This window comes from Paenibacillus sp. FSL E2-8871 (genome assembly GCF_038000345.1).
Classification (GTDB): domain Bacteria; phylum Bacillota; class Bacilli; order Paenibacillales; family Paenibacillaceae; genus Paenibacillus_AQ.
The window spans coordinates 6,285,767-6,343,437 of record NZ_JBBOBV010000001.1 but is presented as its reverse complement, the minus strand read 5'-3'; the positions used below and the strand labels follow the sequence as shown (position 1 = coordinate 6,343,437).

52 protein-coding genes and 1 riboswitch (1 of these 53 cut by a window edge) are annotated in these 57,671 nt (G+C 45.4%); of the genes, 20 read left to right on the top strand and 32 right to left on the bottom strand.

Annotated elements, in window-relative coordinates:
• Positions 1-83: 83 nt before the first annotated feature.
• The 14 genes from NYE25_RS28485 to spoVAC form a co-directional block, all read right to left on the bottom strand.
• The gene (locus tag NYE25_RS28485) at positions 84-1,004 is read right to left on the bottom strand and encodes a CvfB family protein (protein ID WP_341049474.1); all 921 of its coding nucleotides are present in this window, start codon (positions 1,002-1,004) and stop codon (positions 84-86) included.
• On the bottom strand, positions 1,001-1,348 hold the full coding sequence (rsfS, locus tag NYE25_RS28480) for a ribosome silencing factor (protein WP_042185972.1): 348 nt from the start codon (positions 1,346-1,348) through the stop codon (positions 1,001-1,003). Before rsfS ends, NYE25_RS28485 begins: the two co-directional genes overlap by 4 nt.
• The gene (gene yqeK / locus NYE25_RS28475; protein ID WP_341147443.1) at positions 1,345-1,923 is read right to left on the bottom strand and encodes a bis(5'-nucleosyl)-tetraphosphatase (symmetrical) YqeK; all 579 of its coding nucleotides are present in this window, start codon (positions 1,921-1,923) and stop codon (positions 1,345-1,347) included. Before yqeK ends, rsfS begins: the two co-directional genes overlap by 4 nt.
• The gene (locus tag NYE25_RS28470) at positions 1,895-2,497 is read right to left on the bottom strand and encodes a nicotinate-nucleotide adenylyltransferase (RefSeq protein WP_076298145.1); all 603 of its coding nucleotides are present in this window, start codon (positions 2,495-2,497) and stop codon (positions 1,895-1,897) included. Before NYE25_RS28470 ends, yqeK begins: the two co-directional genes overlap by 29 nt.
• 34 nt (positions 2,498-2,531) lie before the next feature.
• On the bottom strand, positions 2,532-2,825 hold the full coding sequence (gene yhbY, locus NYE25_RS28465; protein ID WP_076284314.1) for a ribosome assembly RNA-binding protein YhbY: 294 nt from the start codon (positions 2,823-2,825) through the stop codon (positions 2,532-2,534).
• Between the two features lie 57 nt (positions 2,826-2,882).
• Positions 2,883-3,758 (bottom strand): shikimate dehydrogenase, encoded by an 876-nt coding sequence (gene aroE, locus NYE25_RS28460; RefSeq protein ID WP_256716196.1) that lies wholly within the window; start codon positions 3,756-3,758, stop codon positions 2,883-2,885.
• A 16-nt stretch (positions 3,759-3,774) separates the two neighbouring features.
• The gene (gene yqeH, locus NYE25_RS28455) at positions 3,775-4,902 is read right to left on the bottom strand and encodes a ribosome biogenesis GTPase YqeH (RefSeq protein ID WP_042185965.1); all 1,128 of its coding nucleotides are present in this window, start codon (positions 4,900-4,902) and stop codon (positions 3,775-3,777) included.
• 2 nt (positions 4,903-4,904) lie between these two features.
• On the bottom strand, positions 4,905-5,426 hold the full coding sequence (locus NYE25_RS28450) for a YqeG family HAD IIIA-type phosphatase (RefSeq protein WP_042193454.1): 522 nt from the start codon (positions 5,424-5,426) through the stop codon (positions 4,905-4,907).
• A gap of 88 nt (positions 5,427-5,514) precedes the next feature.
• Positions 5,515-7,752, bottom strand: a complete 2,238-nt coding sequence (locus NYE25_RS28445) for a DUF4129 domain-containing transglutaminase family protein (RefSeq protein WP_341147442.1) — start codon at positions 7,750-7,752, stop codon at positions 5,515-5,517.
• 1 nt (position 7,753) lies between these two features.
• A complete protein-coding gene (locus NYE25_RS28440) occupies positions 7,754-8,998 on the bottom strand; it encodes a DUF58 domain-containing protein (protein ID WP_341147441.1) in 1,245 nt (414 codons plus the stop codon).
• Between the two features lies 1 nt (position 8,999).
• Positions 9,000-9,956, bottom strand: a complete 957-nt coding sequence (locus NYE25_RS28435; protein ID WP_076284318.1) for an AAA family ATPase — start codon at positions 9,954-9,956, stop codon at positions 9,000-9,002.
• A gap of 191 nt (positions 9,957-10,147) precedes the next feature.
• On the bottom strand, positions 10,148-10,498 hold the full coding sequence (gene spoVAE / locus NYE25_RS28430) for a stage V sporulation protein AE (RefSeq protein WP_036675923.1): 351 nt from the start codon (positions 10,496-10,498) through the stop codon (positions 10,148-10,150).
• A gap of 2 nt (positions 10,499-10,500) precedes the next feature.
• A complete protein-coding gene (gene spoVAD / locus NYE25_RS28425; RefSeq protein WP_076284319.1) occupies positions 10,501-11,532 on the bottom strand; it encodes a stage V sporulation protein AD in 1,032 nt (343 codons plus the stop codon).
• Complete coding sequence (spoVAC, locus tag NYE25_RS28420) at positions 11,529-12,032, bottom strand: stage V sporulation protein AC (RefSeq protein WP_076284320.1); 504 nt, start codon at positions 12,030-12,032, stop codon at positions 11,529-11,531. The genes spoVAD and spoVAC overlap by 4 nt, the downstream gene beginning before the upstream one ends.
• 548 nt (positions 12,033-12,580) lie before the next feature.
• Here spoVAC and NYE25_RS28415 point away from each other — a divergent pair.
• A complete protein-coding gene (locus NYE25_RS28415; protein ID WP_076284321.1) occupies positions 12,581-13,654 on the top strand; it encodes a M42 family metallopeptidase in 1,074 nt (357 codons plus the stop codon).
• Between the two features lie 79 nt (positions 13,655-13,733).
• Here the strand turns inward: NYE25_RS28415 and NYE25_RS28410 are convergent, their stop codons facing one another.
• The 3 genes from NYE25_RS28410 to NYE25_RS28400 form a co-directional block, all read right to left on the bottom strand.
• Positions 13,734-14,633, bottom strand: a complete 900-nt coding sequence (locus NYE25_RS28410) for an aldo/keto reductase (RefSeq protein ID WP_341147440.1) — start codon at positions 14,631-14,633, stop codon at positions 13,734-13,736.
• A gap of 134 nt (positions 14,634-14,767) precedes the next feature.
• Positions 14,768-15,082 carry a DMT family transporter gene (locus NYE25_RS28405; RefSeq protein WP_042125359.1) on the bottom strand — a complete coding sequence of 105 codons (315 nt, stop codon included), beginning with the start codon at positions 15,080-15,082 and terminating at the stop codon, positions 14,768-14,770.
• Positions 15,083-15,427 carry a DMT family transporter gene (locus NYE25_RS28400; RefSeq protein ID WP_042125357.1) on the bottom strand — a complete coding sequence of 115 codons (345 nt, stop codon included), beginning with the start codon at positions 15,425-15,427 and terminating at the stop codon, positions 15,083-15,085.
• Between the two features lie 86 nt (positions 15,428-15,513).
• Positions 15,514-15,622: riboswitch (guanidine-I (ykkC/yxkD leader) on the bottom strand.
• Positions 15,623-15,772: 150 nt separating this feature from the next.
• On the opposite strand from NYE25_RS28400, the gene NYE25_RS28395 reads away from it, so the two are divergent.
• Positions 15,773-16,711, top strand: coding sequence for an MBL fold metallo-hydrolase (locus NYE25_RS28395; protein ID WP_341147439.1), 939 nt, complete (start codon positions 15,773-15,775; stop codon positions 16,709-16,711).
• An 88-nt stretch (positions 16,712-16,799) separates the two neighbouring features.
• On the top strand, positions 16,800-17,135 hold the full coding sequence (locus NYE25_RS28390; RefSeq protein ID WP_341147438.1) for a hypothetical protein: 336 nt from the start codon (positions 16,800-16,802) through the stop codon (positions 17,133-17,135).
• Between the two features lie 117 nt (positions 17,136-17,252).
• Here NYE25_RS28390 and ltrA read toward each other — a convergent pair whose 3' ends face one another.
• From ltrA to NYE25_RS28355, 7 genes are all read right to left on the bottom strand, one after another.
• The gene (gene ltrA, locus NYE25_RS28385; RefSeq protein WP_341144791.1) at positions 17,253-18,545 is read right to left on the bottom strand and encodes a group II intron reverse transcriptase/maturase; all 1,293 of its coding nucleotides are present in this window, start codon (positions 18,543-18,545) and stop codon (positions 17,253-17,255) included.
• A 585-nt stretch (positions 18,546-19,130) separates the two neighbouring features.
• Positions 19,131-19,544, bottom strand: coding sequence for an HIT family protein (locus tag NYE25_RS28380; protein ID WP_341147437.1), 414 nt, complete (start codon positions 19,542-19,544; stop codon positions 19,131-19,133).
• Positions 19,545-19,584: 40 nt separating this feature from the next.
• Positions 19,585-22,413 (bottom strand): glycoside hydrolase family 3 protein, encoded by a 2,829-nt coding sequence (locus NYE25_RS28375; protein ID WP_341147800.1) that lies wholly within the window; start codon positions 22,411-22,413, stop codon positions 19,585-19,587.
• A 539-nt stretch (positions 22,414-22,952) separates the two neighbouring features.
• Positions 22,953-23,630 carry a hypothetical protein gene (locus tag NYE25_RS28370; protein WP_341147436.1) on the bottom strand — a complete coding sequence of 226 codons (678 nt, stop codon included), beginning with the start codon at positions 23,628-23,630 and terminating at the stop codon, positions 22,953-22,955.
• A 261-nt stretch (positions 23,631-23,891) separates the two neighbouring features.
• The gene (locus tag NYE25_RS28365; protein ID WP_341147435.1) at positions 23,892-24,254 is read right to left on the bottom strand and encodes a rhodanese-like domain-containing protein; all 363 of its coding nucleotides are present in this window, start codon (positions 24,252-24,254) and stop codon (positions 23,892-23,894) included.
• Positions 24,254-24,673 (bottom strand): rhodanese-like domain-containing protein, encoded by a 420-nt coding sequence (locus tag NYE25_RS28360; RefSeq protein WP_341147434.1) that lies wholly within the window; start codon positions 24,671-24,673, stop codon positions 24,254-24,256. Before NYE25_RS28360 ends, NYE25_RS28365 begins: the two co-directional genes overlap by 1 nt.
• A 4-nt stretch (positions 24,674-24,677) precedes the next feature.
• Positions 24,678-24,998, bottom strand: coding sequence for a rhodanese-like domain-containing protein (locus NYE25_RS28355; protein ID WP_341127486.1), 321 nt, complete (start codon positions 24,996-24,998; stop codon positions 24,678-24,680).
• Between the two features lie 100 nt (positions 24,999-25,098).
• Here NYE25_RS28355 and NYE25_RS28350 point away from each other — a divergent pair, with 100 nt between their 5' ends.
• The 6 genes from NYE25_RS28350 to NYE25_RS28325 all read left to right on the top strand — a co-directional run bounded on the left by NYE25_RS28350 (position 25,099) and on the right by NYE25_RS28325 (position 31,569).
• Positions 25,099-25,383 carry an ArsR/SmtB family transcription factor gene (locus NYE25_RS28350; protein ID WP_042185935.1) on the top strand — a complete coding sequence of 95 codons (285 nt, stop codon included), beginning with the start codon at positions 25,099-25,101 and terminating at the stop codon, positions 25,381-25,383.
• A gap of 6 nt (positions 25,384-25,389) precedes the next feature.
• Entirely contained in the window at positions 25,390-27,960 is a 2,571-nt protein-coding gene (locus NYE25_RS28345; protein WP_341147433.1) for an FAD-dependent oxidoreductase, read from the top strand.
• A 209-nt stretch (positions 27,961-28,169) separates the two neighbouring features.
• Positions 28,170-28,862: a response regulator transcription factor gene (locus NYE25_RS28340; RefSeq protein ID WP_341147432.1), complete on the top strand. Its 693-nt coding sequence runs from the start codon at positions 28,170-28,172 to the stop codon at positions 28,860-28,862.
• 82 nt (positions 28,863-28,944) lie between these two features.
• The gene (locus NYE25_RS28335) at positions 28,945-29,868 is read left to right on the top strand and encodes an ABC transporter ATP-binding protein (RefSeq protein WP_341147431.1); all 924 of its coding nucleotides are present in this window, start codon (positions 28,945-28,947) and stop codon (positions 29,866-29,868) included.
• Positions 29,861-30,622 (top strand): ABC transporter permease, encoded by a 762-nt coding sequence (locus NYE25_RS28330; protein ID WP_038569425.1) that lies wholly within the window; start codon positions 29,861-29,863, stop codon positions 30,620-30,622. The genes NYE25_RS28335 and NYE25_RS28330 overlap by 8 nt, the downstream gene beginning before the upstream one ends.
• A 20-nt stretch (positions 30,623-30,642) precedes the next feature.
• Positions 30,643-31,569, top strand: coding sequence for a sensor histidine kinase (locus NYE25_RS28325; RefSeq protein ID WP_341147430.1), 927 nt, complete (start codon positions 30,643-30,645; stop codon positions 31,567-31,569).
• Between the two features lie 158 nt (positions 31,570-31,727).
• Here NYE25_RS28325 and NYE25_RS28320 read toward each other — a convergent pair whose 3' ends face one another.
• Complete coding sequence (locus tag NYE25_RS28320; RefSeq protein ID WP_341125902.1) at positions 31,728-32,186, bottom strand: Lrp/AsnC family transcriptional regulator; 459 nt, start codon at positions 32,184-32,186, stop codon at positions 31,728-31,730.
• A gap of 181 nt (positions 32,187-32,367) precedes the next feature.
• Between NYE25_RS28320 and NYE25_RS28315 the strand changes: the two genes are divergently transcribed.
• Positions 32,368-33,534, top strand: coding sequence for a serine hydrolase domain-containing protein (locus tag NYE25_RS28315; protein ID WP_445667160.1), 1,167 nt, complete (start codon positions 32,368-32,370; stop codon positions 33,532-33,534).
• Positions 33,535-33,652: 118 nt separating this feature from the next.
• On the top strand, positions 33,653-34,861 hold the full coding sequence (locus tag NYE25_RS28310) for an MFS transporter (RefSeq protein WP_341147428.1): 1,209 nt from the start codon (positions 33,653-33,655) through the stop codon (positions 34,859-34,861).
• A gap of 181 nt (positions 34,862-35,042) precedes the next feature.
• Here NYE25_RS28310 and NYE25_RS28305 read toward each other — a convergent pair whose 3' ends face one another.
• Positions 35,043-37,307, bottom strand: coding sequence for a beta-glucosidase family protein (locus tag NYE25_RS28305; protein ID WP_341147427.1), 2,265 nt, complete (start codon positions 37,305-37,307; stop codon positions 35,043-35,045).
• A 111-nt stretch (positions 37,308-37,418) separates the two neighbouring features.
• On the opposite strand from NYE25_RS28305, the gene NYE25_RS28300 reads away from it, so the two are divergent.
• Positions 37,419-38,696 carry a helix-turn-helix domain-containing protein gene (locus NYE25_RS28300; protein WP_341147426.1) on the top strand — a complete coding sequence of 426 codons (1,278 nt, stop codon included), beginning with the start codon at positions 37,419-37,421 and terminating at the stop codon, positions 38,694-38,696.
• A 35-nt stretch (positions 38,697-38,731) separates the two neighbouring features.
• Here NYE25_RS28300 and NYE25_RS28295 read toward each other — a convergent pair whose 3' ends face one another.
• Both NYE25_RS28295 and NYE25_RS28290 read right to left on the bottom strand, forming a co-directional pair.
• Positions 38,732-39,892, bottom strand: coding sequence for a serine hydrolase domain-containing protein (locus NYE25_RS28295; RefSeq protein WP_341147425.1), 1,161 nt, complete (start codon positions 39,890-39,892; stop codon positions 38,732-38,734).
• Positions 39,893-40,081: 189 nt separating this feature from the next.
• Positions 40,082-40,915 (bottom strand): metallophosphoesterase family protein, encoded by an 834-nt coding sequence (locus NYE25_RS28290; protein ID WP_341147424.1) that lies wholly within the window; start codon positions 40,913-40,915, stop codon positions 40,082-40,084.
• A gap of 228 nt (positions 40,916-41,143) precedes the next feature.
• Between NYE25_RS28290 and NYE25_RS28285 the strand changes: the two genes are divergently transcribed.
• The 4 genes from NYE25_RS28285 to NYE25_RS28270 all read left to right on the top strand — a co-directional run bounded on the left by NYE25_RS28285 (position 41,144) and on the right by NYE25_RS28270 (position 45,936).
• Positions 41,144-42,796: a helix-turn-helix domain-containing protein gene (locus tag NYE25_RS28285; protein WP_341147423.1), complete on the top strand. Its 1,653-nt coding sequence runs from the start codon at positions 41,144-41,146 to the stop codon at positions 42,794-42,796.
• Between the two features lie 175 nt (positions 42,797-42,971).
• A complete protein-coding gene (locus NYE25_RS28280) occupies positions 42,972-43,919 on the top strand; it encodes an iron-hydroxamate ABC transporter substrate-binding protein (protein WP_341147422.1) in 948 nt (315 codons plus the stop codon).
• Positions 43,920-43,924: 5 nt separating this feature from the next.
• Positions 43,925-44,932 (top strand): FecCD family ABC transporter permease, encoded by a 1,008-nt coding sequence (locus NYE25_RS28275; RefSeq protein ID WP_341147421.1) that lies wholly within the window; start codon positions 43,925-43,927, stop codon positions 44,930-44,932.
• On the top strand, positions 44,929-45,936 hold the full coding sequence (locus NYE25_RS28270) for a FecCD family ABC transporter permease (protein WP_341147420.1): 1,008 nt from the start codon (positions 44,929-44,931) through the stop codon (positions 45,934-45,936). Before NYE25_RS28275 ends, NYE25_RS28270 begins: the two co-directional genes overlap by 4 nt.
• Before the next feature lie 282 nt (positions 45,937-46,218).
• Here the strand turns inward: NYE25_RS28270 and NYE25_RS28265 are convergent, their stop codons facing one another.
• Both NYE25_RS28265 and NYE25_RS28260 read right to left on the bottom strand, forming a co-directional pair.
• Positions 46,219-46,917, bottom strand: a complete 699-nt coding sequence (locus tag NYE25_RS28265; protein ID WP_341147419.1) for an SDR family oxidoreductase — start codon at positions 46,915-46,917, stop codon at positions 46,219-46,221.
• 2 nt (positions 46,918-46,919) lie between these two features.
• Positions 46,920-47,387: a VOC family protein gene (locus NYE25_RS28260; protein ID WP_341147418.1), complete on the bottom strand. Its 468-nt coding sequence runs from the start codon at positions 47,385-47,387 to the stop codon at positions 46,920-46,922.
• 175 nt (positions 47,388-47,562) lie between these two features.
• Here NYE25_RS28260 and NYE25_RS28255 point away from each other — a divergent pair, with 175 nt between their 5' ends.
• The 3 genes from NYE25_RS28255 to NYE25_RS28245 are packed head-to-tail and all read left to right on the top strand — an operon-like array spanning position 47,563 to position 50,587.
• Positions 47,563-48,444 (top strand): carbohydrate ABC transporter permease, encoded by an 882-nt coding sequence (locus NYE25_RS28255; RefSeq protein ID WP_341147417.1) that lies wholly within the window; start codon positions 47,563-47,565, stop codon positions 48,442-48,444.
• Positions 48,444-49,283, top strand: coding sequence for a carbohydrate ABC transporter permease (locus NYE25_RS28250; protein ID WP_094872238.1), 840 nt, complete (start codon positions 48,444-48,446; stop codon positions 49,281-49,283). Before NYE25_RS28255 ends, NYE25_RS28250 begins: the two co-directional genes overlap by 1 nt.
• 38 nt (positions 49,284-49,321) lie before the next feature.
• Entirely contained in the window at positions 49,322-50,587 is a 1,266-nt protein-coding gene (locus NYE25_RS28245) for an ABC transporter substrate-binding protein (RefSeq protein WP_341147416.1), read from the top strand.
• A gap of 69 nt (positions 50,588-50,656) precedes the next feature.
• Here the strand turns inward: NYE25_RS28245 and NYE25_RS28240 are convergent, their stop codons facing one another.
• Both NYE25_RS28240 and NYE25_RS28235 read right to left on the bottom strand, forming a co-directional pair.
• Positions 50,657-51,058, bottom strand: a complete 402-nt coding sequence (locus NYE25_RS28240; protein WP_341147415.1) for a TetR-like C-terminal domain-containing protein — start codon at positions 51,056-51,058, stop codon at positions 50,657-50,659.
• A 437-nt stretch (positions 51,059-51,495) separates the two neighbouring features.
• On the bottom strand, positions 51,496-56,166 hold the full coding sequence (locus NYE25_RS28235) for an endo-1,4-beta-xylanase (protein WP_341147414.1): 4,671 nt from the start codon (positions 56,164-56,166) through the stop codon (positions 51,496-51,498).
• A 581-nt stretch (positions 56,167-56,747) separates the two neighbouring features.
• On the opposite strand from NYE25_RS28235, the gene NYE25_RS28230 reads away from it, so the two are divergent.
• Positions 56,748-57,671: the beginning of a cation-translocating P-type ATPase gene (locus NYE25_RS28230; protein WP_341147413.1), read on the top strand. 1,731 nt of this gene lie beyond the right edge of the window; 924 of the gene's 2,655 nt are visible here — the first part of the coding sequence; the start codon lies at positions 56,748-56,750; its stop codon lies beyond the right edge, outside the window.

The window sequence follows — 57,671 nt, the reverse complement described above, 5'->3', positions numbered from 1 at the left end:
CATCCCCACAAGGACGGTGAGCGTTTATACGAAAAATATAAGGAAAAGTATAGTGTGAAACTTATACTTTCTTATATTTTTAATTATTCGGTTGTTTCTTCATTTCCCTCGGTTGAACCTTCCTCTTCCTTAGGAGCAAGATACGTCCAATTCTCTTTTTGGGTAACATGGCCTTCCTTCATCAGCTTTCCAAGCGCACGCTTAAAGGCTGATTTGCTAATTCCGAAACGCTGCTTGATAATATCCGGTGGTGTAGCATCCGAATAAGGCATCGCTCCACCCGGACGGGCATGCAAGAATTCCAAAATCGTGGCAGAGTCTACATCCATGCCTACTTCTTTACGGAGACCCATAGAAAGGTTAACACGACCATCCTCGCGGATATGGGAGACACGTGCTTCAAACTGCTCTCCAAGACGTAGTAGACGACTCCGTTCAGAGGAATGGACCATACCGATAATACCAAAGCCTAAAACCCCAGCATCTACAAGAACAAAAGTCCCCATCTGCAGCGGTTTGTACACCCGGGCTGTCACAGTCTGTCCCATCCAGGATTCAGGCGCAGGAAGAGCTAGCGGAGCTAGTTCCTGTTCTCCAGCTAATTTAGCACGAAGGCGCCCCTGTTTATCATGCTCCATAATCGCATACACATAGTCGCCGATCTGAGGGCGCAACTCTGGAAGCTCTGGAAGCTCACGAATGGGCAGCAGCAGCTGCCGTCCGAGACCCATTTCCAAGAAGCAACCTAGACGCGGATGGATATCAGCCACTTCCAATAAGGCCATTTCGCCCAATGTCAGAAACGGTTTCTTCATCGTTGCCGCTAGGCGGTCCTCGGTATCGAAGAAGATAAAGACTTCAACTTTATCGCCTGTCTTAACCTTCTCGGTAAGCTCAGTATAATGCAGCATAACATCCTGATCTCCTGCATTCAGGAAAAATCCGTATGGGGATACCTCTCTTACTACATTAAGTGTAACTGTAGTTCCTGCAATCAGGCTCATACAGTCTCCACTACCTTCGCATCCGACCATAGACGCTCAATATTGTAGTATTCACGTTCATCGCGGTGGAAAATATGAACAATAACATCTCCAAGATCCATCAGCACCCAGCGTGCTGAATCCATTCCTTCGATCCCCTTAATTACGCCGCCTGCTTCATGGACCACTTTGCGGACTTCGGTAGCGATGGACTGAACTTGGGTATCCGAATTACCGTGACATACAACAAAGTAATCACTAATCGGTGAAACAGTACGCAGATCTAATGCCACTACGTTCATTGCTTTTTTATCTTCCACAGCCTTAAGGGCCAGTTCTAACAGCTTGCTTGGTTGTACACTCATATTTTATCCTCCAATATTCTAACTAAATCATTACGCGCCAGTACCGTTAACGGAAAGATCACTCGGCGTTTTTCCAGTAGCAAACTAATCGTAGAATCAAATCCAGCGACTAGTCCTTCTTCCAAACTTACTTTAGCCAGCTTACGTATCTTATCAACGCCTGGAAAATCGCGGCCTGGCTCGATATAGTCGGCGAGACAGACAATTTTCTCAAGTAAACTCATGTCTTCACGACCTGAGGTGTGAAAACGGATCGCATTAAGAATATCTGGATCTGTGATCCCATAATCTTGCTCTGCTACAAAGGCACCTACTTCTGAATGCCACAGCTGCTTGTCATGCTTCAGAAGATTCAAGTTCAGATGATTCTGCTCGATAATCTCCTTCATTCTCTCCACAGGCCAATACTTGGCCACATCATGCAGAATTGCTGCTGTCTCCGCACGCTCAGGATCAGCGCCATATTGCCCAGCTAGTTGAATGGATGACTCCATGACGCCCAGTGTATGCTTCCAGCGCTTTGCAGGCATTTGTGTCGAGACCGCCTCAATCAGAGCTTCGCGGCTGTATGCCATACAATCCACTCCTTTGAACATATTCGAACACTGCCTCAGGTACCATATAACGAATGGATTTTCCAGTTGCAGCCCGTTCTCTTAACATCGTTGACGAAATATCAACCAGAGGCATATCTGCTAGCAGTACCTTTTCTGCTATATAAGTTGGCAATGCATCTAGATCAAGAGGTGTTCCCGGACGACCTACGCCGATAAATGTAAGCCGCTGCACAAGCTCTTCAATCTCGTTCCATTTCGGTAAATACTGGACCATATCCGCTCCGATGATGAAATAAAGATCGAAATGCGGATACGCCTCTTGCAGCCGTCTTATGGTCTCAAACGTATAGGAAACGCCACCTCTGACAACTTCCCAATCTAATGTGCGAAAAGCTTCATGATTGTGTATCGCTTCCTGCACCATTGCCAGCCGATCTGCTCCAGATACCCCTGCCTCATGTTTATGAGGCGGAATATGTGAAGGCATAAACCATACTTCTTGAAGTCCATAAGTTTCTCTAGCTGCTTCCGCTGCCATCATATGACCAATATGAAGAGGATCAAAGGTACCTCCCATAATTCCAACTTTCAAGAGGACGACCTCCTTGGTAGTATGCTTTCAGGTATTAGCGGGGCAGCTCAATGGTTTTGTTATCACGCGATTCTTTGTACAAGACAATTGTCTTTCCGATCACTTGTACAAGCTCAGAACCCGATTGTTCGGCAAGTTGCGCACCGATTTCCTTGGGATTCTCAATATTGTTGCTCAGTATACTAATCTTCATAAGTTCACGCTTCTCAATAGCTTCTTCAATGTGGCGTACGAGGTGATCGTTTACTCCACCTTTGCCCACTTGAAAAATAGGATCTAGGTGATGCGCCAATGAACGAAGATACCGTGTTTGTTTACCAGTTAACATAAATGAATAACTCCTTAATTAACATATATTATTACCCTAAATTGATGAATCCATTTCTTACTCTTTTCCACCCAGACAATGGAGTATGGTCTGTCGCATGGTTTCCGTAGGAGCAGGCTGCCCTGTCCAATACTCCAATGCATAAGCCCCCTGATAGACAAACATCCCGAGGCCTCCATGAATCTTACAGCCTCGTTCAAGTCCTTCTAACAATAGACGCGTGCGCAGTGGATTATAAATCAGATCACTTACGACCATCCCTGCACGAAGCAGTTCAGGATCTATAGGTGTCTCATCCATATGAGGATACATTCCCACGGAGGTTGTATTGATCAGTACATCAACGCCATCTAGCATTTCCGCTACTTCGTTCATGCTAATCCCGACCACATTCCCTTTGCTCTGGCACTCTGCAGCCAAGTCCTGTGCCTTATCAACACTGCGATTAGCGATAAGGATAGAAGAAGGCTTCTCCTGAAGCAGTGCGGCAACAATTCCTCTAGCTGCTCCACCGGCTCCAATCACCATAATCTTCGTACCTGACAAATCAGAAATGGCTTCCGCTTTAAGCGAACGTACATAACCGATTCCATCCGTATTATATCCAGTGAGTACCCCGTTATTATTAACAATCGTATTGACTGCACCAACGGCTACCGCACTTTCATCTAATAGATCCACATAAGCCATCACCGCAACCTTATGCGGAATCGTCACATTTACGCCACGGAATCCAAGCGTGCGAATCGCTTGCACCGCATCCTCCAGATTCTCTGGAAGGATATGAAGCGGCACGTAAGCACCCGGAATTCCCAGTGCTTGCAGTGCTGCTTCATGCATAATAGGAGATTTGGATTGAATAATAGGATCTCCCATTACGCCCAGTAAAATATTCCCGGTATTGTAGCCCTCGGTTGCAGTTATCAAAGACACTGTAATAGCCTCCCCGTTAGATCATCGAAGGGCGGGTAAGCACCTTCACACCACGCGGAACGTGGATAGCCACGACTGCGCCTTCTGTCCCGTTGACCTTAATCCAGCCCAAACCTGAAATATATAGATCGCTCCGACTGCCTTTATTAATTCGGAACTCATGACGTTGCCATGGTGGCAGCTTGTCCATCCGGTCACTTCCTGGAGGAGACAACATTTCACCACGATGGTCCGCATAAAGGGAATCTGCACGTTCCAGTTTGGTGCGATGGATTTTTAAAGTACCACTAATAAAGCATGTGAACGATTGATGCGGACCTTGCACGAAATCAAAACGTCCCAGTCCACCGAAGAATAGCGTCTGTCCTTCATTCAACTGATAGACAGCAGGCTTCAACGGATTGGCCGGCATAACTGCATCCAGATCCTGACGCTCAACTAGTTCACTATAACGCCATGGATACACGATCCCTGGCGTATCTATAATATAGTGGCCATCATCTAGTGGAATTTTGACCGTATCGAGTGTTGTACCAGGGTAACGCGAGGTGGTTAACTCCTGCTCCAAATCACTATAGTCCGAAATCAAACGGTTGATAAGCGTGGATTTCCCTACATTCGTAGCACCGACTACATAAACATCACGCCCACCACGCAGTTCTGTTACGGCTTCCAGTAAACGGTCAAAGCCTTGATTACGTTTCGCACTACAAAGTACGATTTCAGCTGTCCGCAATCCTTCTTCTTTACAGCGTTGTTGCATCCAGTTACGCAGTTTATTCCAGTTCGTAACCTTAGGCAGCAGATCACATTTATTCACTGCAAGAATAACTGGGTTATTACCGACAAACCGCTGAAGGCCGGAAATCAAACTGCCTTCAAAATCGAAAATGTCAACAATATGAATAACAAGTGCATTCTTCTCCCCTACTCCACTCAGCAAGCGAAGAAATTCATCCTGGTTCACAGAAACAGATGAAGCCTCATTATAATTCTTAATCCGGAAACAGCGTTGGCAAATCACAGGGTCCCGATCTAGTGCGACTTCCGGAAGGTATCCTGGTTGATCCTTATGCTCCGTCTGAAGCTTGATACCACAACCGCTACACTTCTCAGTACGCTGTGTTTCACTTTGTTCGTTCATTACTATTTTTCCTCCTCGTGCCACAATCCTTTTTTACGAAGCCGTGTCAGAGCAACTCGCTCTACCCGACGATTAAATCTTGTGCCGAACCCTTCATCCTTAACGGAGATTGGCAGCACCAATACGGTATACAGGCCAAGCCGATTGCCGCCGTATACATCTGTAAGCATTTGGTCTCCCACCACAATCGTCTGCTCCGGTGGCAACTCCATCTGCTTCATCGCTTTGAGAAAAGGAGCATTACTCGGTTTACGAGCCTGATGCACAAATTCAATATTAAGCGGTGTAGCAAAGCGTGACACCCGTTCCATGTTGTTATTGGATACGATGATGAGCTTAAAGCCCACTTCCTTCACCTTCTCAAACCATAACAACAGCTCCGGAGTAGCCACAGGCGCTTTGGCACCGACCAGTGTGTTATCCAGATCCGTAATGATTCCACGGTATCCCTGCCGATACAGCTCTTCTAGAGAAATATCGAATACCGTATTCACCCGGAGTTTGGGAACTAACATTTCAAACAATACGTTCACCTCGATTTCATACAAAAAACTATAACATACTCCATGCGCTACGCAAATAAATCTATAGCAATGATTTACTGCATAAACGCTATTTCTTGGATCTTATCGTTCTCCGCAGCCGCAAAGCTTCAGTATACACGCTCTGCCAGTCTTTGTCTTCAATAACATCAGGGCTATACTTCGCTTGTTCAAACATCGTTAGCAGTGAAGAAAGATGATTGGCCACAGCAGGTCGTTCCTGACTCCAGCGGACTACGGCTTCACGCAATGTTTCATGCTCTTCCTTCATCATGCCCTTACGATGCAAATACCTTACCCAACGCTCAGTTTCAGCCACAACTTTCTGATCAGGCGTTAAAGGTCGGCCCATTCGCATCTGTTGAATGAAGAAGCGAAGCTTAAAGCGAATATGCCAAACTTTAAAAATAGTCCAGGATAATAATACAACCACTGCCGCCAAAATCACCCATAAACCCACATGGAAGCCTTGATCTGCTTGTGCATTAGTCACAGGTGCAGGTGTTGGTTCTGCCATTTCATCTTGATCTTCCGGGTCTGTCTCAGGTATTTGCTCATTCTTAGTCAGGAGAGGAGCATTAAACCCCGGTGTAGCTTCAACAGGAATCCAACCATACTCACCAAAATAGACCTCAGCCCAGGAATGGGCATCTGCATTGGTAATCGTGTAATTATTATTTGCCGCACCCACCTGCTGCGCCAGATTCATAGGCATTTCTGGCTGTTCTCCAGGTGCATAACCCTTAACCCATCTTGCAGGGATGTTTAGGGAACGTGCCATAGTGACTAGTGCCGTAGAATAATAATCACAGTAACCTTCCTTCAGCTCGAACAAAAATCCATCTACAAAATCCTCACTTGAAACACGTGTTATATCCGGCTTGTTGGTATATGGAAAAGTTTGTTGTAAGTATTGTTGCAAAAGTGCTGTTTTTTCATACGGTGTTCTTCCTTGGGCTGTAATTTCCTCGGCCAGATCTTTAACCCGTTGAGGGAAGTCATCAGGCAGCTGAAGGAAGCTTTCCTCCAGATCATTACCTTTGTATAGCTCCTCATAGGTCTTTGCTGTCAATTCCTGAACAGGAATGACGGGAACTTCAGAAGTCAGCTCGAAGGTCGAAGGATAGTCTAGTTTCTTCTTATCCATATCCCATAGAAGCTCACTATCACGGTCTCTCCAGAAAAGACCTTTCCCGGCTGCCTCACCATTTAATGAATCCACCGAAGTTACAGAATAAGCACCGAATAACACCGGAAATTCATTATTGTTAAGCACTTTAACCGTCTGTTTCAGTGTGCGGGTAGTGACCTTAGAAGCCACACTTTGCTCCAAGGATTTCCCCGTCTCCACCTCTTCTATAGGTCCTCGCTTTAATCGATCCTTATCCGACCATCCACTTCCAGAATAGATTCTGCGTGTTTCTCCTCGCATATAAACACGCAAATCTGAAACCACTGTCATCACCGGGGTATAATCGAAGTTAAAGCCCCCGCCCAGGTTGTCATCATTGAGACTATAGCCAGACGAAGTATTGTTAACAGAGGAACCTGAGCCCGTATTGGAATTCGTTGTTCCAGTTGTGCTCTTACCAGAAGATTTCCCAATTCCATTCCACTCTTGCCACGCTGTATAAGGATCCGTCAAAGTAGGCCTTACATCCGGCATATTCACACCGATTAAAATAACCAGAGAGAAGACGATTGCGATATTCATGACTATTTTCGAGGGATATTCCAGCAAATGTACCCATCCACGCGGATAATGTAGCTGAAAACTTCTCAGGTGCTGGCTGACAAGCCAACCCATACCCGCAAATACTGTCCAAGCCACTTCCTGCCACAATACAATAGATGTAAAGGAATCAAGCGCAGCCAGCGCTACAATGTTCATTCCTATAAACCATAAGATACGCTTCTTCGAGGATACCCACCAAGACGACAGCAACAGCAAGGCAGAGGCACCAAGAGCAAACCAGATATACGGCACCATATACACACTAATATCTTGGAGCTTATCAACAAGGGTTGTAGCCCATGGATCAGGAACATAAATTCCGTAATTAGAAATGATGCGATAAACGATATAGATAATAGCTACTGCTTCTATAATCAGTCTGAATTGAACTTTAACAGGGATAAAAATCTCAATGACAGTGATCGTTAATAGGGCAGCCCATACAGAAGCAGTGGTTTGATTTAGCCAGATGGGTTCCGTATACGAAATCCACTGCTGTGCAATAATCAACAGCCATAATAGGCCGACGGAACGGTGCCAGGAGAATTTTATCTGATTCCACCAGGTTCTCATATCAACCTTCCCCTCCTAACACTGAGGGAAGCTCTTGAAGCGAGCTAATACCATAACCAGTTATTCCACGAGATCTAAGGACGTCTATCCAATCGTTACCTCTATTTACCTCTGCCGAATTTCGCACATGAATGTGAGAAGCAGTCATTCCTCTGCTGTCAGCCCAACGTAGTGCATCAAGTACAGGCTGTCCACGCTGTGGACTAATTAACACGAAGTAAGAGCCTTTAGGAAACATACGGTATCCTTTTTCCAATCGGGAGATAAGCGGACCGCGTCCCTCAGCGTTTAGATCGATTAAATATTGAATCATCTTCTGACGCTCAGCAGCACCTTCAACTGGTGCGAACACCTTCGTCGTCTTATCCAAACAACACAGTCCAATTCCAATTCTCTCCCGAATGCCGAAGCCGAGTAGTGATGCCGTCACCGAAACTGCTAGTTCGAATTGATTCGTATTCATATAAGCTGATGTGCTTCCATCAAGGACTAGAATGGTTTTGGGAATCGACTCATGCTCAAACTCTTTGGATTTCCAAGAGCCTGTCTTAGCAGTAGCGTTCCAGTGAATTCGCGTCAAGCGATCACCATATACATAGTCACGGACGCCATTAATCTGTGTGGTTTCACGCCGAGATTGAACAACGGATGTCTGTGGTCCAGATAGCCGAGATTTTCTCTCATATAACTGCCAGCGCGGAACGTAGATCGCACGAGGCAAAACCTGAAATTGTCCTTCCGATAAAAATGTTCCCTTATGCTCGACAAGCCCAAATATATCTTGGCTGATAATATCCGTATTAGCGAATGTGTATGTTCCACGCTCTAAGGCTGGTGTCTGAAACTTTAATTCCCCAATGCCTCTGAGGCTTGGGATCACACTTTCTTCAAATACCCACGATTCTCCATTATGCCGCTTAAGAACTTCCCTTACAACAACGTAAGGCAAGGGCAAAATCCCGGGGATTGTAACCTTTAGCTTTACACGAAGATGCCCTCCGGCAGAGAGCAAATCTCCCTTGTCTTGTTCAGAATAAAGACTGCGAGTGCCCTTCGCTCGCCGAACGCCTCCTAAACCTCCAGCAATCAAATATGCAATAAGTACAGAGACCATGATAAACAACATAAATGCTGTTTTCCCGCCCTGAAAAAGTACATATAAGAGTGTAATACTCCAAATTACAAGGATGCTTGCAAGCTTAGAGGGCTGAATGATGGCTGCAACCGACGACAAATAACGTTTCATATCATTGCCTCATCGTAACAGGCACATGAATGCTCTGCAGAAGCTTTTGAAGCAAAGATTCTACGCTAATATTATCTAGGCGCGACTCTGGACGCAGCAATATCCGATGACCCAAGGCAAATGGAGTAAGGATCTTCACGTCATCAGGCAGAACGTAATCTCGTCCTTGCAAAAAGGCATAAGCTTTACAAGCCATCATAAAGGATAGTGAGGCACGTGGACTTGCACCCAGCATTACAAGTGGATGTTCTCTTGTCTGCCGTACAATATCTAACAAATAATTCAGCACGGGATCACTCATGAAGATGTCGCGAATTTCTTCCTGAATCCCTGCAATTTGTTCCATGCTTGTTACTGGCGAAAGCCTGTCCACCGGTTGGCCTTCCTGATGGCTCAGCAATAAATTTTTCTCCGTCGCTGCATCAGGATATCCGAGGCTAATTCTCAGCATGAATCGATCTAATTGGGCTTCAGGCAGTGTATAGGTTCCCTCAAAGTCTATTGGATTCTGGGTAGCGCATAACATGAAAGGATGAGGAAGTGGATACGTCTCTCCATCTACGGTAACGTTTCGTTCCTCCATCACTTCCAGAAGTGCGGATTGTGTCTTCGTAGTAGCACGGTTAATTTCATCGGCTAACAAAATATTCGTCATCACCGGACCAGGCCGGAAATGAAACATCTCATCCCTAGGATGATAGACAGAAACACCTGTAATATCACTCGGAAGTATATCTGGATTACACTGAATACGGCGATATTCACCGGACATTGATCTTGATAGTGCGCGAATTAGCTGGGTTTTTCCTGTTCCCGGTACATCCTCGATCAATACATGACCACCAGCAAGCAGAGCGGTTAACAATAATTGTATTTCAAATGATTTTCCAAGTATGCAGGATTCCAAATTAGTGCGTACAGCATTCATAGTGTGCATCGATTCTTGACGTACGGGCATATATGATCCTCCTAGCCAGAATAAGCAGTATTATTTATATTTTACATGATTAGGGGACCCAAAGTACATTGTTGAAGATCACGAAGTGAGGATACAAAAAAAACCATAAGATGAAACATCCTACAATTTTAAAATAACAAAAAAAGGATGCCGTCTTTTTCTGACGACAACCTTTTCATGTAGCATCAACTTTACCCCTTCGGCCGTACAACTAAAGCTGCCAAAAAGGAGAACACAATAGCTGACGAGATGCCCGCACTTGTAATATCAAAAATACCCGTAACTACACCGATCCAGCCATCCCGCTCCAGCTCCGTTAATGCCCCATGAACCAAGGAGTTCCCAAAGCTTGTGATCGGAATGGTTGCCCCAGCACCCGCAAATTTCACAAGTGGGTCGTAGATACCAAAAGCATCCGCAATCGCTCCGGCTACAACTAAGGTACTCATCGTATGTGCAGGCGTCAGCTTCAATACATCGAACATCAGCTGTCCTATAACGCAAATGGCTCCTCCAATCAGAAAAGCCCATAAGTAAATCATCATTATGCTTCACCTCCGCTCTCTATGGCTACGGCATGAGCAACACATGGAATACTCTCTCCCTGCTGATAAGACAAAGGTGATAAAAGTGCGCCCGTTGCCACTATAAGCACCCGTTTAAGTTCACCTTTTTTTAACCGCTTAAGGATATGACCATAGGTTACAACCGCTGAGCACCCGCAGCCGCTTCCTCCAGCGATCACATATTTCTGTTTCTCCAAGTCGTAGATAAGCAAACCACAATCGTCAAAGGTTGTTTGCTCCATAGGAATTCCTTCTTTAGCCAATAGGGTCTTGGCTATAGGTAACCCTACGGATGCCAGGTCGCCGGTAACAATTAAATCATAGTGCCCGGGCGATAGACCTGTATCCCGAAAATGCGCAGTAATGGTATCCGCCGCCGCAGGTGCCATAGCCGTCCCCATATTAAAAGGATCTGTCAAACCAAGATCCATAATACGTCCAAGCGTGGCCGAAACCACGACTGGATAGTTACCCGAACCGTCATTCTGACCCACTACAGCACAACCCGAACCTGTAACTGTATATTGCGCCGTTGGGGGTTTCTGCGAACCATATTCCGTTGGATAACGAAACTGCTTCTCCACCGTACAGTTATGACTTGATGTTCCCGCTAGCGCATACTTACCGCCTCCAGAATCAACGATCATTGAGGCAATCGCAAGGCTCTCCATAGAAGTAGAGCAAGCACCAAAGACTCCGAGATAAGGCACCCCTAATTTTCTTGCCGCGAAGGAGCTGCTGATAATCTGGTTCATCAAATCTCCGCCGACAAAAAACTCCAGCTTTTCTTTATCGATATTTGCATTAATCAGAGCCAGCAGGGAGGCTTTCTCGAAAAGAGCACGCTCAGCCTTCTCCCATGTCTTCTCGTCCATTTCCAGCGAATCAAATATAAAATCAAAGTCTGAAGCTAAAGGACCTTCTCCCTCTTCTGGCCCTACTACAGCGGAAGAACCCAAAATAACGGGACGGTTCGTGAACTCCCAGGTCTGACTACCAAGCTGTTTCATGTATGTGCACCCCCGTCTACGCCCAAAAAGAGATAGACGATACCAATAATGAAAGCAGCTACGGCACCAAATACGATAACCGAACCTGCAAGCTTAAACATATTGCCGCCTACACCAAGTACAAGGCCCTCAGCGCGGTGCTCTAGAGCTGCAGAGCACATACTGTTTGCGAACCCGGTCACTGGGACTGCAGTTCCTGCACCAGCCCATTGAGCCATTTTGTCGTACACGCCAAAGCTGGTCAGAATTACAGAGAGTAGGATCATCACCGCGACTGTCGGACTGGCGGCTTCCTTGGAGCTCATATCGAAAATTGCCATAAAAGCCTCCTGAACACCTTGTCCAATAACACAGATTATGCCGCCAGCAATAAACGCTCGTATGCAGTTTTTGAATACGGGCCTGGCAGGAACAAAGGGCTTGGACAATTTCTCGTAATCTTGTGGAGTCAGGGTGTCAAGCTTCAGCTTGACACCCGATTTCTTAGTTTTCGCCGGCATTGAGGCACCTCCTGAAAGTTAGGCGAAGGGGGCTGACAAGCATCATAGTACTCACTTTTAAGCCCCTTAAGTTGTTCTTCGCTTAGAAGTTTTCCTTATTGTTTGCCATCCTCCGCTTCGTTATGTCCCTCCAGTTCAGGAAAAATACAGTAACACAACAATCAACAGTAAGAAGAGAACAAAAATAAGTACTGCTTCTCTTTCCCTTGGATTGTGGCGCCAGTATCGTCTGCGCGTTCCGTTTCCTTGTAGGCTCCTACTTGACAATCCTCCCTGCACCCTTCTTTTGGGTACGCTGCCCGCAACCCTCATTCGTCTTCGCATCCTTTCTAAGGCTCCTGCCACCAAAGCCTCTAATGCATAGTATTCGTGGAGCTCGTGCCCGGTGTTCATTGTCTCTTGTCATGGACAAGTGAGCCCAGAATGTTCATACTAGGTTGCAGGAAGAAATAACGATGTGGTCCATTATGGATAACATCCGTTTCTCGTAGAAATATAAGAATGATGTATAAATGAGTTCTTATATTTTAATAAAGGAGTGAATTCATATGAATCAAGAAACATTGGACATGTTCAAAACACTTACCGAATTTCCCTCAGCCCCAGGATTTGAGCGCGAACTCCGCGCTTACGTCAAGGATGCTATGACTCCTTATACTGAAGAGTTCGTACAGGATCGTCTCGGTAGTTTGTTCGGCGTACTGCGCGGCGAAGAGAACGGGCCAAAGATTATGGTCGCTGGGCATTTTGACGAAGTAGGTTTCATGGTAACTGGAATTACTAACACCGGTATGATCCGTTTTCAACCACTTGGCGGCTGGCTTCCCTCTGCTGTTGCATCCCAGCGCCTACATATCATTACACCTAAAGGAACGCTGACCGGAGTTGTTGGCAGTACGCCTATCCATTTGCTAAGCAACGAAGAACGTGGTAAGACTGGCGAAATCAGCAAAATGTATATTGATATCGGTGCAGACAGCCGTGAAGAAGCAGAAAGCTTTGGCGTTAGACCAGGCCAACAAGTTCTGCCGATTTGTCCTTTTACTCCCCTTGCTAATCCCAAAAAAATCTTGGCGAAAGCTTGGGACAACCGTTACGGCGTAGGTCTCGCCATTGAACTAGTTAAAGCATTGCACGGTAAAAAGCTGCCGAATACCGTTTTCGCTGGTGCCACTGTACAAGAGGAAGTAGGTCTTCGGGGTGCGCGTACTGCGGCTAATCTCCTGTCACCAGACATCTTCTTCGGTCTGGACGCGAGCGCTGCTGCCGATATGACTGGTGACAGTCAGGCATTTGGCCATCTGGGCAAAGGAGCTCTCTTGCGTATTTTTGATCCTACGATGGTTACACATCGCGGTCTGATTGAATATGTACAAGATACAGCGGATACCCACCGGATCAAATATCAGTATTTTGTATCCCAAGGCGGAACAGATGCAGGTCAGGTTCATGTTAGTGGAATTGGCGTTCCTTCCGCAGTCATCGGAATATGCTCCCGCTACATACACACAGCTTCATCAGTGATTCACAGTGATGACTACGATGCTGCTAAAGAGCTTCTGATCAAACTGGTAGAAGGCCTTGACCGGACTACACTACAGACAATTATTGAGAACAGCTAATCGCACAAGAAATGACAGAAGAAGCCCTCAAACACTTTTACAGTGATTGAGGGCTTCTCTTTATGTGAATAGAACGGATTTAAATCATATCTAGCGGTACTTTCCAAGAAGGTATTGGGAAAGCTTCGTCCAGCTTCCAAATTTCATCGTTACTTAGCGTAATCAAGCCTGCAGCAGCATTCTCAATGACGTGCTTACGAGAAGAAGCTTTTGGGATAGAAATAACATCCTCTTCACGCATCGTCCAAGCTAACATAATCTGAAGCGGAGTTGCCTGATGTGCACTGGCGATTTCCTGAACGACTTCACTCTCGATTACTCCTTTTCGGAGTGAACCAGCTTGAGCAAGCGGTGAGTAAGCCATTACCGGGATCTTGTGACTTCTCTGCCATGGCAGCAGTTCAGTTTCAATTCCTCTGGACCCTAAATGATATAGAATCTGATTGGTTGCACAATGAGTTCCTCCAGCAATACCAAGCAGTTCTTTCATATCGTCGACATCGAAATTGGATACACCCCATCTTGCTATTTTTCCTTGTGAGACTAGTTTCTCCATACCGACAACAGTCTCTTCTAGTGGAATATCTCCCCGCCAATGCAGCAAATAAAGATCCAGATGATCCGTATTCAAGCGTTTCAAGCTTTCTTCACAGCTGCGGATAAGGTGCTCATTCCCGGCATTATGTGGATAGACTTTTGACACCAAGTAAACTTGATCCCGAATGCCTTGGATAGCCTCACCTACTAAAAGCTCCGAGCGTCCGTCCCCATACATCTCAGCCGTATCTATTAAATCCATGCCTAGCTCCACGCCTAATCGCAGGGCAGCAATCTCTTCCTCCCTACGGGAATTGTCGTCACCCATATTCCAAGTTCCCTGCCCAATTCTGGGAAGTGACGTTCCATCTGGAAGCAGCATGCGGTTAGATTGGTTCATTCTTGCGATTTCAGCCAAATGTTCGATTGAATCCTTAGTCATATTAAAAATCCCCTTAATGAAGTATTGTATACTTACTTTATACGACCTATAAGAACCTTTCTAAACATCTGAATCGTGTCCAATTTATAACTAATCTCTCTTTTGAAGAGAAAAAGTAAAGAATGAATACCTAACTAAGCTATCAGCTTTAGTCCCACAGCGGCCCCCAGAATCATAATAATACAGACGATCCGGCGCCAGTCTTTGGCCTCTCCATACAATATCATCCCCAGAATCGCTCCGCCGGATGCGCCTATCCCCGTCCATACAGCATAAGCTGTTCCCATCGGCAGACTCTTCATAGCTAAAGACAGGAACAGAAAGCTTGCTCCGAAACCAAGAAAGAGCAGCGCGAACGACAGGAAATTCCGGTGTTTATTCAACCTATTAATCATAGCTACTCCAAACATTTCAAATAAACCAGCAACGACCAGAAATACCCATGCCATTTAAGACTCCCCCTTTACTTCGGCTTCTTTGGTCACCATTTTCAATCCTATAACGCCTGCCAGCAAAATAACCACTAGAACCAGCTTCATCAACTTGAACGGTTCTCCGAATAAAACCATGTCCGCAACTACTGTCCCTGCAGTTCCTAGACCAACAAACACGGAATATACCGTGCCGACCGGCAATTTGGTACTCGCTGAAATCATCACATAGAAGCTTATTATTATAGCTACCACAGTTATCAGCCACTCCCACATCGTGGAGGCATGTTTTAAGCCGATGACCCACATGACCTCGAAAACAGCTGCACCAACTACCTTTAACCACTCTGAATTGTTCTTCATTCCAAGCCCTCCTTCAATTCACTAACTTTATAATTGCCCACGAAACAAACAAATAAGCCCGGAAGGTCATCGTCATTTATAACGATACCTCCCGGGCTTTTATCCCTCCGTGTAGACACGAACGATGCTGTTCGTGCGTTTTCCCTCGGACCAGACCAGCTGTGCACCAGCTGCGGAACCCTAGAAAACAATAACTATTAAGTTACACCGTATGGTAGCAAATCGGGGTGATAAAATCAACCTTTTTAAATAAAAAAAATGAGCAATTTCATAGCTATCAATTCCATAAAATTGTAAAATTACAAAAAAGTTGATGCTTGATTCCCTAAGAAAAGAGGATGATTTATGTTTCATTCCAGACATTTTAACTGCGAACCGGTAGCTGAAGGAATTTATGTCCTTGAAGCCAAGGAGCAAGGCGGAGCCATGAGTAATGCAGGATTAATAGATATGGGCGACCACACCTTAATCTTCGACACGTTCAATACACCACAAGCAGGTAAAGATCTTAGAGAGGCGGCTTTATATTTTTTTAATCAGCCCATAAAATACATCATCAACAGTCATTGGCATGGAGACCATGTTAGAGGAAACCAACACTTCATGGAAGAAATAATAGTATCAACTAGTACTACTAGAGAGCTCATGATGAAGACTCAACCTGATTGGCTCAATCGTATGAAGAACCTTCTCCCTAACCTTGATGAAGATATCTTTAAGCTTAACACTTCCCTTGATCACGAACATAATGAGTCGAAACAACAAGAACTGACTTCTGAACTCTGTTATTTACTAGAAATCAAAGAGTCTATTCTAACGCTTAAAGTAACGCTTCCTCAGCTAACCTTTGATCGAAAAATGACCCTCCATGGATCGAAGAGAAGCGTGGAACTCTTAACAGTGGGTACAGCACATACGGTTTGTGATACAATTCTTTATTCACCTTCGGATTCTATCGCTTTCGTTGGAGATATTGTCGCCGTTGATAATCATCCACTCTTAATAGATGGTGACCCCTTATCCTGGTTGGAGACACTTACTTATATGGAGAGTTTAAAAGTAGACCTGATAGTCCCTGGACATGGGCCTACTACTTCTAGTCATTATATCCAACAAATCAAACAATATATAAATGACTTAATTGGCATTAGTAAACAGATGATTCTCGATAATGATGTTATGGATGTGAGTCATATAGAAATTCCTGAGCCGTACCTTCACTGGAAATTTGATAGTATCTTTTATCGAAATCTTGAGTTTCTGACCAAAGCAGCTAACCGCTAATTCCATTTCTTCAAATTCATTAATTCAATATTATGGTACAATTTAAAAAAATACAGCTTATTATGAACAACTGGGAGGGCGATCGATAATGGTCTTTGGGATACTGTTTATTGGAGTTATTGTATTTATAATCACACAGTCCGTAGTTCGTAATGGTTCAAGCTCGAACAGTAACAGATTTGAGAGAAATAGACGAGATGACGCCGCCAGCATGTCTTTTATGGCAGTTAGCCATCCAGATCTGCTGGATACAAATAACCCGAATCACTCTAATCACCAACATCATCATCAACACCATCAAGGGGATGACTCCCATCACCATTCCGGACATGACAGCGGTCATAGCTGGGGCGGGGATAGCGGGCACAGCAGCGGGGGAGATTTCGGTGGCGGAGATGCTGGTGGCGGTGGCGGATGTGATTAGAGCGTTACTCTATAACTAGAGTAAAGGACTGATTAAAATCAGCCCCTCCTCATCAAACCGTACGTGAGGTTTTCCCTCATACGGCTTTCCGATGTTCTTCTTTCATGCGCATACGGTCTACAATAATGTTTTTAATCCACACTGTTTGGCAATGAACTTCACTTCGTTTAAAGTCCCTATCCATCTTCTTCTTTGTCTTTTCTTGGCGTACCATCTTGCAAACCTCTGTAGAATATACCAATCCAGTTTGGCTAATCTCTTCTGGCTATAGTTCGTATAGTAGTAATTTCTCCATCCCTGTATTTTCGGGTTGAGCCATTCTACATGTTCTTGAAACGACCTCACTCGCATTCTTGGCGGAGCTAATCGTTCTTTGACCACTTCTCGAATACGTTCTTCTGCCTTCTTCGTTAACCATTGCTGAGTTGTAAAGTATACTTTTCCTTGCGAGGTTTCCGCTTTTGTTTTTCGGTGGTGCATTCCTAAGAAGTCGAATCCTTCATCTCCCGTCCATATGCCCACTATTCGCGTTTTGGTTGGATGCAGGGTTAATTCCAGTCGCTCCATTATGGTTTGGACAAGCTTGTAGGCTTGTTCTGCGTCTTTCTTCGTCTTGCAAACAATCACCAAATCATCTGCATACCTTGTTAATTCCCCGAGTCCATTTCCGTGCTTTTTCCATACCAAGTCGAAATAATTTAAGTAAATATTCGCTAGTAGTGGAGAGATTACACCGCCTTGTGGTGTGCCTAAATCTGACCGACGGATACTTCCTTCCTCCATAACTCCTGCACTAAGCCACTTCCTTATTAACTTCAATACTCTTCTGTCGTTGATACGCATTTCTACCAACTTCATGAGTTTCTCTTGGTTAATGTTATCGAAGTAACCTTGGATATCGACGTCTAATACCCAATTTCCTTTGCGGTTACAGGCTTTCCGGATGCGGTCGAGCGCTTGTTTGGCACTTCTTTTTGGTCGAAAACCAAAAGATACTTCTTGAAAATCCATTTCGAAGATGGGTTCAATCACGAGCTTCGTTGCCATCTGTATGACTCGATCTCGTACCGTTGGGATTCCTAAAGGTCGCTGTTTTCCATCCTTTTTCGGGATGTAGTGTCTTCTGACAGGTTGCGGTTGGTAGTTGCCCTCTCGTAAAACTTGCTGACATTCTTGAAGAAATTCCACTTCGCCTTGCCTTTCAATTTCTGCAATGGTTATTGCATCCACTCCAGCTGAGCCTTTATTCGCACGGACTCTTCGCCATGCTTCTAGAAGGATATCCTCTCGGTACACTTTGTCATATAGTGCGTGAAACTTACGTTTCTTGTTTTCCTTGGCAGCATGACATAGCTTTCTCTGGAGTTGTTGAACTTTTTCCTTTGGTGTCGTTAGCCTTTTGGCATTCACTCACTCGTACCTCCTTTAAGAGCGTAAACAAAGCAGGACTCCTTCCCTCCCTAAAGTTATGTTGTCTTTAGGTTCTTAGGTACTATGTGCCCCTCGGACTCCCTTCCCACAGGCGGTTCACTTCGTCTTTTGAACTTATAGAGCACCTTTTTACGGACTTCTAAAAAAAAAAATCTGTGTGGGGGAGGGTCTCCCCAGTTCACTGCATTATCTTTCAACCCATGCCGTTCCCTTTACGCCGGAAGGTTCTTCACTGTTGACCCAAGTTCTGTACAGCTTCCTTGGCCTTCGTCTACTGTTGCGAGACTCGGCACCTTCTTCTCCCCTTCGCAGGGCCTTTTTGACGACGCGGCAGGATTCACTTCATGTTGCGGCCTAGGTTGTTGCTCGCCCTATCTCTGATAAGTACTTTTGTCGATGCGCTTTTACACACAGATTTCGCCATGCGCAAGCATCCTAGCTACAAAGGTGGCTTGGTCCCTCCTTTGGTTGGACTTTCACCAACTAGATAATGCGTGCCTCTGGGCACGCCAAAAGGAAAAGGGCATCCCTGATATTGCTTCAGGAATGCCCTTTTTATGATTGTTACTTTTTTAAAACACCAATAATCTTTGCTTGCGTGTGATTTAAAAAATTCTCAGCACCGTGCGGGTGTATTGGTTCACTCCAAGCGAATCCATCGCCTTCGTATCTTGGGATGAGGTGCATATGGTAATGGGTCAGGTCGTTAAACTTTCCGCCATTTTGGCATATGCTTATGCCATCTGGTTCGAACAAAGTCTTCAGAACAACTGACAATCTCTTCGACCCGTCCATTATCGCATAGGAAGTCTCTGAATCGATTTCTTCGAGATCCCAATAATGCTTTTTAGGAAGGATCAGGAGATGTCCTTCGTTAAACGGAGCGATATCTAGCACACAAGTAATAAATTCATTCTCATATACTACTTTTACGTTAGGCTCAATTCCGTTAGCAATCCGACATCCCAAACACTCCATATAGCACACTCCATCCCATAATCAAAGGTCATCTCTATTATTAATTAAATTGAAACCGGCTGAGAAGCACCTCACCACTAAAGACTACATAAACATCGTTAGTACCCGTCTCTACGGATACTTCACCAGTTAGTGTGTTCCACTGTTGCAGAACTCCACCAGAAGGGACGTTCACGGTTCCAACCAGTTTCCCAGCTGCGCTTCCGGTTCTGATCTCGATGCTGCCACCTTTTGCAGAGGATACCAAAGCTTCAAATGCTACTGCTCCATGATCGAACAATACGTCATTAAAAGCGATCCAGGCGCCCTCTTTTACCGGATGTACCGAAGCCCCGCCTGCTTTGCATTCGTCCAGATATACGCCTTCGTAGTCATCATAGTTCTCTGCTTTGGTGTTGTTATATAAATTACGGGAAGGAATGATGTCCCCTTTCACCGTTACTACTGAAGATAATTTAATATCAGCAGAAGAACGGCCGATCAGAATTGCGTATTCTCCATTTTCGACGCAATATTGTTCGCGTGTAACATCCCAGAATACTAACTCTGTAACTGGTAATGCAAACTCTATAGTATTCGATTGACCTGCGGCGATGCTCACTTTTTCAAAACCCTTCAACTGTTTAATCGGACGTTTGACCCGGGAATTCAAAGCTTGCACATATAACTGAACAACCTCGTCCCCATCGATTGCTCCAGTATTATCCACTTGAACGGAAATGTTAAGCGTATCGTCTTGCTGCAGTTCCTTTGTGCTCAAATTTAGATTCTTGTAATTCACTTCAGCATAACTTAGGCCGTGACCAAAAGGATACAATGGCTTACCGTCAAAGTACATATAGGTTCTTTTACCTTTGATAATATCATAATCCATCAGCTCAGGCAGCTGCTCCACAGAACGGAACCAAGTCATATTCAGCTTGCCAGAAGGACTGTAATCTCCGAACAACACTTCTGCAACCGCATTGCCAAGCTCTTGTCCACTGTGGGATGTATACAAAACTGCCGGGATATTCTCGTCGATCCAAGTGGAAGAAATCGGATAACTGCCGACAATAACTACCACTGTATTCGGATTCGCTTCATAGACTGCTTTGACCAAACGTTCCTGCTCTTCCGGAAGTACAATATCAGGTCTGTCGATTTCTTCTTTTCCGTTAAGAAGTGGATGATTACCGACAAAAACCACTGCTACCTCAGCTGCTTTGGCAGCTTCTACCGCAGCGTCCAGTCCGTTTGTAACGATGTTCTTTTTGAAAAGACGAGAGTCCGCACTTGCGTCCTGATCTGCAACCTGCAGCGTGCCATCCTCAGCATTCACAGAGATCAATTTGTCATTCCAAGTCCGCAAAGAGACTTTACCCTCAGCTTCCGGGACAATGTTCAGGGATTCTTTTACAAACCAGCCGTAGATTTCATCAGCAGATGCTGTAAGTGTCTCCGCTTCGCTTAAAGTTACATACTGTCCACGACTTGTCGCCTTCAGAGTATTACTAGTCCAGCCCCAAGCGGTATGTTGGAACAATTCTCCGTGCTCTGCTATGTCATGTTGTACAGCCAGTCTTCCGTCCTCACCCGTGATTCCGATCGCTTGGCCGTTTGCAGCTGAAGTAAGAATGATCTGATCTGCGCCACTCTCAAAAGTAACGTGTTTACCAGGCAGCTTTTTACTAACACCCTGCAGTGGAGTCACTCCATAAGGTAATGTGCCGGAATACCAGTCTCTGAAAGCTTCATCGCCAAGTGGACCAATAATCGCCACTTTGTTTAATTCAGTCTTGCTCAGTGGCAATGTTGCCTGATTATTCTTCAGCAGCACAATGGATTGTTTGGCAGCTTCCAAGGAAAGTGCGGCATGTTTTTTGCTAAGAATTACGGAATCGTCGATGGCTGCGTATGGATTACCTTCAGCGGGGTCAAACTCTCCCAGACGGAAACGAACTCTAAATGTATTAGTTAGTGCACGATCTAGGTCTTCCTCTGCCAATAAGCCTTGATCCAGTGCTTGATGAAGAACCTTGATCGTCTCTTCGGTTTCTTCTGTAACGCTGTCTATTCCGTTTTTGATGGATTCCGCCATCGACTGTGCAAAAGATTCATAATACTTATGATCCTTTACAATTCCGAATAAATCACCAGCATCACTGACGATAAAGCCATCCATATCCCATTCGCCTTTGACCACCTCCATCACTGCCGGATGAAGAATAACAGGTACACCATTCACCGAGTTATAGGCGGTCATCATAGACTGCGCGCCACCTTCTTGAAAAGCAGGCTTGAATGCTTCCAGATAATACTCACGCATATTTCTTGGATCGATGCTGGCGGAACAATTTCCGCGTTCGATCTCGTTGTTGTTCCCTAGGAAGTGTTTAAGCGTTGCGACCGCTTTCAAATACACCGGGTGATCGCCTTGGATTCCTTGCACAAGTGATGTGCTGAGTTGTCCAGTTAACTTTGGATCTTCACCGTAAGCTTCTTCCGTTCTACCCCAACGTGGGTCACGCTCCATATCCACAGTTGGTGCCCATAACGTCAGCCCGTTCACCGTTGGATTTTTTTTGTAAAATGCTCTTGCTTCATCTCCAATGGCCGAGCCGATTTCCTTCATTAGCTCTGGGTTCCAAGTACAAGCCAGTCCGCTTGGCTGAGGAAAAGAGGTCGCTTTTCCAAGCCAGGAAATTCCATGCGCCGCTTCTGTACCGTGTTTATAGGCTCCAACGCCTAAACGCTCTATGGCCGCTTGATACTGGGGAATCAGGCTTACTTTTTCATCAAGCGTTAATCTGGAGATCAAATCCTGCACTCGGTCATTTAAGGGTAAATCAATCTGTTGAAATGGATATTTAGATGTCACTGTTTCCATCATAATCGCTCCTTCGATTCAAGTTGATAGCGGTTTCATATGTTCTCGAGGTAGTTGTCTGTGTCTAACACAAATCTGGTCTATCAACTTAATCATAGAAGATTAACTTGATAAGTAACACCTAAACAATCTAAGTGAAAATCAGGTCAAAATTAGAGATTTATGGGGTGCTTCGCTCGCTTGTCTCCCTAGTTGAAGTGAGATGTGGATGATAACGGGGCGTTCTCGGCCCTCTTTCGCTCAATTCCAGCCTTTTGGGTCGCATCTGGGGTATTTTTACCCCTCTTTTGCCCAATTCCAGCCTTTTGGGCGGTAACTGGGGTATTTCTACCCCTCTTTTGCTTATTTCCAGCCTTTTGGGTCGCATCTGGGGTATTTTTACCCCTCTTTTGCTCGTTTCTAGCCTTTCGGGTCGCATCTGGGGTATTTTTACCCCTCTTTTGCTCAATTCCAGCCTTTTGGGTCGGATCTGGGGTATTTTTACCCCTCTTTCGCTCAATTCCAGCCTTTTGGGTCGGATCTGGGGTATTTTAATTGCCTTACCATAACTGAATATCCTTTAAGGAATGGATATATTCATATTTGCAGACTCTACCGCTCTCCTGAGAAACTATTGGGGAAAACTTTCCTTTTTCGCTGAGAGCACTCAGTCCTTTTCGAGCCGTACGCTTATCAATCCCAAGCTCCCTCACCAAATCAACCGGTCGAATGCACTCATTCGTGCGAACCGCAATCCGCAAAATATCACGCTCCAGTCGGCTAAACTCCTCCTGCTCCTCCATCTTCACAGCGAGGTACGGCATCAGCAATGGTCTTAACAAAGTAATCGTAAGTTCAGGACTCGCATCCAGATCATCATAAGGAATCGCCACGACCCGATAACCCGCGATTTGCAGATAGGTCTCTCGATTCAGCTCCTGCCTGTAGCGTGTTCGGTCTGTATTTTGCACATGTGGACCGTAGCCTTTAACTTCAAACGCAAACTTAACCTGGCCAGGCTTCCACACAAAATCAACAAAGTAGGGCTTGCTACGCCAATCCAATACTTCATATTCAGGATGAAGGTCATTGAAATGCCCCATCATAGGCCACCATACCTTCTCCAAAAACATCCGCTCACCATGGCCATGTCCACGCTCCAATCTCCCCCGCCGTTCTCCCGTTCTTCTACTAATATGATCCTCTACCCACTTACGATGCTCCTCCGTAAATCCCATACGTCACCCTCCTTCTTGGCATAAAAAAATCCCGCACCCAATATGGGTACGGGACGTGCTTCGTCCTATTACTCAAAAGTATAGTGTTCGCTTTTTGATGCTGTCAATAAACACTCTACATTCAATGCTAGATCCTGCTAAATATAACTAATCCATCAAAAATGCTAGTTGGTTTAAGTACGTTGCGTTAAAGCAAAGCCAGCTTTAGTAAGCTCATTTGGAGTTAGCTCTAATAGAGTTTGTTCAGAGGAATTAGTTCAGTTACCGTCGACTCAACTTCCCATTCCAGCTACTTACCCCGCCCTGCAAATGTGCAAGCCGAGCATACCCCTGCTTACTCAGAATCCGCGCTGCACTTTTGCTTCGCATACCGCTGCGGCAGTAGAGCAACACATCCCGGTCCTTAGGGATCTCACCGAGCCGATTTTCCAACTGAGACAGCGGGATGTTTTTCGCCCCCGGAATAAATCCACTCTTGTATTCATCCGGTTCGCGGACATCGATCAGCAGCCTATTTTTGGATTGCTCCATTTCGCTCCGAAACTCTGACACCTTTAGCGTTCTTACACTTACACTTGCGCTTTTACCAAATCCGAGACGGGACATTAATGAGCTTATATCCATTATCCTTCACAACAACCTTTCACCGAAATGTCGGAGAGTGTTCTTTTACTTCCTAAAAAATCACCATTTACCGCATATAACTTTCGAAAGCCCTGCTTATACAGAATTCTCGCAGCTTTGTTTCTTTTATAGTAACTATCAGCAAGGATTAGAACCGAATCGTCAGGAGATAGACAGTGTTGCCAGACATAGGCTAACCGCCCGATCGATATATTTATCGAGCCACGGATATTATCCTTCTCATAATCTACGGCATCTCTAACATCGAGCATTTTCATGTCCAGTGTTTGATCTGCTAATTTGCGAACGTCACGGGCTTCTACATAGGCGAGTGAACGGACTGGCCAAGCGGAACGTAAGAACCTTACAATACTAAAGGCAATTACTATACTCAGTAGGATCCTAAACATCATGTTCATACTATTACCCCCGTACCAAAAAATCATCCGTCCAAGCGCTTAATCCGCCCATCATATTCACAACGTTATATCCTTTTTCGCTCAGCAGCTCACACGCCAGTCCACTACGACCACCACTTAGGCACATCACAATCGTCTCTCCATTAGGATCTAGTTCATCTATACGCATTAACAGCTGCCCAAGCGGAATATGCTTCGCACCGATCACATGTCCCTCCACCCATTCGGCGGGTTCGCGTACATCTAGCAGCGTAGGAGCCTCTCCATTCTTCAGACGTTCCACCACTTGCTGAGGGGTAATTTCCTTTGAAATTTTAAAAGACATCGAGCATCTCTCCTTCTTTTTTTAAAAATAACTTGATTTTCATATCACTATATCATAATATTACGATATAAGGATATTGTAAAGCGAGGAGTTCATAACCATGGACAAAAATTTCAAAGCCTATAACCAAACCGCCGAGACCTTAAAGGCTATCGCTCATCCCGTTCGCTTATGCATCATTAAAGGTCTGCTTGAAAAAGGCAGCTGCAACGTTAGCTTCATGCAGGACTGTCTCGACCTTCCACAATCTACGGTATCCCAGCATTTGCAGAAGCTTAGAGCTCTAGGCATTGTCGAAACCGAACGTAATGGACTGGAAATTAACTATTCTGTTAAAGACGAGAAAATCAAACATCTAATTCAGCTATTTTTAGGGGAGGAATAAATCATCATGAGTAAAAAAGTACTGATTGTCGGAGGAGTTGCAGGAGGCGCATCAGCGGCTGCCAGACTTCGGAGATTAGATGAAGAGGCTCATATCATCATGTTTGAACGTGATCCGTACATTTCTTTTGCCAATTGCGGACTGCCTTATTATATCGGAGGTTCCATTCAGGATCGCTCCAAGCTGCTGGTTCAGACACCAGAGGCGATGCATAAACGTTTTAACATCGATGTTCGGATTCAAAGTGAAGTGGTGTCTATCGACCCTGTGAACAAGAAAGTAAGAGTAGAAAGTATAGAAAAAGGCTCCTATGAAGAGAGCTATGATGCGCTTATTTTATCACCCGGCGCTAAACCGATTCGTCCGAATCTACCTGGTATCGAGAGTTCCAAAATTCACATGCTGCGCAACATTCCCGACACCGACAAAATCAAAACCAAAGTCGCAGCCGAAGGCACTCGTTCCGCCGTTGTGATCGGTGGTGGGTTTATCGGTGTTGAGATGGCGGAGAACCTCAGAGAAGCAGGTCTGGAAGTAAGCTTGATCGAGGCGGGTCCACAAATCTTAGCTCCGTTCGATACTGAAATGTCTTCTATTTTGGCAAAAGAGCTCGACGAGCATGGCGTTAATCTTATTTTTTCCGATATGGTCCAGGGGTTTGCAGAAGTGGGTGAACAAATAGAGGTTCAGTTGGCAAGTGGCACTGTGCTTCAAAGTGATATGGTTCTGTTGGCCATCGGCGTTTCGCCGGATACCTCTTTCCTGAAGGATAGTGGTTTAGAGTTCGGTCCACGCGGCCATATCTTGGTCAACGAGCGCATGGAAACAAATTTGGATCAGGTCTATGCAGTAGGTGACGCGGTCGAGGTGGTTGATTTCGTGAACGGAACTAAAACTGCTATTCCACTAGCTGGTCCTGCCAATAAGCAAGGACGGATTGCTGCGGACAACGTCAGCGGTCTAGGCACTACTTACAAAGGATCACAAGGGACTTCTATTATTAAGGTTTTTGGAGTCACGGGTGCTTCTACCGGCAATAACGAAAAAACATTACAACGTTTGGGCTTACCGTATCACGTGATTTATGTTCATCCAAGCTCTCATGCAACTTATTATCCGGGGGCAACTCCAATATCAATGAAGCTGATCTTTGATCCAAAAGGTACGGTGCTCGGTGCACAAGCCGTGGGGTATAGTGGTGTAGATAAACGTATCGACGATATCGCTGCAGTTATTCGTTTTAGAGGTACGGTCACTGATTTGACGGAGTTGGAGCTATCTTATGCCCCTCCTTATTCTTCCGCTAAAGATCCGGTGAACATGGCCGGCTTTGCTGCTGAAAATATTTTGAAAGGCATGACTACAGTATTCGTTCCTAAGGATTTAGAAGGTCGTGACAACAACAATACCATTTTAGTTGACGTACGTTCGGAAATCGAGCATGCCAACGGTCACATTGAAGGCTCAATTAACATTCCTGTAGATGATCTGCGTGGTCGTCTAGCCGAGCTTGATCCTAGTAAAGAAATTTGGGTGTATTGCCAAGTTGGACTTAGAGGCTACACAGCATCCCGGATTTTGCAGCAAAAAGGTTTCCGTGTGAAGAATCTGACCGGAGGCTATAAGACATATCAACTGAGTAAATATTCACCTAAAAAAAAAGATAGTCTGACGCCAAACGCAGGTATTTCAACAGCAGCCCGTAAAGAAATCGCAGCAACGGGAGCACCGGCGGGAACTGACACTGCTTCAGCTGCAGGCAATACCAACGCTACAGCTTTCGCAGCCAACTCCAGCACATCTGTATCCACCCCTGCCAAACAAGAATCCGATCTAACACCTGATTCCGTGCTTGATGCTTGCGGACTATGCTGCCCTGGGCCGCTGATCCAAGTCAAGATGAGCATGGACCCGCTCTTGGACGGGCAAGTCTTAAAGGTAACGGCTTCCGATCCGGGATTCTATGAAGATATTAAGGCATGGGCTCGCATGTCGAAGCATACGCTTTTGCAATTAACGAAGCTGCCTACTGGCATGATTGAAGCTTATCTGCGCAAAGGCATTACCGCGGATTCCGCACCTGCAGGAGCACAGCCTGTCCAAACTAGTAATGCAAGTACGATGGTGGTATTCAGCGGTGATCTGGATAAAGCGATCGCTTCCTTCATCATTGCCAACGGAGCAGCCTCCAGCGGCAAAAAAGTGACGATGTTCTTTACCTTCTGGGGTCTCAATATTATCCGCAAGGATGAGAAAGTGCCTGTGAACAAGAATATTATCGGTAAAATGTTCGGAGCGATGATGCCCCGCGGCAGTCGGAAGCTAACGCTTTCGAATATGAACATGATGGGCATGGGCTCCAAAATGATCCGCTCTGTAATGAAGAACAATAATGTCTCTTCTTTGGAAGAATTGATTCAAATGGCTGTCGACCAAGGCGTCGAGATCGTTGCCTGCCAAATGTCCATGGATCTTATGGGCATCACCCGTGAAGAACTGATCGACGGCGTGGGGATCGGCGGCGTAGGTTATTACCTCGGTCAAGCCGATCAATCTAGTCATAATCTATTTATCTAAATACCTTAACACCGCAAAGAGACTCCTCTATTTATATAGAAGAGTCTCTTTGTTATATAAAAATGAACTCACCAGAATCGGTGATATAGATTTGAATAACCAAAATGCAGAAATTGGCTGGATCTGGATACAGAATCTAAAACCTGCTATCCTATTTAATAGGCATTCATCCGAATAATGACCTATTTTAGGTGGAATAAGGAGATTAAATGAATAACCCGATACATATTCTCGTTGCTGAGGACGACAGCGACATCAACCGATTGCTGTGCAACATTATTAAGAAAAGCGGCTACATCCCCCAACCTGCTTACTCGGGAACGGAGGCACTTCTCTATCTGGAGCAACGTCAATGGAGCATGCTGCTACTGGATCTGATGCTGCCTGGCATGTCGGGAGAGGAACTACTTGAGAAGATTGCCGGGCGGGACGATATGTCGGTAATTATCATTTCAGCCAAGGGTGAGCCCCAGACCAAGGTATCTGCCCTGCGGGCGGGGGCGGATGATTTCATTACGAAGCCTTTCGACGTTGAGGAAGTCTTTGCACGGATCGATTCTCATCTACGTTTGTATTCGCGGATTGCGCAATCGGCTTTGCCTAACGTGCTCCAGCATCAGGGCCTTGTACTTCATCGAGATGCGATGTCGGTTACGGCAAATGGAGCGGAACTGACGCTCACAGCTCTAGAGTTTGAGATTCTCTCGTTGCTTTTGTCGGCCCCTAAGAAGGTGTTCACGAAAGCGAATTTGTACGAAAGGGTCTGGCACGAGCCATATTACGGGGATGACAATACGGTCAATGTCCATATGAGCAATTTGCGCAGCAAGCTAACCAAGGCCGCACCAGGAAGCGAATTTATCGAGACAGTATGGGGCATAGGTTATCGGCTCAAGCCTTAAGACATTCTTAAGATTTGGCTTTAGCTCTTCTTATGTTTTCAATTCTATACTTGGTCTATCACGAAAAGGAGGCCAAGACGAGATGTACGAGTATGTATTAAAAACAAATCAACTATCCAAAAAGTTCAAGGGCCATACAGCGCTGGACAAAGTCAATTTGTCAATCCGTAAAGGCTCTATTTATGGTTTTATTGGGCAAAACGGAGCTGGAAAATCAACATTAATCCGGATTGTGACCGGACTTGCTTTTCCGACTCAGGGGACGATCGAGCTGTTCGGAGCCAGTGAAGAGCAGGCCTTGATCCAGGCTCGTAAGCGAATCGGCTCGATTATCGAGAGTCCCGCTTTGTTCCCCCATATGACTGCGAGCGAAAATTTAGAAGCAAACCGGATTCTACGTGGTATTCCCGGGAAAGATTGCGTTCCTAGAATGCTAGAGCAAGTTGGACTGCAGGGCGCCGGCAAGAAGAAAGCCAAAAATTTCTCACTTGGAATGAAGCAGCGGTTAGGTCTTGCCATCGCCTTGCTGGGAGATCCAGAATTTCTGATTCTGGACGAGCCGACCAATGGGTTAGATCCGATGGGTGTCGTCGAAATGCGCGAACTGCTCAAGCGACTAAACCGTGAGCTTGGCATTACGATAATGATCTCAAGTCATATTCTAAGTGAGTTGCATTTAATGGCAAGTCATTATGGCATTATTCATCGCGGTCAGTTGCTTGAACAACTCACTGCGGAGGAATTAAACGAGAATTGTCAGCAGTATTTGTTTATCAAAGTGGATGATCCGGGCAAGGCAACAGCCGTCATTCAGAACGAGCTGGGTACGGCCGATTTCGAAGTGATGCAGGATGGAACCATCAAGTTGTATAGCCGCATTGAGCAGCCAGGCAAAGTATCAACAGCGTTATTCTCTGCAGGCCTAGAGATCGAGAAGTTTATGCCTATGGGTGAAGACTTGGAAAGTTATTTTACGAAGCGAATTGGGGGGAATCCAAATGTATAATCTGATCAGAGTTGAGTTTTTCAAGCTCCGTAAGAATAGATCATTTTGGACTTTTCTATTGGCACTTTCCGTCCTCTCGCTTGCTTACCCATTGCTATATTATTTTGATCATCGCTCCAATGGGGAACCTCAGATCACCGGCGCTGAATTTCTGACTACCTTTATTTCAAGCAATGCCTACATTATTAAATTCGGCGTAGCCATTCTGGCTGGATTCTTTATCTCTAACGAATATTCCACAGGAGTCATGAAGACGATCGCATCTTCGGGCAACACCAGAGGCCGGCTGTTCGCGGCAAAACTAATCGTATTCGCAGTTGGGGCCATGGCGATTTCGCTCGTCTTTCCTATTGTCAGCACAGTCGAAGTCACGCTGCTTTCGGGCTTCGGTCATCTGCCGGAAGGAAGCACTACACTTTTTATACCGCGAGCCCTCGGGCTAACGTTGTTGTACACAGCTGGTTACGCAGCCATCGGGGCGCTGTTCACCGTAATCCTAACCGACAGCGGCAAAACTATCGGCTTCTCAATGATTTTCTTCCTTATGATCGATACGGTTTTGGCTAGTATAGGTTCGAAGATCTCTTTCTTTAGTAATTTGTACGATTATTCCATCTTCAAACTGGTGAGCGATATCGGTAAGCCCAGTATCGACAGTGGAGATTGGCCAGCGCTTTTACTTGTACCGTTGTTGACAATAGCCGTTTCCGGGGTACTCGGTATTCTCGTATTCCACAGAAAAGAAATTAAATAATAAATAGGAGGTGCAGGAGAGTGTTGCTTATTCTGACAATCATATTATTTGCGGCAGGAGCTCTCCTGCTTTTCCGTTTGTTGATGTTAAGGCGAGAGCTAGGGCGGATAACAGAGCAATTGCATACCTACAACGAGCGAGCAACCGGCAAAAAAATAGATGTGGCTCTATTCGACCAGAAGCTTGAGGCGCTTGCGGGACAAATCAATCGTCAATCTGATTTAATCGTCGAAGCGGAAGCCCAGCGAAAACGTGTCGAACAAGAATTCCGTCAGGCTGTAGCGAATATTTCACATGATATCCGTACACCCCTCACCTCCATCTTCGGTTATATTCAACTGTTGGAGGATGAGTCAATTACCCCTGATGAAAAACTTGAATATGTTGCCATCGTTAAAAATCGGACGAAACGGCTGCAGGCACTGCTGAATGATTTTTTTGAGCTTTCCTTAATCGAATCGCTAGATTATCCTCTACATACAGAAAAGCTTGGGATGACGGCCCTACTCTCGGAAATTCTGGTCGGATTTTACGATTCCTTCAACGATCGCAATATTACACCGGATATACGGCTACCTGAGGAAAATATATCCGTATACGCCGATGAATCCGCTGTGCGGAGAGTTGTCGAGAATTTACTTGTCAATACGGTCAAACATGCGACCGGGTATGTGGAAATCCGTTTCGAACGACAGCAGGAAACAGCTGATTTAACGATAGTAAACGATGCGAAGGAACTAGACGGAAGCGATGTTAACCTCTTATTCGACCGATTCTATACCGCAGACCGTACCCGATCTTCTCAAGCCTCCGGGCTGGGTCTCTCCATCGCCAAAAGTCTGATGAATAAAATGGGTGGCACGCTAACAGCCGAACTGGAGGGTGAGAAGCTGATAATGACTTGCCGTTGGAAACTAGGCGATGCTGGCATTAACTTGGCTACTTAATTCACTTTATATTTGGACTAGACTAACCATTGTTCTAACCCGTTTATGGAATGTAGCCCATCCTCGATATTCAATGGCCTGCAGGTTCCAAAAAGACTCTTCTATTCATATAGAAGAGTCTTTTTGGTCGTTAAGAGCTAGCAGAGTAATGTTCAAATCTAACTCAGCAAGTTGATGCTTGCTTCTTCAAGCGATGGTATAAGAAATTTATGATCGATTGGCGATGACATCACGATTAGAATCGTATAGGTACCGTATTTGTCACATTGATTACCGAACTCCTCGAGGGCTCGTGTAGAGTCGGTTACTACTTTCAATAAGTAGTTGTGTTCCCCACTTATACGGTAACATTCGACGACATCAGGACTTGAGCGGCAGAAATCAAGGAATGCATTACAATCCCTAGAATGAAATAACATGTAGGCAGCAGCATGTTTTCCAATCTTTTCAGGGGAAATGATGGTGCGATACTCGCTGATGATGCCTTTCTCCTCCATACGCCTAACTCTTTCCGTAACTGCAGGTTGCGATAAACCGACACATTTCCCCAGCTCTGTCATAGAAATTCTCGCTTGATTTTGAAGATGAAAAAGAATTTGCTTATCAATATGGTCCATCAAAATCACATCCTTTAAATTTAAGGTTCCCCCTATAAACTAGCTTGTAATTAACCGTTATAAGGCTAATTTAACTTAGTTGCCTTATGTAATCAAGATAACTTGTTATATATAATAACCCTACAATAGTAAAGTGTTCCTGGCTTTAACTATTCCGAAGGGATGAAGAATGTTGAGTATATTGGAGTCAAACAAAATAAATACAGAATGGTTATCAGGTCGCATCGATGAAGTAATTGATCGAACCCTTGCTGACAAGCGCTTGGTCGGTGCTGTCATTAAAGTGGCGATAGATGGGGAACTGGTTTATAGCCGCGCTGCCGGTCTTGCCGACCGCGAGATGAACCGACTTATGCGAGAAGACGCCTTATTCAGGCTCGCCTCGGTTAGCAAACCTATCGTTTCAACGGCAGCCCTAGTATTAGTTGCGCAAGGTCGACTACAGCTGGACGACCGCGTTGATCGTTGGCTTCCAGAGTTTCGGCCACGTTTGCAAAATGGCGAGTTCGCGACATTGACGATTCGTCATTTGATGACGCACACCGCAGGCCTGTCTTACCGATTTTTTCAAGAAGAGAATGGTTCCTATCAGTCAGCAGGGGTATCAGATGGTATGGATCAGTCCGGCATCACATTGGAAGAGAACTTGCGTCGTCTTGCCTCTGTACCCCTCCTCTATACGCCAGGTACCGAGTGGAAATACTCCATCGCGACAGACGTGCTAGGAGCAGTAATTGCAAAGGTCACAGAAACACCGCTCAGTGAGGCCGTACATTCACTCGTGACAAAGCCGCTTGGCATGAGCGACACGGGTTTTATTGCAGTCGATCGAGAACGACTGGCCACTTCCTATGCCAATGATACTCCAGAGCCACGACCTTTACTTGATCCCGACAGTATTGCCTTTGTGGAGGGAACGGCTGGATTCCTGCTTGCCCCTGGTCGAGCACTTGACGATGCTGCCTATCATTCTGGAGGAGCTGGCATGGTCGGCAGCGCCGGTGATTTTTTGCAACTGCTAGAAACATTACGCAAGGGTGGAGCACCACTGGTACCGGAGTCTCTGGTTCACGATATGACGACCAATCAGATCGGTGATCTGCCAATGGCCTTTTGGCCAGGACGAGGCTTTGGCCTAGGCATTACGGTACTGAAGGATCCTGTCGCCGCAGACACTTCGGAATCCCCGGGTACATGGCGTATGGGTGGCACCTATGGTCATTCGTGGTTCGTCGACCCCGAGCAACGGCTCAGTGTCGTGGCATTTACTAATACTGCACTAGAAGGCATGTCGGGTCAGTTTACTGTTGACCTTTGTGATGCCATTTATGATAGACGTAATAAATAAAGAACGAACACAAAGAGCCTTGGTCCGGAATGAACCGGTCTAGGCTCTCTGTCTAGTAAACCCTATTCGAGTGTGTATCATTGAGTTTTTTACAATTTAAAAGAGAGGTGCTTCTCCAATGACCCAAAACACAACTTCTGCCACACAAAGTGCCTCCAGTACTCCCTCTTCTGAACATTTACCATGGGCAGGATTACTCGCCCTTGCTATGACGGGGTTTATCTGTATTCTTACCGAAACGATTCCGGCCGGCTTGTTGCTCCAAATTGGTGATGGGCTTGGTGTCTCCGAGGCCCTTGCGGGTCAACTTGTCACTTTGTACGCCCTTGGTTCACTGTTGGCCGCGATTCCCTTAACCACCATGACGCGTGGATGGCGGCGGCGACCACTGCTACTAATGTGCATCCTTGGTTTTCTCGTATTCAACACCGTCACCACTTTTTCTTCCAATTATATACTTACGCTGGTAGCTCGGTTCTTCGCAGGCGTATCCGCTGGAGTCTTATGGGGCATGATAGCAGGTTATGCCCGGCGCATGGTGCCGGAGTCACTCAAGGGACGAGCAATGGCGGTAGCGATGGTTGGCACGCCTCTAGCTCTGGCACTCGGAGTCCCTGCTGGAACACTGCTTGGCACTCTTGTGGGCTGGCGCTCCATCTTCGGGATCATGTCGCTGCTGGCTCTGATGCTGGTCGCCTGGGTACTTTGGAAGCTACCGGACTATCCAGGGGAGGCTCCTGATAAGCGGCTCCCTCTCTACAAGGTTTTTGTTATTCCGGGGGTACGGCCGGTACTGTTTGTCGTTCTGACATGGGTGCTAGCACATAACATCCTGTATACCTACATTGCACCCTATCTTACTCAGGCTGGGCTTACCCAGCGCGTTGACTTGGTACTGCTTATTTTCGGCATTACTGCGCTTATTGGCATCTGGGTCATCGGAATTTTGATCGACCGTAAACTACGTCCATTGGTTCTAATCAGCCTCACTGCTTTCGCCTTGTCATCCATTGCACTGGGCATTAGTAGCAGCCAACCCATAGTGATCTATCTAGTGGTTGCTGTATGGGGGTTGACGTTCGGAGGAGCGGCTACTTTGTTACAAACAGCAGTTGCTGAAGCAGCTGGCGAAAGTGCAGATGTAGCCCAGTCGATGTTAGTGACGGCATGGAACCTAGCTATCGGCGGTGGCGGCGTGATGGGTGGGATTCTTATTACAACAGTTGGTGTCCGCTCCTTCCCGTGGGTACTGTTTATTCTATTGATTCTTGCGCTACTAGTAGCGTGGCGCGCTAAAGAATACGGATTTCCTTCAAGGAAGCGTTGAGGCACACCTATGAAATCATGCGACAATCATCAAGTTTACGAATCACGGTAGCCGAACAAGAAATTTTTTCAAAAAAAGCCAGTGGTGCATATTATATTTGACTAATATGTACCACTAGCTTACTTATATTAAATTCCCATAAATTATAGTTCTCGGACCAGACTTGGCCTTTTCTGATCTCCTACTCTACAGCCAAAGCATTAAATTCTTGCAGATCCTTGGCTAAATCTTCTTCTGTGTATTTCCCTTGACCGAACCCAACCAGCGCCCGTAGCGGCATATATTTCATCATCGCCATGAACATTTCTGGATTATCGTCCATCGCACCTTCCATGCCAAAAATACTGCTGAACTCCTTCACTTTATCTGCCGTGCGTGGATTGTCCAGCAAATCACCAACGGTACTGTTGCGATGATAACTTAATGCAAGCGGAGCAGTCGATTCCACTTCAATAGAAGCAGTCAGACGAATATCCCGCGAAGATGAACCGATAGCAATCTCAAAGACTCCACTTTCCACATGCCAATCACCAATGTTAACGTTGTAATAAGCAAAGGAGCGTTTATCCAGTTCAAAAGAAACCTCTTGCTCTTCACCAGGCTGCAGCGCTATCTTCTGGAAGCCCTTAAGCTCCTTAAGTGGACGGATCACGCTGCTCTTCACATCGCTAACATAGAGCTGAACGATTTCTTTTCCTGCGCGAGTACCCGTGTTTTTGACGGTGGCCGTAACTTGTACGTTCTCGGTATCTTTTATGCTGCTCTTGGAGATTCTCAAATTGCTGTATTGAAACGCTGTGTAGCTTAGTCCAAAGCCGAAAGGAAACAGCGGTTCAAGCTCTTTTTTATCATAATAACGATAGCCTACAAACAAGCCTTCTTTGTACTCTACCGTATCCCCTTCACCTGGGAAATTAAGAAAGGATGGATTATCGCTCAGCTTCATCGGGAAGGTCTCTGCCAGTTTACCACTTGGACTAACCTCTCCAAACAGTAAATCTGCCATTGCACCGCCAAAAGCCTGACCGCCTAGATAACCTTCAAGAATACCCTTCGTTTTATGAATCCAAGGCATTTCTATGGGTGAACCATTGCTGAGTACAACAACGATATTGCTTTGCACCTCAGACACTGCATCGATCAGCGCTTTATGGCTCTCTGGAAGCGACAAATGACTACGATCATAACCTTCTGATTCATAGTTATCCGGAAGTCCAAGGAACAATACGGCTACATCCCCTTTTGCCGCTGTATCCCGTGCTTCTTGTAACAAAGCTTCATTAATCCCGTCATGATTCAGTTCATATCCTTGCGCATATAGCAGTTCGGCAGAACCTGCAAGGGCCTTCATCTCTTCAAAAGCATCGTCCAATTTCGTCGGATTCACATGTGAGCTGCCCCCGCCCTGATAACGCGGATTTTTAGCAAACTCGCCAATGACCGCAATCGTTCCTTGCTTTGACAGCGGCAGAATGCCTTCCTCATTTCTAAGGAGAACCATGCTCTCCCGCGCCACTTCACGAGCCAGACGGTGATGCTCATCAGCATTAAATGAAGCATTATCTTTACGGTTCTCCACCGCCTTAAAAACAAAGGTAAGTAACCGTTCCACTGCAAGATCTAACGTTTCTTCAGACAGCTCGCCACTTTGTACTGCTGCGACAATCTTGGCATCACCAATGCCCCCGGTTGACGGCATTTCCAGCTCCAGTCCTGCTTGTAGAGCCTTCACCCGTTCATTAACCGCTCCCCAGTCGGACACGACGAATCCCTCGTAGCCCCATTCCTCTCTAAGAATCTTTGTCAGGAGAAATTCACTCTCAGAGGCATATTCACCATTTACCCGGTTGTAAGAGCACATCACGCTCCATGGCTGACTCTGCTTAACTGCGCCTTCAAAGCTAGCCAGATAAATCTCCCGCAGCGTCCGCTCATCAATAACAGCATCAACAGACATTCTCCGGTGCTCCTGATTATTAGCGGCAAAATGCTTAAGCGAGGTGCCTACCCCTTCACTTTGCACACCTTTAATATGATTCCCACCCATCTCCGAGGAAAGATAAGGGTCTTCCGAAAAATACTCAAAGTTACGGCCGTTCAGTGGAGAGCGCTTAATATTTGTTCCCGGTCCGAGCAGAACAGCAACGTTCTCTGCTTGACACTCTTTCCCGAGTGCTTTACCTACACGCCCGATTAACTCCCGATCCCAGGAAGAGGCCATCCCTGCTGCCGAAGGAAAACAAGTCGCGGGTACACTGTTATGGAGTCCAAGGTGATCGGCACTCTCTTTTTGCTTGCGTAAACCATGGGGTCCGTCCGTTACCATTAAAGAGGGGATTCCGAGTCGTTCAATGCCCTTTGTATTCCAGAAATCAAGCCCTGAGCAGAGTCCTGCTTTCTCCTCAAGGGTCATTTTTGATATGAGTTCATGAATGTTGGTTTTCATAAAAATACCTCCTCTGAATGTATACTATCTCCATTTTAATCTACTTCATGTTAGATTTATGGCATTATCATTGTATTTTTGGTATTCTGGTTGGGCGAGGAGGTTGAAAGAATGTTGAATCATTTGGACGGTCATGAAGGAGCTCAATATATTTGTAAAGTGTTGTATGAATCGCTGCAAATTCCTGTGTTTCTGCTAGATGCCAATCGGAGAATCGAGCTAGCGCTGCCTTCCTCTTCAGAGAGCGCACCGTGGGTTCATAACCTCAATGAGCTCCTTTCAGAAATTGCAGACTCTACTAAAAGCGAGAACAACTCTAACCTTGATAGCTCAAATGCCTCTATACCGATCATTCGCACCACTAACTTCCTAGAGAACTACATCCTTCTCCATCTGCCCTCAGGCAGCAGTAACGGGGGAAGCATTGTGATCGGTCCTACACTTTATACTCACCTTTCAGAGGACAATATGACAAGTCTGATGCGTGACCATGAAGTTCCATTAAAGCTTCAAGAGCAATGGATGAAATACTACCGCAGCTTGACCGTGCTAAATAAAATGAGACTCTACCATACCGCTATGCTGATGTACTCGCTCGTCACCGGAAAGACGTTATCTCTTAGCGAACTGCTACTCGACACCCGAACTCTTGACCATAAACAGCCTCCCGCAGGCAGTCTGGACTTGGATGTTTCCTATCGACGTGAGAATACATGGCTGCACCACGAACCCATGCTGGAAAAAGCTCTATTTCACCATATCAAAAATGGAAATAAAGCAGAGCTACTTCGTGTACAAGCAACCTTCTCTGAAGACAATTATGGAGTTCTCTCCAAGAAGAGCCATTTACGCAACAAAAAAAATCTGGCGATCTCCTGTATTACGCTCGCTACTCGTGCAGCTATAGATGGAGGACTGTATTGGGAGATTTCTTATACCCTCAGTGACTTTCATATCCAGCATATCGAAGAACTAAAGGATGTTCCGGCTGTAGATCATGCTATTCTTAATGCGCTTTGCGATTTCGCCGACCATGTCAAAGAGAGCCGGATGGCGAAACTTTCGCGCACCGTGGCCCTCTGTCAGAACTATATTTTTAATCACTTATATGAGGAACTCTCCTTAGATAAGCTGGCTGAAGTCGCTGGATTGAACAGAAGCTATCTCTCCCTATTATTTAAGAAGGAAACAGGATTCACGATCAGTGATTTTATTCAATTCGAGCGGATTGCAGAAGCCAAACGATTAATCGAATTACCGGGCATTAGCTTATCTGATATCGCTACGAGGCTACATTTCAATGACCAGAGCTATTTTACCAAAGTGTTTAAGAAATATACTGGCACCACCCCTAAGCAATTCAGAAGAAACTGGGAAAGCACGCTTTAGGTATAGATGACACGACAAAAAAACTAAAAAGAGGATTAAAGATCAGTGATGGCTGCCAGAACAGTATTATTGAAGTAATCCACATACATATTTTTAAATGGCTTCTGGTGATCTAGCTCTACGGATAAATGCACCGTAACTGTCTGATAAATCGGATCAACGCAGAGGAAAGGACCTGCCGCGCCCCAGTGTGAATAGGCTTCTGGAGAGAACAAATCTCCACCGTCACGCTTCGAGCCGTTAATCGCCCATCCGTACCCCCAATACGCTTCTGGAAAAACCTCGTCTCTATATTGTGAGGATACACCTGGAATTTGGTTGCGGGTCATTTCTTTTACGGTTACCGGACTAAGAAATCGTACTCCGTTATATATCCCGCCGTTAAGAAACATCTGGCCAAAGACAGCCAAATCCATAGCCGTGGAGTAAGCGCCGCCCCCCGCAGATACGGAATTCAAATTATACTCGCTGTCCACCCATTCCGCGCACGCTGCTTCTGGTGCACGTCTTACTACTTTGTCCCGCACGTCCATGGGTACACGATAATATGTATTTTCCATGCCAAGCGGTTGAAAAATAGTTTCCTTTACGAATACATCATAAGCTTGTCCGCTAACGCGCCGGATGATTTCACCCAACAGCTCATAGCCATACCCGCAATAAGACATGACCGTACCAGGTTCGTTACTAAGCGGTGTATCATAACCGCCATATAAGTACTTATGCTGATCTGGATCTTGATTAGGTTCATGTGGAGGGTACTCTCCTTGTTCCTTTTTCAACTGTCCGTTCTGCCAAATCACCTCACCTTCCAGGCCAGAGGTATGTGTCAATAAGTGATGTACGCATACCTTAGTTTTGCCTTCACCTGTAAATTCGGGGATGTAATCGGAAACAGGTCTGTTTAGACCAATCTTCCCTTGTTCCATTAACATCATTATAGCGGTTGCCGTAAACAGTTTTGTTATGGAACACAGTGGATAAATAGCATCTACAGTTAATTCCGCTGCGCCTAGCTCCGGACCGAATTTCCCGTTCGCTTGATGGACCAGTAGCGTCCCCTTTCTCGCAGCAACAATAACTTGTGCCGGTGTGATGTTGTCTTCAACCATTTGTGCAGCTGCTATACGTATGCGCTCTACACCGTAAGCCGACACACCCGCCTGTTCTAAAGAATGAAATAATAGTTCTTTCATGGGTAGCCCTCCTAAATAAATTTATTCAATACATATATAAACTATTATACAAATATGTTAAATAATCCTGCTTACTTACTATTTACCTGTGACTCCATGGTTAATGGGCAACTCTTAATAAAAGAAAAACGCTAATCTCGGTTATCTCCCGAAAATTAGCGTTTTATTTTAACCGCATCCACTTCTTCACTAAGTGACCGCTACCTTAAAAGCATCGACATTTAATGCCGTCCCATTGATGGTTAATGTGGCGTTGTAATAACCGCGATCACCACTCGGCTTACATTTATAATCACCCGAACATCCGCACACAAAGAACTTTGTATTTGTATAACCTGGATATATATTAGTAAGCTTTCGATAAAACAAATGTCCATGATGTGTGAAAATAGCTAGCACTTTATCCCTCACTTTCGTAGGAATAGCTGCAAAAAACTTAGCAGTCTCCGCCGCGCTTAATACATGGCTAGGATCGACCGTGATCCCGCTCACTTTTAAAGGCCAATGAAAATCAATAATATAAAAATGCTGATCATCTAAATTTTTCAATATATTTATACTTCCCGGAGTGAACAGACCCAGAGCACAATTAAGCCACACGTACTTCACCTTACCCTGTGTCCCAGGGAAATTCATTTGCCCTTCTACTGCACCTAAATATTGCGTGAATAAGGACTGGGTACTTGCCTCCCAATTTCCTATCGATGCTTTATAGGGGATACTTCCGAGCGCGCTAGTTACTGTATCCTTGAAGTCCTTGTAATAGGCATTTGCATTATTTCCATGATTCGCTCCCGCTTGCGTGTTATCTCCTCCAAAAATAACAAACCTCTTATTCCCGCTCCCTACAGCCTTTGGCAAAAGATTTCTAAAAATGCTTGCGCTGTTCCCATATCCCACATGGCTATCCCCGATAACCGCGAAGTTGATAGTCTGGGCTGCTGCTTTAGGATTCAGATTACTTTTGGGCTTAGGTATGGAGAGAAGCTCTCGCTTCTTAGTGGAGGTTATCTGCTTTTTCATCTTAATCACCTCTTTATAATGGATAAAGAATACCTGGTAGTATGTATATTCGATCCAATATGCGTTCTCTTGGACAGACGAATCTTTTAAAAAGAATATATAGGGCAAATAATTAACAGGCTTATCTAAAAAGGGAAGATGTTATAATTAGTTCCGCAGACGTCAATAATACAGTTCAATCCATAGCATTATAGTTTGAAAATATATTCAAGTAACGGAGGCCTTATTTTGATTAACGTTATCCCGGAATGGGCCGAATCTCATTTTCCTTTATATAGCGCTGGCAGCATTCAATCAATGTATGGGACCTCAAATCTACCAAGAGTTCAGATTCATGAAAATCTAACCGTATTACTGGCCGTTGCCGCTGGTAAAGGGAGCCTTGAGGTTAATAATCTGACTTATGAGCTTACGGAAGGAAGCGTAATCCTTCTCCCCGCTAATACTCATGCCTCTTTAATTACAAATCTCCAGCAGCCGCTTCATGCCTATAAGCTCACCATCTGGATTCAAGAGCAGACTCAGGCTATACCTGGCGGTGCGATGATACGGAAAAGCGAAATGGCTTCGAGTTCAAATATACTGTTGTTTCCTTATGAGCCTACCATTGTATCCAGTATCAAGGAATTGTATCTTCACCGACTGCCAGATCGAGAAACACGCCATGTACAGAATCAAATGCTTTTTCATCAGATTATTCTACAATTGCTCGAACAGCAGGAAGCCAGATATACAGTTAACGAGCAACCATCGATGGAACGGAGCATTTCTTACCTGGAGAATCACTTTAGCGAAAAAATAACACGTGAGCACTTAGCCGCCATTGCGGGTGTAAGCAGCTCGCATTATTCAACGCTGTTCAAGCAGGTGACAGGCTTCAGCCAGAGCGAATATCTGTCGCGGCTACGGGTTCATAGTGCCAAGGAGCTTTTGCTTAACGGTTCAGGCACACTTAGGGAGATTGCGCTAAAGGTAGGCTACAAGGATGAATTTTATCTCAGTCGTCGTTTTAAGCTGCAGACAGGCGCATCTCCGTCTGGTTACAGCCGAAGCTCTTTCCAGCGAGTTGCCGTAATGCTCACCCCTTATGCAAGCCATTTGCTGTTACTTGGCTTAGAACCTGCGGTTACCATCTCTGAAAGTAGTGAATATTTGAATCTTTCGGATCAGGAGCCACCACAAGCGATGAAGTTTATCAATACCAATAGCTCTGCAGAACAGATCAGATCGCTATTACTTGATGCCAACGTTGAATTGATTATTGCGGCCAAAGAACATCTGGAGGAATACGGATTGAAGGCCGGGCAGCTGCGAGCAGTAGCACCTATTATGGAGATCTCTTGGAACGAAATCGGCTGGAAAGATCAGCTACGCCTAATCGGCCGAGCCATTCAGCGGAGTGAACGGGCGGAGCAGTGGCTGAAGGATTTTGAACAAGAAGAGCTAGAAGCCCGTGAAATAGTACAGCACAGCACAGTCGCTAATGATATTATCAGCATTCTGGTAATCAAGCCTGAGGAGCTACTCGTTTACGGAGCAAGGAATGTAGGTTATGTGATGTACCAATCCCTTGGACTTAGAGCACCGACCTTGATTGACAACGAGATAAAAAGATTGGGAGATCAGTTCCATTCGATTTCGATCGGGGTTTCAGATCTTGCAGATTATGCAGGAGACCGAATTTTAGTCATTGTATTTCCCGATGCCAAAGGCTCTACTGCGCATACTAAAGCGATCTTTCAATCCCCTTATTGGAGCCAGCTTCCCGCAGTGCAGCAGAAGAAAGTCCATATTCTTGATCTGGATGATTGGGTGCCTTATAACCCGGCTTCGATTCGCTTACAACTAGGACGAGCGGTAGCTTTATTCGGAGGCAAATAATAGTCCAAGTCTTTTTTCCAACAAAAAGGCATGGTTAGGCACATAAGTGATCCCTATAATAATTACAAATGCGAATGATTCTCATAATCACTCTAAGGCATAGGCTGAAGATTGATTTACACTGTTTGAATTGTTCAAAGTAACACTGTCATACAAAAAAGGGGAGAATTATTTAATGAGAAAGATATTTATTCCGTTTGTACTTATTATGGGGATTGCACTTAGTGCTTGTGGGGGAAATCAGGCGAAGAATGATGCTAGTCCTACAAAGAGCCCATCTTCTACTCCTGCTGCGGAGTCAGAAAGTGCGACTTTTACTTATCAATCCGAAGATGGACCTGTTGAGGTTCCAACACATCCTCAGCGTGTTGTTGTACTCACCCGTTTTTTAACAGGTAATGTCATGGCACTGGGTGTACCTGTTGTGGGCGTAGATGAAATGTCCAAAACTAACCCACGCTTTGAAGAGCAACTAAAAAACGTAGAAGCGGTTAGCGATGAAAGTCTGGAGAAAATCATTGAACTGCAGCCGGATCTGATCATCGGGCTCTCCGATATTAAGAATATCGATAAATTCAAGCAAATCGCACCAACCGTTACTTATACTTATAATAAAGTGGATTACTTAACCCAACAGCTGGAAGTCGGCAAATTGGTGAATAAAGAAAAAGAAGCTCAAGCTTGGGTCGATGATTTTAGTGCCCGCACCAAAAAAGCGGGTGAAGAAATCAGAGCGAAGATCGGTGATAATGCAACTGTCTCTGTTATTGAGACCTTTAATAAGCAATTGTATGTATACGGGTATAACTTTGGCCGCGGAACTGAACTCCTCTATGGGGACTTCAAGCTTGGCATGCCAGAAACAGTAAAAGAAAGCACCAAAACGGATGGATTCTTTGCTGTCTCGACAGATGTGCTGAAGGATTATCTGGGCGATTACGTTATTTTCAGTAAAAATGCGGATGAAGATAATTCCTTCCAGAATACAGAAATCTACAAGAGCATCCCTGCCGTCAAAAACAATCGTGTTTTCGAGGCTGATGCAAAAGCATTCTATTTTAACGATCCGCTTAGCCTTGAGTACCAGTTGGAATTCTTTGAACAACAATTTCTTGGAAAATAAAGATAATGACTACGAAGCAAACTTCCATTCCATTTTTATATAAGCTGCTTGGTAGCGTACTGGTAATGGTTATATGCCTCGTGATTGCTATGCTATTCGGGGCTAAAGAAACCACTTTCAATGATCTGTGGCTTGCCATCACCTCAAATTCAAAGGCAGACAATGTCCTTATTCTGCGTGAGATCCGGCTGCCTCGCGAACTCGCCGCCATGCTGATCGGTGCAGCCTTTGCCGTATCCGGTGCTATCATGCAGGGGGTTACACGCAATCCATTAGCCGACCCAGGCCTGCTCGGTCTGACCTCGGGCGCGAATATGGCGCTGGCTCTTACGTTTGTATTTCTGCCGGGACTGAATTATTTTGGTACCATGATCGCTTGTTTCTTTGGCGCTGCCCTAGGAGCCGTGCTAGTGCTTGTTCTCGGTTCTGTGCGCCAAGGTGGGTTCTCTCCGATTCGAATCGTACTCGCCGGTGCAGCGGTATCTGCCTTTCTGTATGCTATCGCAAGTGGTGTAAGCATTGCGTTCAAAATATCCAAGGATGTATCCATGTGGACAGCGGGTGGATTGATCGGCACAACCTGGGGCCAGCTTCAGGCTATCGCACCCGTTATTCTCATCGGCATTATGGTGGCATTAATATTTTCAAACCAGTTAACCATTCTTAGCTTAAGTGACGAGGTAGCCATCGGATTAGGACAAAATCTTGCTGTGGTTAAAGGGATTCTATTCACTCTTATTATTCTGCTGACTGGAGCATCGGTCGCTCTAATTGGGGATATGGCTTTTGTAGGGCTGATGATTCCGCATATTGTCCGTAAGATTGTCGGTACCGATTACCGGTATATTTTGCCGATATCGATCTTTACGGGTGCATCGTTCATGCTTCTCGCGGATACAATTGGACGGACAATCCATGCACCTTATGAGACGCCAGTGGTCGCCGTCGTAGCTATGCTTGGGCTACCTTTCTTCTTGTTTGTTGTTCGGAAAGGAGGTAAAACACTCTCATGATTTCCTCTGCACCCATGCGAAAGCAACGTATTATCCTATGTGTATGCACCGGTTTGATTCTGCTAACAGCAATCGTCAGCATGGGAATCGGATACTCTTCCCTATCTTTTGACAGACTGCTTCCGGTTCTGTTCGGGCATGGAACCTTTAAAGAGGACTTTGTATTATTCTCTGTAAGATTGCCGCGGATTCTGATTACACTGCTGGCAGGCATGGCCTTGGCGTTATCCGGTTCCATTCTGCAAAGCGTTACACGAAACGATCTAGCCGACCCCGGTATTATTGGTATCAACTCTGGTGCGGGTGTGGCTGTCGCTGTTTTCTTTCTTTTTTTCCCGGTTAGCGCTGGATCATTCATTTATGCGCTGCCGTTGGTTGCTTTTATAGGGGCATTACTTACGGCAGCATTAATCTATCTATTTTCATATAGTCGGACTAAGGGGCTTGATCCTGTTCGATTGGTGCTCGTTGGGGTAGGGTTCTCCCTAGCGTTGTCTGGCGTTATGATCGTGATCATTTCGTCCGCGGATCGTGCCAAGGTAGATTTTATTGCAAAATGGATCGCAGGGAATATATGGGGTACAGATTGGCCATTCATTTGGGCTTTACTGCCTTGGTTGATCTTACTAGTTCCCTTTACCCTGTACAAATCACAGCGACTCAACCTGCTCAGCCTAAGTGAAGTCTCTGCCATTGGTGTCGGGCTGAATCTCGAACGTGAACGTATCGTTCTGATTCTCACGGCAGTTGCAGCTTCCGCCTCCGCGGTTTCTGTCACAGGCGGGATCGCCTTCATCGGACTGATGGCTCCACATATTGCGAAATCGCTAGTCGGCCCGCGTAATCAGATGTTTATTCCCGTCGCTGTATTGCTGGGCGGCTGGCTACTTCTGATCGCGGACACCGTTGGCCGCAATCTCGTCGATCCTGACGGCATTCCGGCAGGGATCATGGTGTCGCTAATCGGCGTACCTTATTTCGCTTATTTATTGCTTAAGAAATAAGCAGTTTTTTAGACAAAAAAACCTCGGCACAATTACCGAGGTTCTTTCTACTGCCACTCCTATTTATATAGGCTGAATAAAAGATTATAACGAATAGCGAGAAGGATCGGAGGGGAATATTGGAACTGCAGGAGCGCTAGCGACCGTCTTTATCCCCAGATTTCCACCGCGACGAGCGGTTCAATCAAGAAATCTGGGGACAACAACGGCCGAAAGTCCAATGATTCACCGCAGTGACTACTGAGCTTTTTGTTCGCAACTTTAGTTCAGCCTATATATCACCTAAATCTTCATATTCTTACCCGTATAATCTACAAACATGAAATGACCTTCTGGTGTAGTACGCTTCTCGATCAGGTCAAGGATCCCACCGGCACTTTGATTTGGATTTGTCGGTGCCTCTGCCCCGCCCATATCGGTTTGCATCCACCCCGGATGCACGCTGAGCACTTGAATCCCGCGTTCTTTTACATAGACATGCAGCTGCTGTGTGAACATATTGAGCGCCGCTTTGGAAATGCCATAAGGATAGTCGTTGGGATAAGCATTGGTGATACTTCCTGCTTCCGACGATATATTGATGATCGAGCATTCGGGTTCCGTAAGTAGCGGCAGGAAATGCTTAACCACTCGTATCGGTCCATACAGATTAATATCCATCGTTGTAAGCATATCTTGGAAATCCAACGCCTCAATCGATGTATCCCGAGCGTTGAGTACCGCCGCATTATTAATAATGGCACCGAGGGTCCGACCTTGTTCTTGTAGACTCGCAGCCAGTGCCGCGATTCCTGCCTCGTCCGTCACGTCCAGCGCAGCGATGGTTAGCTTATCTCCATAGGTTTCAGCAAGCTTCGATAGCGCTGTTTGTTCCTGATCGGGCCGGCGAACCCCAGCAATAACTCCATAGCCCCGCTTCAGCGCTTCGGCCGCCAGTTCATAACCCAGTCCACGTCCAGCACCTGTAATGATAATATTCATAGTTATTCCTCCCCGTTATCCTTATCGTTCTCTAGCAGCTCCACAATTACTTTTAACTCCTTGAAAGTGTCCATATAAGCATAACGCCCCCCGGTATACTCACCCTTTTGCTGGAGTGGGAAGCCTTTTCCTTCTAGTAACATTATCTTTTCTTTCATTCCTTCAACTACAAAAGCAATATGATGAGGTCCCTCACCATGTTCATTCAAGTAATCCCGCCACGTACTCGGCTCATGATCCGGTTCAATCAATTCCAGCTGCAAAGAGCCCATATCAAAAAAAGCTAGCTTAGCCCGCGCCTGCGTAGCCACGCCATTATGCCGTGTCTGTGCAATATCTTCTGTATCTGTAACGATAATTTCCGGCTTTTTGAGTCCAAAAAACTCCGAATATGCCGTACTTACCTTCTCCACATCATTCACCAATATTCCAATCTGCGTAACTAAATGATTGCCTAGCAATCCTGACATGCGCATCAACCTCCTATTAGTCTGACAAGTCCACCATACCGATTCTTTGAAAGGGCTGTCAAGCCTGTGATGAAATCATTCTGAGCAGCGATAATTTCAACTATGTTTGTTTCGCTTAATCACCAATCCGGTTATAGAATGAAAAGTTTACATTAACCAAAAGGGGTGAGGAACGATGGACCATAGAAAAAGATCACGCCTGATGCAGCAGTTTGTTTTTGTCGGGCCGACTTCCTTGTTTTTCTTTATGATTGTGCTGATTCCTTTCTTTTTAGGACTCTATTATTCTTTTACCAGTTGGAACGGAATCTCGCGTCATGTGGAGTGGACCGGGCTCCAGAACTATCTACATATCTTCACGAAGGATCCTTCCTTTCTTCATTCATTCTGGTTCACAGCGAAGTTCACTTTATTTGGCCTGGTACTGACCAATCTGCTCGGCTTCGCACTCGCTTATGTGCTGACCCGTAAGCTGTTCACGCGCAATGTTCTGAGAACGGTATTTTTTGTCCCTCATGTCATTGGTGGGCTATTGCTCGGGTTCATCTGGCAGTTTATTTTTGTCAGAGGATTCTCCTCGATTGGACAGGCTACGGGCTGGTCCTTCTTTAATCTTCCGTGGCTGGGCACCGGAGGGACAGCCTTCTGGGCGATTGTGATCGTATTTGTCTGGCAAAATGCAGGGTACCTAATGGTCATCTACATTTCTGCAATCAACAACGTTCCCAAAAGCCTGATTGAAGCCTCAAAAGTGGATGGTGCCGGACGCTTTCAGGCTTTACACCATGTCACCATCCCGCTGGTTATGCCAGCTGTAACCGTTTGTCTGTTCCTTTCTATCTCTTGGTCGTTTAAGCTGTTCGACCTTAACCTGTCGCTGACCAAGGGTGGTCCCTTCAAAGCTACCGAATCTGTAGCGTTGAATATTTACAATGAGGCCTATACTATTAGCCGATTCGGGATGGGCTCCGCGAAAGCGATGATTTTCTTCGTCATTGTGGCCGTAATCTCCCTGCTACAGGTTAGAGCAACCAAGAAAAGAGAGGTGGAGCTGTAATGGAGACTACCGCCAAGAAATTCAATGTGCCCTTGCTTCTCGTCGAAGTAATTGTGATCCTGCTGGGCCTTCTATTCCTAGTACCGTTTTACTTTCTGCTAGCTAACTCGGTTAAGAGCTATAGTGAGATTCTTTCGGATTCCGCTGCGCTGCCCTCCGTATTCCAGTGGAGCAACTACGCCGAAGCTTGGAAAGCTATCAATTTTCCTCGTGCCTTCCTGAACTCTTTTATTATCACGGTGATTAGTAATATTCTGCTAGCGTTCCTCTGCTCTATGTGCGCCTACAAAATGGTCCGCAATAACAGCTTATATAACCGCATGCTTTATATTGCTTTAGTGGCCGCTATGGTTATTCCGTTTCAGGCGATCATGATCCCGCTGGTGCAAGTTGTTAGCGGTCTGGGCGTCATGGATTCAACCGCAGGTTTGATTTTAGCGTATCTTGGATTTGGCGCCCCGATGACTGTGTTTCTATTCCATGGCTTCGTCAAATCGGTACCTCTTGATATTGAGGAGGCTTCGAGAGTAGATGGAAACAGTCCTTATGGTACCTTTTTCCGGATTGTGCTTCCGCTCATGCAGCCGATTATTGTCACTGTCATTATTCTGAATACCCTGTGGATCTGGAACGATTACCTGATGCCTTCGCTTATTCTGCAGGACCCGGTGCTTCGCACCATCCCGATCGCCACTTATAGCTTCTTCGGACAATATACGAAGCAATGGGATTTGGCGCTCCCGGGACTTGTGCTCGGGATTACGCCCGTGGTCATCTTTTTCCTAGCGATGCAAAAATATATTATTGAAGGCATTGCCCAAGGCTCCGTAAAGGGCTAACGATACATGTTATTTTCAGCCAGAGAGGATGAATGAATATGAGAACCAAACGTGGAATTCTCCTCGCATGCTCCCTGCTGCTGGCTGCCCTGACAGCCGGCTGCGGAGATAACAGCGACAATGCGAATGGAGTTAAAACCGTGCATATCTACCAGTTCAAGGTTGAAATATCTGAAGCGCTAGCTTCGCTTAAGACTGAATTTGAGAAGGAACACCCCGATATTAAGCTGGAGGTTCAAAGCGTGGGTGGCGGGACCGATTACGGCGCCTCCCTACGCGCCAAATTCTCATCTGGAGATGAACCGGATATCTTCACCATCGGCGGCAACAATGAACGTGATATGTGGATGGAATATCTGGAGAATTTAAGCGGTGAAGCTTGGGCCAAGGATGTAAAGCCCCTAGCAGCAGAACAAATGACCGCAGATGGCAAGCTCTATGGCATGCCGATGAATCTCGAAGGATACGGCTTCATCTATAATAAGGACCTGTTTAAGAAAGCAGGCATCACCGAGAAACCCCTAACTCTAACCGCTCTGCGCGAAGCCTCCGAGAAGTTAAAGGCAGCGGGCATCACACCTTTTGCAAATGGATATCAGGAATGGTTCGTGCTCGGCAATCATAATGTGAACGTAGCTTTCGCCCAGCAGCCAGATCCCGAAGCATTTATCGCCGGGCTTACGGACGGCTCCAAAACTTTCGCTGGAGACCCGGTTTTCTCCAAATGGATCGACCTGCTCGACCTTACTGTAGAGTATGGCAACAAGAATCCTCTCTCGACCGATTATAATACCCAAGTCACAATGGTAGCGAGCGGAGAAGCCGCGATGATGCAGCAGGGCAACTGGACGCAAGGACAGATCGACGGCATCGATCCTAATCTAAATCTGGGTATCCTACCGATGCCCATTGACGACACCCCCGAAGACAATGACAAGCTGTATGTAGGCGTGCCAAGCAATTGGGTGATCAATAAAAACTCCCCCGTTAAGGAGGAAGCCAAGGTCTTCCTGGATTGGCTCGTCACCTCCGAGACCGGGAAAAAGTATATCACTAAGGAATTCCAGTTCATCCCTGCGCTCAACAGCATTAAGGGCACCGAAGAAGATCTTGGAGCGCTTGGCGCCGAGGTGCTGGCCTATACCGATAAGGATCAAGCGCTGACCTGGAACTGGACCCGCCTGCCAAACGGGATGCCGCAGGAATTATCCAGCAGCATTCAAGGCTATCTCGGTGGCAAGCTGACCAAAGAAGGCATGCTGAAGGAATTCCAAGTCAACTGGGATAATCTCAGTGTTCAGTGAGTAACCCGCTTTGTACATCAAAAGCCGCGCAATGATGCGCGGCTTTTTCTTTTGCTCGTATTCATTTGACTAGTTCGCACGCAGCATACTAATCTGTCTGGCAAGATACACTGGCGTATAGGGCATGTCATCTCGAAGCCAAGAAATAACCGTGCCAATTAAGGCTGCTGAACCGTACCAAACGGCAATGTCCTTCTGTATGGGCATCTTGGAATGATCAGCGGCACCCTCCTTTTTCTCCTGGTGTGCAGAGATGATTTCCGCCATCAAGTCAAACAGTCGATCTGTAAAAATCGGGCTTCGTTTCGATGTGAGTATCACTTTGTAGAATTTTGCATTTTCCGCAATATGTTTAAGCAGACTCTCTAGTATCCTCAAATTTTCTTCTTCAACCGATTCGTGATGGTTGTCATCGTTGTTGACGACTTGTAAAATGTCCTCCACCATTTCATCCGCCTTCTTTTCCAACATATCCGGGAGATCCCGATAATGCAGTTGATGTAACGGTGAAGCTCATAAAAATGGTTACCAAAGAAGCTTAATATATAGAAGTAATTAGTATTATTTAAGTATTTAACTGTATTTCGTACAGCTATAATACTTTAATTCATTCGACCAATGAAAATAGCTGTATTTCATACACCTATTTTCTTGACTTTCACCCTTATAGGTCGTTTCTGTAGTTTTTAATTGTATGGAATACAATTAAAGTCAGAATAATACTTTTGCATACGAAATAGCTGCATAGAATGCAGTTGTCTTGCAGATCACAGCAATATCTGGCGCTAAGAATACTATAATCCGCTTAACAAAAACACCAGGCAGCAACTCTCCAAGAACCGGAGAGTCGCTGCCTGGTGTTCATTTTCACGAACTATTTCAAATCTTAAAGAGTACTGCTGCTGAGCCTACAGCTTCCAAATACGGTACAAGATAACTGCTGCTTCAGCACGGGTAAGCGTGTCGTTAGGCGCAATTCTATCATTCTTTCCGTTCACAACTCCGAATTTGACCAACAATAATGCGCTGTCTTTCGCATAGCTGGAGATGCTTGCTTCATCCAGATAAGCACTCAAAGCTCCACTCGCCTTGATTTGCTTACCGGATGCCGCTAGCGCACGCGCAGTCAGCACCATCATATCTTGGCGAGAGACTTCAATGTTTGGTCGGAACGTATCATCTTCAAAGCCTGTGGCAATTCCCAGTTCCTTCGCGATGACCAGTTCATCATAATAATAATCCGTCTTTTGGACATCGCTGAACAATGCTGCACTTTTGCCCGTTCCCTTCAGTTCAAGCGCTCTCACGAGAAGAGCAATGAAATCCGCTCGCTTCATAGAATCTGCAGGTGAGAAGCTATTCATGCTGGTGCCTTGGATGACATCGCGAGCTGCCATAACATCTATGGCTTGTTTTGCCCAAGATACGCTCTGCAGGTCTCCGAAGTTTTTCTTTACAAAGTTTACTGCATAAATGCTGAAATGGGTCGTTTGAAATACAACCGTTTGGGTTGCAGCATCATATCGGCCGTTCGGAACCGGTACTACGTTGCCGTTATCATCGATGTACCAAACAACGATTAAATCCGGATTACTTAGTTCCTCCGCTGTCGGTGTGTAAGGAATGGATACTGTTACAGGCGCGTTAGGGTTATTCCACGGAATGACTTTATCGCCTGATACTACGCTTAGATCAATAACCGGATGGCTGCCGATCAAATTGCGGTTAGCTGCACTCAGGCTGTCCGCAGAGACTTTACTTATGCGTATGGACACTTGCTCAGCAAGGTCTGTTAAGTCGGGCAGCATATTACTTGGAATTTGGATTGTAGCATTTTCCGTCTTAAGCAATAGTTCAAAGTTTTCTTTCCCCATCAAGCTTTGGGTTGGCAATTGTATATCATACACTTTCGCATCCGTTTGCTTTGGTACTTCGATCACGATTTGTTTCTTGCCGTTTGCCGCTGCTGTAGCTTGTTCAAGCGCTTTTTTCAAGTTGTCGCTGGAGATCGTGCCTATGGCACGCCCGTTATCGGATTTCACCTCCAGTGTAATCGTAACAACACCCTCTTTGTTTGCAATGGCTACAGGCTGTGGAGTTGTTACTGCACTACCAGTGTTGCTACTACCAGTCGGTTCATTGGTTGGTACTGGTGTCGCTGTCGGAACAGGTGTCGGAGTTGCTGATGGTTCTGTTGGATCCGGTGTTCGCGTCGGTTCCGAACCGGTAGATTTCCCCTTGAGGGTAAGTACACCGTAAACAGATGTGTCCATATATCCAGTACCGGTTGTATCGTTCCAAGCCGCAACACTTTGACGTGAGCCGTCTTTAGCATCATTGATCTGTACATCGAAACCAAGCTTTGTATCGTCATCCGGAGTTATCCCACGAAGTGGAATCTTCACTTCAACCGTGTAGTTTGTTCCGGAAATGTGAGTCGCCGATTCGAAACCAGCTGCGATGCTTGTGGGATTAAATGAAGTCTCGTTGTCAAAATTGACTCTGTACTGCCCATCATCACTTTGATAGAAGCTTGTTTTTGCATTATTTTGATCCAAGAAGATTTCGACGGAATCTTGTTCATATTCATTGACACTGCTTTTGTTAAGCTGCGTATCGTTGACCTGGACTAAAATATAAAGATTTTCATCATCCCAAAGTGCTTTTGCTACACCGTTTGCGCCCTGCCATGCCATCTGATAGCGATTAATCGGCATTGGGGCCGCATCGTTCCAAACGGCATCAACAGCCCCGTCAACTACAGGTGTTGCATATTTAGCGGTTGACTGATTAGCATTTACACTTTCTGGTGTATGCTCTGCAATAAATTTATCTGGGTCGATTACACCATAATAAGCTGGTTTAGCCTGCAAGTTAGCATCAAACGGCAATGGATTATTTTCAGATCTCCAGCTTGTGCCATCATTAAGACCCCAGAAGGTCACGCGCGAAATATTTTTTGCATGATCCTTGTAAATTTTAAACAGCTGCGCATACAGATACCCCTGAGCAATCGCTTGCTGCTCGGTTAGCTTAGAGTCACTTCCGGCCATGATATCAAGCTCAGTGATGCTTACTTCTACACCCAAAGATATAAACATCTCCAATGACAGTTTCACATTTTCCGGGTTCGTGTTTATATTGTAGTGCGCCTGCATACCAATACCATCGACAAGAAGTTTGCCGGGGTGTTCTAACGCGTACTTATCGTTGATTTCTTTGACCATACTATAAATAGCTTGTGCTTTATTCTGATTATCATCATTGTAATCATTGTAATATAACTTAATGTTCCATTCAGGATGCGAGTCCAATACTTCTCTTGCCGCCAGGAACGCCTGCTCTACATAGTCTGTTCCGATGGCGCTTTTCCAAGGGGCTGTACGCAATGCGGCTTTCCAATCTGTTGGGTTAGATGGGTTATCGTTCATCGCTTCGTTAACAACGTCCCAGGAAATTACTTTGTCGCCGAAATGCTCCATAACGGTTTTGATATGGGTCCTCAGATTCTGGAGAGCTTCCTCCCGGCTTAATGGAAACTTGTTATTATTTGCATCTGTTGTTGTATTCAACCAATCAGGGGTCTGCGCATGCCATACCAGTACGTGTCCATGCAGTTTAAGTCCTTCAGACAAAATTTTATCCACAAGCTTATCTTGCGCAGTAAAATCAAATACGCCTGGTGAAGAATAAGCCTGATCCGGCTTCATTGCGTTTTCTGCTGTAACGATATTATGATGCATCTTGAGAAGATCCAATCTAAGACCATCAAGATCTCCTCCCGATATTGCGTTTCCAATCAGAAAATCATTTTTATAAGTATCCTTGATCGGAGCTAAATCTTTTTCAATTTCAATCGTACCTGAACCGGTGTTTTCAAAACGGATATCGTCGATATAAAAAGAGGCTATTGCGTCAGAGCTTTCTACATAGATGGTTAAATATTCTTCACTAACTGAGCTATAACGATAGGTACCTTGTAACTGAACCCAGCCGTCATTATTGCTGATGGTCTTTGAAGCAAGTGTATTATAGCTAGCACTCGTATTACCAACTTGTGTTGAAAGCTTAAGCTGTGAGCTTGCTGGCTCGATCAACTTAACCCAGAGTGAAATTTTATATTCTTGTCCCTTATCAACATTTTTCTCCACACGTAATGAAGGACCGTGCCATGTATCCGCTCTGCCCTCTACCTTTAAAGCGTATGAACCACCATCCGTATGATTCGCTTCGTTGGATACGGTCAGCGTTTCAGTACCTGCTCTACCTACAAAACCGCCTGCTTTTTGATCCTCAAAAGTAACGGTGGTAAAAGGTAACGCCGGTTCTCTAGTTGGCTCTTCTGTAGTGACCTGTTCGGTAATCAATAGATCACCGATGTAGAATGAAACCTCTTTTCCGCTCGCATTTGATTGAATACGTAGTTTCGTATTTTTGCTCGTATCAACAATAAATTTCCCACTTAAAGTGATTGCTTTACCAGCTTCATAATTCGCGCTTGCAACAACGTCATAGCTGTCTATGCTTTGTAAATAAGCTTGGGCACCGCTAGGGATCGCTATATCAGCATCAACATAAACGGATGCGGTTACCGTATAAGTCTTACCGTTTACAAGCTTCATCCCGCTGTAATCGAAATCAGCCGCATCCCAGTCATTAGCTCTGTTGCTAACGTATAATGCTGTGCCGTCATCATTACCCGCAAAAACCTTGTTCGTGACTGGCGTCAAGCTTGCGTTCCCTGATTGTGTAGCAACTCCCTTACCATTCGAAAAGGATTCGTGATAAACGGTTACCGAAGTAGAAGGTGCTGTCGTATCAGGTGCAGGTCCACCAATCCAATTCGCAATGTCGGATAATGTTGTACCCATTTGTACGTAATAACGTCCACTAGCATGGTCCCCTTGATTCGGATAACCTACTTTAAAGGAGTACTTAATGCCATTCGCCGCAGCTGCAGCCTGAACATCGGAATTGAAGTCCCCATAAGGATAAGCCAAAAGAATAGGATCTTTATTCGTGATTTTTTTAAGATAATTATTGGCCTCAGCTAATTCTGCGGAAGCTTCCGCCTTTGTCATAGTCTTCCATACACCTTCTGCATGGTTAAGCGTATGATTCTGGATACTGATATTCGGGTGGTTGGTCGCTAAATCTTGCAGTTGCGCATGCGACATGCTGTAGCCAGCACCAATCCATCCAGTGACAATAAATGCCACCGCATTCATATCATATTGATCCAATACCGGAAGAGCTTTGGTAACAAAGTCAGGAGTCCCGTCATCGAAAGTGAGTAAAATCGGTTTGGCAGGAGCTGCCTCGACACCGGCTTTAATGTTCACATATTGATCCGCAGTCAATGTATTATAGCCGTTATCATAAAGATATTTCATAGTGCTCTTGAATTTATCTACGCTTGTATCTGTCCATTCATTCGTCGCTGTATCGACAATACGATGATACAATAGTACAGGAATTTCAGATGTCGCAGCTTCCGTAACCGGAGCAAACAAACCTGACGGTATAAGTATCGCGATTGCGAGTAAGATCGAGATGACTTGTTTAAGCATTTTGTTCATTTGCAGCATTCCTCCTAATTTTGGTCTTTTGCATTAGCGAATTGCCTACAATTCCTTGTAACAGCCCTCAATCCGGTCTAAAATCACAAAATACGAAACAGTGCTACCCCTTTGCACTCATTGCAGAAACATCTTTTCTTGCTATTAATCGCCCCCCGCCTTGTAAACGCTTACATGTATACTCACATTATTTTACCTTCCGATTCTATCCACAACTATACTAATACTAAAGGTGTTACCCCCCATAATCATAGGAAAACACACGAAAGATCCAGGAATTTCCTATGTCTTCCCATGTATTAAGACTTCTTCATAGGTAATCCAATACTATTCATTAAAAAGATTTCACAATATGGACGATTACGAATGATCTTTTTTTAGATATGCGCATACTAAGCTCCATATTTTGAAACTTGCGCCAAGTTGAATCGTAAGTTTGAAGATAGGTCCTGAAGTCTACTGATTTGACGAACTGATATACCATACTTGTGTAGAACACGCAGTTATGTGCACTTATGCAGTAAATCGAAGCTTATGAGACCTAAAAAAAGACACAGCACAGCGGAGAGGAGCTATCATTAGTGGAGTATTACCGCAAGAATGTAACAGACAGTTTACAGGAAGTGCAGAGTACAACTAACGGGCTTACGTCGGCAGAAGTCGACAAACGACTGGAACGTGATGGTTACAATGAATTAAAAGGAAAGAAAAAAGATCCCCTCTGGAAGCTTTTTCTTGAAAATTTCAAGGACCCTATGGTGGTCGTACTGCTTATTGCGGCCATTGTCCAGATTGTTATGGGTCAAGTTATGGAGTCGCTTATCATTTTTCTCGTGTTGATTCTCAATGCAGTTATAAGTGTCATCCAAACTCGTAAAGCTGAGAGTTCACTTGATGCCCTGCAGCAAATGTCGGCACCCGAGGCTAAAGTGTTGCGGGATGGAGCCTTAAAAACCGTCCCTGCCAGAGAGCTTGTTCGCGGTGATATCGTATTACTGGAGGCTGGAGATTTCGTACCTGCCGACGGCCGTATCATAGAATCGGGAAGCTTGAAGATCAATGAAGGCATGCTGACCGGAGAATCCGAAGCTGTAGAGAAGCATACGGATACCATCGCGAAGGAATCTCCACTCGGAGACCGTCGTAATATGGCGTTTAGCGGTTCTTTGGTTGTATATGGCCGTGGAACTCTTGTAGTAACAGGAACTGCACTGACAACCGAAATCGGCAAAATCGCTGAACTCATTGAGAGCGCCGAAGCCAAGCAGACGCCACTACAGCGTAAGCTCGAAACCTTTAGCAAGCAGCTGGGTGTAGCGATTATCGTGCTGTCCGTTTTGATCTTTGCCATCCAAGCCGGACGTGTTTGGCTGTCGAATGATACAGTGGATACCACGGAAGCCATCCTGAATGCCCTAATGTTTGCAGTCGCTGTGGCAGTCGCCGCTATTCCTGAAGCTCTATCCTCGATCGTAACGATTGTCTTATCCGTAGGTACGAATAAA

Coding starts and splice junctions, on each gene's coding strand:
- NYE25_RS28485 (WP_341049474.1), bottom strand. CDS start 1,004: ATGAGCCTGATTGCAGGAACTACAGTTACACTTAATGTAGTAAGAGAG.
- rsfS (WP_042185972.1), bottom strand. CDS start 1,348: ATGAGTGTACAACCAAGCAAGCTGTTAGAACTGGCCCTTAAGGCTGTG.
- yqeK (WP_341147443.1), bottom strand. CDS start 1,923: ATGGCATACAGCCGCGAAGCTCTGATTGAGGCGGTCTCGACACAAATG.
- yhbY (WP_076284314.1), bottom strand. CDS start 2,825: ATGTTAACTGGTAAACAAACACGGTATCTTCGTTCATTGGCGCATCAC.
- yqeH (WP_042185965.1), bottom strand. CDS start 4,902: ATGAACGAACAAAGTGAAACACAGCGTACTGAGAAGTGTAGCGGTTGT.
- NYE25_RS28445 (WP_341147442.1), bottom strand. CDS start 7,752: ATGAGAACCTGGTGGAATCAGATAAAATTCTCCTGGCACCGTTCCGTC.
- NYE25_RS28440 (WP_341147441.1), bottom strand. CDS start 8,998: ATGAAACGTTATTTGTCGTCGGTTGCAGCCATCATTCAGCCCTCTAAG.
- NYE25_RS28435 (WP_076284318.1), bottom strand. CDS start 9,956: ATGCCCGTACGTCAAGAATCGATGCACACTATGAATGCTGTACGCACT.
- spoVAE (WP_036675923.1), bottom strand. CDS start 10,498: ATGATTTACTTATGGGCTTTTCTGATTGGAGGAGCCATTTGCGTTATA.
- spoVAD (WP_076284319.1), bottom strand. CDS start 11,532: ATGAAACAGCTTGGTAGTCAGACCTGGGAGTTCACGAACCGTCCCGTT.
- spoVAC (WP_076284320.1), bottom strand. CDS start 12,032: ATGCCGGCGAAAACTAAGAAATCGGGTGTCAAGCTGAAGCTTGACACC.
- NYE25_RS28415 (WP_076284321.1), top strand. CDS start 12,581: ATGAATCAAGAAACATTGGACATGTTCAAAACACTTACCGAATTTCCC.
- NYE25_RS28410 (WP_341147440.1), bottom strand. CDS start 14,633: ATGACTAAGGATTCAATCGAACATTTGGCTGAAATCGCAAGAATGAAC.
- NYE25_RS28405 (WP_042125359.1), bottom strand. CDS start 15,082: ATGGCATGGGTATTTCTGGTCGTTGCTGGTTTATTTGAAATGTTTGGA.
- NYE25_RS28400 (WP_042125357.1), bottom strand. CDS start 15,427: ATGAAGAACAATTCAGAGTGGTTAAAGGTAGTTGGTGCAGCTGTTTTC.
- NYE25_RS28395 (WP_341147439.1), top strand. CDS start 15,773: ATGTTTCATTCCAGACATTTTAACTGCGAACCGGTAGCTGAAGGAATT.
- NYE25_RS28390 (WP_341147438.1), top strand. CDS start 16,800: ATGGTCTTTGGGATACTGTTTATTGGAGTTATTGTATTTATAATCACA.
- NYE25_RS28380 (WP_341147437.1), bottom strand. CDS start 19,544: ATGGAGTGTTTGGGATGTCGGATTGCTAACGGAATTGAGCCTAACGTA.
- NYE25_RS28375 (WP_341147800.1), bottom strand. CDS start 22,413: ATGGAAACAGTGACATCTAAATATCCATTTCAACAGATTGATTTACCC.
- NYE25_RS28370 (WP_341147436.1), bottom strand. CDS start 23,630: ATGGGATTTACGGAGGAGCATCGTAAGTGGGTAGAGGATCATATTAGT.
- NYE25_RS28365 (WP_341147435.1), bottom strand. CDS start 24,254: ATGGATATAAGCTCATTAATGTCCCGTCTCGGATTTGGTAAAAGCGCA.
- NYE25_RS28360 (WP_341147434.1), bottom strand. CDS start 24,673: ATGAACATGATGTTTAGGATCCTACTGAGTATAGTAATTGCCTTTAGT.
- NYE25_RS28355 (WP_341127486.1), bottom strand. CDS start 24,998: ATGTCTTTTAAAATTTCAAAGGAAATTACCCCTCAGCAAGTGGTGGAA.
- NYE25_RS28350 (WP_042185935.1), top strand. CDS start 25,099: ATGGACAAAAATTTCAAAGCCTATAACCAAACCGCCGAGACCTTAAAG.
- NYE25_RS28345 (WP_341147433.1), top strand. CDS start 25,390: ATGAGTAAAAAAGTACTGATTGTCGGAGGAGTTGCAGGAGGCGCATCA.
- NYE25_RS28340 (WP_341147432.1), top strand. CDS start 28,170: ATGAATAACCCGATACATATTCTCGTTGCTGAGGACGACAGCGACATC.
- NYE25_RS28335 (WP_341147431.1), top strand. CDS start 28,945: ATGTACGAGTATGTATTAAAAACAAATCAACTATCCAAAAAGTTCAAG.
- NYE25_RS28330 (WP_038569425.1), top strand. CDS start 29,861: ATGTATAATCTGATCAGAGTTGAGTTTTTCAAGCTCCGTAAGAATAGA.
- NYE25_RS28320 (WP_341125902.1), bottom strand. CDS start 32,186: ATGGACCATATTGATAAGCAAATTCTTTTTCATCTTCAAAATCAAGCG.
- NYE25_RS28310 (WP_341147428.1), top strand. CDS start 33,653: ATGACCCAAAACACAACTTCTGCCACACAAAGTGCCTCCAGTACTCCC.
- NYE25_RS28305 (WP_341147427.1), bottom strand. CDS start 37,307: ATGAAAACCAACATTCATGAACTCATATCAAAAATGACCCTTGAGGAG.
- NYE25_RS28300 (WP_341147426.1), top strand. CDS start 37,419: ATGTTGAATCATTTGGACGGTCATGAAGGAGCTCAATATATTTGTAAA.
- NYE25_RS28295 (WP_341147425.1), bottom strand. CDS start 39,892: ATGAAAGAACTATTATTTCATTCTTTAGAACAGGCGGGTGTGTCGGCT.
- NYE25_RS28290 (WP_341147424.1), bottom strand. CDS start 40,915: ATGAAAAAGCAGATAACCTCCACTAAGAAGCGAGAGCTTCTCTCCATA.
- NYE25_RS28280 (WP_341147422.1), top strand. CDS start 42,972: ATGAGAAAGATATTTATTCCGTTTGTACTTATTATGGGGATTGCACTT.
- NYE25_RS28275 (WP_341147421.1), top strand. CDS start 43,925: ATGACTACGAAGCAAACTTCCATTCCATTTTTATATAAGCTGCTTGGT.
- NYE25_RS28270 (WP_341147420.1), top strand. CDS start 44,929: ATGATTTCCTCTGCACCCATGCGAAAGCAACGTATTATCCTATGTGTA.
- NYE25_RS28265 (WP_341147419.1), bottom strand. CDS start 46,917: ATGAATATTATCATTACAGGTGCTGGACGTGGACTGGGTTATGAACTG.
- NYE25_RS28260 (WP_341147418.1), bottom strand. CDS start 47,387: ATGTCAGGATTGCTAGGCAATCATTTAGTTACGCAGATTGGAATATTG.
- NYE25_RS28255 (WP_341147417.1), top strand. CDS start 47,563: ATGGACCATAGAAAAAGATCACGCCTGATGCAGCAGTTTGTTTTTGTC.
- NYE25_RS28250 (WP_094872238.1), top strand. CDS start 48,444: ATGGAGACTACCGCCAAGAAATTCAATGTGCCCTTGCTTCTCGTCGAA.
- NYE25_RS28245 (WP_341147416.1), top strand. CDS start 49,322: ATGAGAACCAAACGTGGAATTCTCCTCGCATGCTCCCTGCTGCTGGCT.
- NYE25_RS28240 (WP_341147415.1), bottom strand. CDS start 51,058: ATGTTGGAAAAGAAGGCGGATGAAATGGTGGAGGACATTTTACAAGTC.
- NYE25_RS28235 (WP_341147414.1), bottom strand. CDS start 56,166: ATGAACAAAATGCTTAAACAAGTCATCTCGATCTTACTCGCAATCGCG.